This is a genomic window from Emticicia agri (genome assembly GCF_004168285.1).
GTDB classification, from domain to species: domain Bacteria; phylum Bacteroidota; class Bacteroidia; order Cytophagales; family Spirosomataceae; genus Emticicia; species Emticicia agri.
In genome coordinates this window covers 1-56,913 of record NZ_SEWF01000036.1, presented here as the reverse complement: position 1 = coordinate 56,913, position 56,913 = coordinate 1, and the positions used below count along the sequence as shown (strand labels likewise).

The following is a 56,913-nucleotide window of genomic DNA, read 5'->3' as shown; positions in this document are numbered from 1 at the left end:
ATTTCGGGCGAGGGTAATGCCAGTATGGCATCATAAGTAAGACGGGGATAATAGCCAATTGGCAGGGGAGTAATGCCGCTCGGCAGGATGGTTACATTCTGCGCATGTATGCTTATGGTGGTGAACAGTAAAGCCACTACAACACAGCAGTTTTTTACCCACGAGATAGTCCGGTGAGGAAACGCTAAAGTATTGATTCTCATAAATTTAGGTGATTAGATATTGCGGTTTATAAAATCAGGTCAGTAATCAATAACGCCGCAAATGTATCAGTAACCATACTTACTAAAAAATAAATAATTGTTAATTTCAAAGGAATTTTATTGAACGGTATAAGTGGATTGTGAGTGGAGAAATGCGACTACAAAATGGCCTCAGAAAACGGCTGATTTACCGCCTGTAAGTTTTAGCTATATCGTATCCTGATAAAAGGCATTTGATTCTATCCACTCATAGAGTCTGGCTATCGGTTCAGGAATAGATATACCATCTGGTAAGGTATTTTGTAATTGTTCAAGTAAGAGTCCCATGCGTTTATTGGCTGTTTTCAGCGATACAATATTAAATAAATTTATCAGATAGCCGGAGGTGTTGATGATAAATATTTATTTCATAATTTATGCTTATAATATAAGTATAAATATTATATTTGTGAGAAAAATACACACACATGAAAATATTTGAAATTACAGAGACAGACGACATTGAGGCATCGGTTAAATTCTTCAGAGATGCTACAGAACAACCACCTATAGAAGTATTGAAAACACAGTATCAGGTAGCAGAACACCCCGTGTTTGACTTACGCAACCGCCCCGACAGAAAAGTACTGAAAGAAGATGGTAGCTTTGAACGCTGGGATGCCGTGAATCGGCTGGGCTTGCCTATTCAGAAAAAAATAGTAGGGGCGTCGGTAGCATTTCTTTTCGGGAATCCGGTGAAACTCTCGTGCCAGACCCGTAATCAGGCAGAAACGCAGGTATTAGAACTGGTAAAAAAGATTCTTTATGCCAATAAGATAGATAGTTTCAACCGCCGCATTGCCAGAGATTTGTTCAGAGCAACCGCCGTAGCAGAAGTATGGTTTGCGGTAGGAGAAAGTAGCGACGAGAAACATACTGATTACGGGTTTGAGACGCCTTACCGCATTAAGGTAATGAAACTGAGCCCCTGGGATGGGAACGAGTTATACCCGTACTTTGACAAATATGGCAATATGACGGCTTTTTGCCGGGCTTATCGTTTGTTTGCCGATAAAAAAGAAGTGGCCTACTTTGAGGTATATACCAATGAAGAATATAAACTCTTTGAAAAAACAGACGATGGCTGGCAGGAAATAGAATCAAGTATAAACAGTATTGGTAAAATTCCGGTGGTTTATGCCCGTGAAGAACAGTCAGACTGGGCAGATGTGCAGACTGCTATTGAGCGTTTAGAGCATCTGTTAAGCAATTTTGCTGATACAAATGATTATCATGGCAATCCCAAGATTTTTATTGAAGGTGAAATTGAGGGTTTTGTGAAAAAAGGAGAATCGGGTGCGATTATTCAGGGTGAAAAAGGGGCTAAAGCCTCTTACCTGAGTTGGGACCATGCCCCCGAATCTATCAGGCTCGAAATTGAAACGCTTTTCAGGGTTATCTATTCGTTTACACAAACCCCCGATATTTCGTTTGACACGCTGAAAGACCTTAAGCAAGGGATTTCGGGCGTGGCTTTAGAAATGTTGTTTATGGATGCCCATCTGAAAGTACAGGAAAAACGGGAGATATTTGATGAATACCTGCAACGCCGCACCAATATTCTTAAAGCCTATATAGGCTGGCTGAAACCAGACCTGAAAACACCAGCTGCCGCCATGGATATTCAGTCAGATATTACGCCTTACCTCATTCATGACATGGATAGTGTAGTAAGAAATATGAAGAGTGCCAACGGTGGCAAAGCCCTTATCTCGCAAAGAACTGCTATCGAAAAATCGGGTCTGGTTGCCAATGCCGAAGCAGAACTGAAACAGATAAAAGCAGAGGAAGAAATAAAGATGAGCGATAGGTAAAGATAAGATTTTGAACACGTTTAAACAGTTGTAATTTAGGTTTAGGATTCGGAAAGGCAAATACACTTGTGTTTGTCTTTTTTTGTATTTAAATGCCCGATTTTCCGTATTATTGCGGTATAATTAAAGGTTAATGTTGTTGGCTAAAACTACGCTTTAAAAAATGAAAAAAATATTTCTTGCCCTGTTACTGGTGGGCTTGTTGTGTACCTGCAAACCCAAATCGGAAACAATTACCCCACAGGAAATACAGAGTCCTTGCCGGATACTGTCTTAATTATGAGATTGTCTGTATAATAGCTAAGGCTCTATGACCAAACGGGATATACACGCCAACGGTACAACCCTGACCACCAGCGAAGCATGGGTTTATGCGTGTGAGTAGGTGTTGGTAAAATAAAAAATAGAGTTCAAGGAAATGAAATCCCTGAACTCTATTTTTATCAAAACCCTATCAATTATCAGTCGTTTGTGGGCCTTCTACAGGTTTGCTGGTTTTTTCTTTGTTAGAAACAGGCATCACATCAGTTGATTGTAAGCCTTGCACAGGGGTTTTTGGTCCGGCATTGCTGATAACTTTTTTGTCTTCTACTGATGTTCCAGCAATGGTTTGTGTAACAGCTTTAACAGTATTCACCATCGGCGTATCATCAATGGAGGAGGTAGGGCCATCGGCTCTAACATTTTTCATGTCGTCGCGGTACCATACGCCCATTGTTTCTGGTTTGCCAAATGCTTTGGGGTGCAGGTATTTGCCTCTTTCTTCCGATTTTTTCAGTTCTTCTGTCGGAATACGATTCGATTTGGCAAAAGCATCTTTTCTTACCCCCGTTACCTGCCAGCTTACTTTTACATTGGGTTTATCGGTGGCTACTTCAAAGGTATTCTCTTCTATTTCTTTAGCCACAATCGCCTGCGAGAATGAACCGATAACGGTTAACTGATAACGGAACTCCATATTGAGTGCTTCAAAATACGCAGGTAACTTTACCTGAGCTTTACCTGAGGCATCGGTGATGATATTGCCGTTGTAGATATTCATCATATCAGGGCTTTCTACAAAACTGTGCGAGAGGTATTTGTTTTCAGGGTCGAGTGGATGGTCTATTCTGAATGAGCCGCCACCTTTGGCAAGATTTCCTGCAATAACTACATTGCCCGTGCCATTTTCTATTCTGAGACGCTCGCCTCCTCCACCTAATTCAAAAATCTGTAAATCATCATTGGCAGGATTATTCCGGATATTCCATTGATTTACTCCGGCTTTTGCAAAGCGCAGGGCTGCATCGCCATTGGCTCCATCAATATCAATCAATGAAAAAGTGCTGCTCGAACGACTGCGGATACCTGTGGCACCCCCATGTAGCACATCAAGGCGATAGGAAGGAGAAGCCGTTTCGCCAATGCCTACATTGCCTGTACCATTCTGAATCACAAAGCGACTACCGCCACCGCCTAACTCAAATATTTCGTAGTAATCATCTGCCGGACGGTTGCGTGTATTCCATTGATTTACACCAGCCTTGGCAAACCGTAAGGCAGCATCACCGGAGGCACCATCAATGTCAATGGTAGAAAACGAACTGCTTGAACGGCTACGGATACCTGTAGAACCCCCATGTAAAACATCAAGGCGATAAGTTGGATTAGTAGTCTCGCCGATACCTACATTTCCAGTACCATCCTGAACCACAAAGCGGCTTCCGCCACCCCCTAATTCAAATATTTCATAATAATCATCTGCCGGGCGATTGCGTGTATTCCATTGATTTACGCCAGCTTTAGCAAATCGTAGTGCGGCATCACCATTAGCAGCATCAATATCAACCAATGAAAATGTACTGTTTGAACGACTACGGATACCTGTGGCACCTCCATGTAAAACATCAAGGCGATAAGTAGGATTAGCAGTTTCGCCGATACCTACATTCCCTGTGCCATCCTGAATAACAAAGCGACTCCCTCCACCGCCTAACTCAAATATTTCGTAATAATCATCTCCCGGTCTATTACGTGTATTCCACTGGGTTACCCCGGCTTTTGCAAATCGCAAAGCAGCGTCCCCATTGAAAGCATCAATATCAATTAATGAATAACTTGCACTGGAACGATTAAGAATACCTGTGGAGCCGCCATGCTGAACAGTTAATTTATGGCTGATAGACCCTGGTACACCTATGCCTACATTACCACTGATTTTTGCTACTGACAGGCGGGTTCCTCTTCCGATTTCGTAGAGTTCAAGAAAATTATCAGCAGCTCTGTTGTGTAATGTCCAGAGTGCAGTATCTATTCGCATAAAACGTATGCCGGCATCACCATTTGAAGCAATTATATCGGTATAGTTATAGCCGAAAGTTGACTTACTTGATATAATAGTGCCAAATCTGTCAACCGCGCCCATTCTTTGGGCAAAGGAGATAAAAGGTAATAACAGTAAAAGAAGAGTTTTTTTCATGGTCTAAAATATAAAAATTTGTAATTACAGTAAATTCAGTTTTAAAGGGCATTTTATTGCAGAAACTTATGTGTAAACAGGGTTTAAATAATGAAAGAGTAATTGTTATTCAGCCTGTAAGTGATGAATAATAAAAGCAAAACCAGCCATAGAGGGCTGGTTGCGGCGATAAATTTATAGCAGAAATCGGGAAAAGTATAGCGTATTCTTATTGAGTGGTAGGGAAATTTACTGAGTGGTTGCAGGAATTCTCCTTTTTTGTGCATAAAGTACTGATAATAAATAAGTTATGATTCTGTGGTAAGTGAAACCCTCATTTTCTTACCCTTTCCCGTTCTTCATCTTCGTTGCTCCGGCTGATGTTGCGGGTATTTTTGCCAAAACTTCTGGAATAGGTAAGTTTAATGACTCTATATAGTGCTGTTTCGTCTTTGAAGTTTGACTCACTTCTGATATGGAAAGCAATCGGGGTCATGATACCTATATGGGTATAGTAAGAGGTGGTCTGGAAAACATCGGGCAGTGATAACTGAAAAGTACCTTTGTCGTTTCTGAGTTTTTTGGCAATGCCCAGATTGACTACACCAAAACCATTCAACCGATTGGCTCCATCAAAAAACGGGAAGTTCTGCCAGCCTGAAATTTCAATTTCAAAATTACGGGGCAATGTAATGTGCTGGGTAAAGTTCAGGTTCTGAAAAAGGTAGGTTTTTTCTGCCGGATTGAGGCTATAAGAAATTCTATAACGGCGCAATGCGGTAGTACTAACCAAAGTGATTTTCCACCACGAAGCCAATTGAAAAGGTGCGTTGATAAAAAGATTGATGCTTTTCTGATAATCAAGGTTCTGAGGTGAAGAAACACCAATATCGTTTTGTGGGTTGGCAGTTATCTGATAGCGCAGAATCGGATGCATGTCGTATTGGAGCGATAGCCCCATGTTATAGCCGTTTTTATTCAGTTCGGCTTTCAGTACATTGGTAATAGTGGGTTTTAGTAGCGGATTGCCTGAAAAAACAAAAGTGGCATCATTGTAAAAAAGGTTAGAGATTAAATCAGTATAAGCAGGTCGGGTGATACGACGGTTGTAACTCAAATTAAAGTTGGTTTTGCTGTTGACAGTATGGGTATAAAGCAACGAAGGGAAAAGCCCGGCAATGGTAAAGCCATCTTTATAGATAGTAATGTCTCGTTGCCAGTATTCGTAGCGCAAACCTGCATGAAGGTTAGATTTTGGGTTGAGCAGAAAACGGAATTGGGAGTAAGCCGCTAATATTTTCTCTTGTCCGCTGATGGCGCTTTGCGTGCGTGGGTCAATTTCCCATACATCGCTTACTTTGCGTTCTACATTACTATCGTTGGCATTAGAAGTATAACTGCCTTTGATACCCAGTTCAATTTGTGTTTTCGGGTTGACTTGCAACGAATAGTCAGCTTTAAAAACTCCTACATGAATGGTAGAATGGCTTTGCCCCCGATTCCCATAATTGAAGATAGGATTAGTAGGAGGGATATTGTTGCCATCCCGGTCGAAATACCTGAATGTAATGAGGTTTGGGCTATTGTTTGCATAACCTATATAACTCAAATCAAGGTTTAGCTGTGCTTTGGGGCTTAGTTTGTGGTAAAGATAAGCCGATGAAATAAAATTCTGCCGCTGATTGGTGCCCTCTGACAAACCCCTTGACCCCAGAAAACTGCCATCGGGCATGATACGGTCGCCGATGATTTCTACAAGGTTATGGGTTTTGCCTGATGCCAACGATAATTCTGCACCAAAAGAGGTTTTAGCAGTAGGCCGGAACTCGGCCAGTACATTGAGGTTATGTACCTGCTGCAAACGGTCGGTTAGTCCTCCGAAAATAGTACTGTTATACCCACCCATAAACGGAAAATTGGAAGTACCATTTCCCTTATATCCTGAGTAATCATGGTTATGCCCGAAAGAGTATGAAACATTGAGATTCGCTTTTTTGAACCCATGCGATAAACTTGCAGCCGCAAGTGCTTTTTCCCGATAGCCATAGCCTGCTGTAGCTGAGAGATTGAGTCGGGTACCCTCGTTTTCGTTCTTTTTGAATATAATATTGATGATGCCTGCTCCTCCTTCAGAATCGTACCGGGCGGTAGGGGAGGTAATCAGTTCTATTTTTTCAATGTTATCGGCTACGGTACTTTCAAGCAGGTTCATGAGTTCTTCCATCGACATTGGTACTCTGCGTCCATTAAACAGAATAGTTACCCCACTTTGTCCGTTCAGACTGAACTGATTGTTGCGTCGGTCGGATATAACACCCGGCAGCCGCTCTAATACTTGCAGGGCATTGCTTCCTTTAGTCAGGAGGCTGCTTTGAATATTGATTACCTTGCCCATAGGGGTTTGCTGAATCAGTTCTTTTTTTGCAGAAACTGATACTTCGTTCAGCGCATTGTTTTCTTCGGTTAAAGTAACAGGAGGGATGTGAATAGATGAGTAATGAAAGCTAAAGTTTTCAGACTGGTAGGTACGAAAGCCGATACTGCTGATACGTAGCAGAAAAGTGCCTGTTTTGTTGGGATTTAAATGAAAATTTCCGTTTTCATCGGTGGCTGTGCCTGTAACAATGGTTGAGTCCTGCGCGGCAAGCAATACAATATTGGCAAATGGTACGGCTTCATTTTTTGGAGTAGTTACCCGGCCCGTGATTTGCCCCCAAGCGGTTAGTGAACTGAAAGTAGTAAGTAATAGCAATAGCGTTTTCATCGGTTACTGAATTTTTCGATGAAATTATACTAGCACACTAACGTTTTTTTTGAGAGTTGATAAACTGTATGGGAAGATTGATGAAGTGTAAGGAATGAGGGATTTGGCTGAATGGTTATTAGCGGGTTTTTGATAGATAGTCAACTCGTTGGGTGAAGTAAATATAGAGCCATTAATATATCGTCCCTACAGGACTTAGGGGTTAATTTTGCTGTTTTTTCTACCGCGCGGCGGCCGCCGATATATCGTCCCTCTGGGACTTGGAAATATTCCGACTAAGAGTTATAATAGAGATATTACACTTTAATTTTGCCCAATAAATGTAGAATTAACGCATTGTAGAATAGAACTTGATTTCAAAAATATTTTATATATAGTAATTTTTATGTTATGTGCAGACTTCAGTCTGCGCCTGTAAGATGATAATTCCGTTGTTATCTTAGGCGGTGAATTCCATTCGCTGTTACTTAGAATATTATTAAACAAGTCTGATAGTAAACTCTACAGAACTCTAAGCAGTTGAAACCACATTTTAATCACCATTATTTGTCGGTTTGGCGAATGAGGTCTATCTTTGTTATCCGATGAACGTAACCAAACCAACCACCACACCCCAGTCCGGGCTTGTGCAGCAGACAGTCTATTCGGTATTGTATTCGATTAGCTTTGCTCACTTGCTCAACGATATGATTCAGGCTATTATTCCGGCTATATATCCGTTAATCAAGGAGAGTTTTCACCTCAGTTTCTCCGAAATTGGCATTGTTACGCTGGCGTATCAGCTGACTGCCTCTATTCTTCAACCGTTTGTGGGGCTTTATACCGACCGTTATCCGAAGCCTTTTTCTTTAGCTGTTGGAATGGCTATTTCTTTGGTTGGGCTCGTAAATCTGGCTTATGCCTCTGATTTTTACTGGATTCTGTTTGCGGTTAGTCTGATAGGCGTAGGGTCGTCTATTTTTCATCCCGATTCTTCACGGGTGGCCTATCTGGCATCCGGAGGTAAACGTGGGCTGGCGCAGGCCATATTTCAGTTGGGGGGTAACGCAGGGAGCGCCTTGGGGCCTTTATTAGCTGCTTTGTTGGTAGTGCCTTATGGTCAGCATAGTGTGATGTGGTTTGGCATTTTTGCGCTTATGGGTATTGTTTTATTGTATAATATAGGCAACTGGTATAAAACCGTGGCCTTGCCCAAAGCCAATAAAACCGTGCAGGAGGTAAGCACCGGATTAAGTCGCAACCGCATTCTGGTGTCTATGTTTATTCTGATTTTACTGATGTTTTCGAAGTTTTTCTATATGGCAGGTATGACCAGTTATTATACTTTTTACCTGATGGATAAATTTCAGTTAAGCGTAAAAGATGCACAGATTCAGTTATTTATCTTTCTGGCAGCCATTGCCGTAGGTACTTTTGCCGGAGGCCCGCTGGGCGACCGATTCGGACGAAAATATATTATCTGGATTTCTATTTTAGGGGCTGCACCCTTTACTTTGCTGTTGCCTTATGCCAATCTGTTTTATACGCCTGTATTGGCTGTATTTATCGGGTTACTTATCTCATCGGCATTTTCGGCGATTTTAGTGTATGCCCAGGAACTAATGCCGGGCAAAGTAGGCATGATTTCCGGCCTTTTCTTTGGACTGGCTTTTGGCATGGGTGGCCTTGGCTCTGCTTTGCTGGGTACTTTAGCCGACCATACCAGTATCAGCTATATGTTTGATGTATGTTCGTATCTGCCCTTGATCGGGATTCTGACTGGCTTTTTGCCTGATATAGAAAAACGCCGGAAATAAAGCCTGTTTCTGAAACCATTGTAGTCTCTTCTATAGTTCTGTTTCTCAATTTCCGTAATTCGGCTACAACACGCAGGGGTTTGGATACTTTTATGTGGCTTGTCTGTAAGACCTTTGTGCTATTATTAAATACAGACAAAAAATATGAAAGTTACCTTGCTTACAGGGGCATCAAGCGGAATAGGTGAGGCCTGGGCCGACAGGCTGGCAGCCGAAAAACACAACCTTGTGCTGGTGGCACGCTCAGAATCCAAACTTAAAGAATTGAGTACCACATTGAGCCATAAATATGGTGTTTCGGTGCAATACATCGCCATTGATTTATCGCAACCGCAGGCAGATTTAAGGATAGTAGAAGAAACAGAAAAGCGTAAACTGACCGTAGCATGTCTGATTAACAATGCCGGAATTGGAACCGCAGGCGATTTTACGCAACTGAACCTTGCCAACGAACTGGGCATGATGCAACTGAATATGATGGCGGTGGTTTCGCTCACACATCATTACCTGAAACAAATGCGTGAGCGTAACAGCGGTACTATTATCAATGTGGCTTCTATGGCGGCCTTTATGCCTGCACCTTTTATGGCAGCTTATGCCGCAAGCAAAGCATTTGTAAAATCGTTTACAGAGGCGCTGGCAGAAGAAAACCGTCCGTTTAATATCCGTATTATGTTGTTGTGTCCGGGGGCTACCGAGACTAAATTTTTTGAAACAGCCAACATTAACGAATCCGATAAAAAAGCCTTGCTTGGCAAAGCCAATATACAAACCCCCGACATGGTGGCCGACGAAGCCATGAAGGGAATGAAAAGCCAAAAAATAGTAGTCATATCGGGTTTGACCAACAGAATAGGGGTTAAATTAGGGGCTTTGTTGCCAAATTCGGTAATTGCGAAATTTATTGCTAAAGGTGCACGTTCTACCTTTCAAAAGGGATACTCTTACGTATGAAAACCAAAGCTAAAACTTTATTTACCATTGATACCATTGCACTTCAGCATGAGTTAATGGGTTTGCCAAAACCGCAGCACCCGCTGGTAAGTATTGCCAGATTTGAAGAATCGTCAGGCCCTACTACCAGAGAAACAGGTGCTTTTATGAATAAGTTTTATGCCATTGCCATTAAACGTAAATGCACCTGCCAGACTAAATACGGGCAAAACAACTTTGACTATAACCAGGGCATGATGTCTTTTTTTGCACCTGACCAGTTGCTAAGCTGGAATGCCGACGATGAAATGCCGTCAACGGGGTGGTCTATCAGTATCCACCCTGATTTTCTGAGGGGGCACGTGTTAGAAAAGCAGATAAAGATATATGGCTTTTTTCATTATGCCGTCAACGAAGCTCTGCACCTGTCGCCCAAAGAAGAAAAAATGATAGAGCGATTGTTGGAAAATATTCATGAGGAATACCACGCCAATATAGATAATTTCAGTCAGGAAATTATTCTGTCGCACCTGTCGCTTTTGTTAAATTATGCCAATCGGTTTTATAACCGTCAGTTTATTACCCGCAGGCACGTGAGCCACGATTTACTGATAAAGTTAGAAGAGATTTTAGACGATTATTTTAACGGTGGCCAAATAGAAGAACAGGGTTTACCGACAGTAAAATTTATTTCTGACCAACTGCATCTTTCGCCCAATTACCTGAGCGATTTATTGCGTAACCTGACCGGACAAAACACCCAGCAGCATATTCACAATAAACTCATTGAAAAAGCAAAATCTATGCTGACCTCGTCGAGCATGACCGTTGGTGAAATAGCCTATTATCTCGGCTTTGAATATGCACAGTCGTTCAATAAACTCTTTAAAAGCAAAACACGGGTTACCCCGCTCGAATTCAGGGCCTCTTTTAATTGATGGGAATGGAAATGGTTCAGCAAATACTGTTTTCTTTACCTTTTTTGTTTTTGCAGGTACTTTTGCCTATTATGAACTTATCTAACATTATTTTCAGCGAATTCTATTCGCTGACATTTTAGAAGTTAAATAAAAATGTTAGACAATTTCTACTTCTCTTACCCTCTTTCTGTCAAAAAACAAGCATTTTTTCATTCTTTTATCGGGTGGTACAAGTAAATTTTTCGTGTGTCCAACCGATAAAATTATGAGCAGTTATTGAAGTGTTTTTGACTTCTGCGCCTATCCTTTCATTATCATTGCAACCGTTTTTTACATCTCAAGAAAAGCTATTATTTAACATCTTCTTATGAAAACGGTATTAATCTTTTTATCCATTATGCTTATGCTCTCGTTTGGGGCAATGGCACAATCTATCACGTTAGAGCCGGGTAACCCCGCAGACCCTGACAAGGGTTCTATTGTTTACGATAAAAATACTAATCAACTCAAATACTGGAACGGCACCAACTGGATACCGGTTACCAATGCTGCGGCAGGCGGTGGCTGGGCTGCCAATGGTACTGCTATTCATAATGCCAATACAGGTAATGTAGGTATAGGTACTACCACACCTGTGGCTCCTTTGCATGTAAGAGAAGGGAAAACCGTTTTATTCGGTGCTGATACCTCCGGCTTCGGTACAAAATTTATCTGGTATCCCCAAAAAGCAGCCCTGAGAGCCGGAACTGTTTCTAATCCGGGGGTAGCATGGAACCTTGATAAAGTCGGACAAAATTCAATGGCATTAGGGTTTAACACATTAGCTTCGGGCATAGTGGCAGTAGCTATCGGTAATACTACTGAGGCGAGTGGTAATTATTCGTTAGCTTTAGGTACCCAGACCGAAGCCAAAGGGGCCTATTCAACTGCCTTGGGGATAAAAACCAAAGCCACGGGGGCGTATTCAACTGCATTGGGTGCAGAAACAAGTGCGACGGCAACCTTTTCGACAGCTATGGGCTATAATACAATTGCAAGCGGAAATTACTCAACAGCTTTAGGCTACTATACTCACACAAACAGTGCCTATGCTACTGTAATAGGTTATAATAATGCTGATGCCACCGATGCTTTGTTTATGGTGGGCGACGGTTTTACAGTTAATAGCGGACACAATGCCCTTACGGTACTAAAAAACGGGAATGTGGGTATAGGTGGGTTAAATTCGCCTGATGCCCCTTTGCATGTTGGCCAGGGCCTGAATGGGAAAATAAATTTGCAATCCAACAAATATTTTAATCATAGTACTGATTCAGAAATACACAATTTAGGTAACGGTAATTATGATGTCAGTATTCTTGCCAATCATAATATTGTTACCAAAGGTAGTTTTGTTTCTTCTCAGAGCGTAACTTCGTCAGACGTACGCATCAAAAATATTGTAGGGGTTTCTGATGCAGCCAAAGATCTGGCGCTATTGCTTCAATTAAAAATTACAGACTACCGCTATAAAGATGAGGTGGGTATGGGCAACCAGTTATTCAAGAAAGTGATTGCACAAGAAGTAGAAGCAGTATATCCTGAGGCAGTGAAGCAAATCACCTCAATTATCCCTGATATTTATAGCCTTGCCGAAAAAACAGCTTACGATGCAACGCAAAAACGCCTGACTGTTGTGCTGGCAAAAGATTATCAACTGAAAGCAGGTGATAAAATAAAAGTTATTCACCCTGTTCATGGGGAGGTTACGACTATCATCGAATCTGTAAAAGATAAGAGTTTTACCCTGAACAACTGGCTTTACGAAAGTGAGAAGCTATTTGTGTATGGCCGTGAAGTAAAAGATTTCAGAACGGTTGACTATGAAGCACTCTCGATGTTAGGTATCAGCGCCATTCAGCAATTAGCCAAAGAAGTAGAAGAACTGAAAAAACAAAACAAAGTGCTGAAAACAGATTTAACGGCTCGTCTGGAAGCGGTAGAGCGTAGGTTGATGAAATAAAGAGTTTTTTAATACGTGTAATGTGGGGCATTACACGTATTTCTATTTCTCATCCATATTATTAGGTTCAAAATTACTTTCTTCTCTTTCGGGTGGAGTTTTACTGTCATCGGCTACATAGCTGATACCGCCATCTTCTTTGGGTGGGGCTTCATCGGGTAGGTCTTCATCTTCCAGATTTTCATCTTCCAGCACGTCTTCATCGTCCACTTCACCACCGTTGTAAGAGGTACCATCACCAGGATTCAGAAAAAAGTTCAGGAATCGGGCATTGTACATCAGCGCAGGCGACAAAGCCAATAGTTGTAATGTTTTCATTGGATTATCATTTATCAATTCTATTGCTAAAAAACTGTACCAGTGGGAGGAGAAAGGAAAAAGCAGAAAGGAACAAGTGAGAACGGAGCAAGGAACACGGAAAGCATAAGAACAGAGGTCATAAAATAAATGTGGCACGCTCTTTCTCTTTCGAGGATAAGCGTGCCACGCTGTTGCTGTTGAGGTTACTGTCTATAAGCAATTCCCATCTGGTTGGCTCTGTACGATTCTTCTGTGCCGTGAAATTCGATGATGGCACTGCTTGCGTAAGGGTCGTCGTTCCAGGCGTCTTTTACTTTAAGTGCTTTGCCTGTTGGTAGATAAACTGCTGTTACTTTATAACGACCTATCGGAATGTCTATCAGTCTGTTGCGGTTTTGTGTGCCTGCTTTACCACCTCTGAATTTTAAAGTTTTACCTTGTGAGCCGTCAATCAAAGCACCGTCTGGTTGAAAAGTAAACTCTACGTTTTCGGTATCGTTCATGTTTTCTTCGTTGGGGTCTTTGTATAATTCTGCCGAACCACCATAGAATAAATTCAGGCTTAAATCAGGCTGTTGTCCTTGCAATTTCCACTGGAAGTTTCTGACAGGTTTTTCTTCCTGAGAAAACGAATCGTTGTTTTCAGGGTGAAGTAATATTTTATATACACGGCCATTGTATTGTTTCAGTATATATCCTTTAGCTACCCATTGTCCTAACCCTGCTACCATTGCTATTTTATAAGACCCATCAGCCGATGAGGTAACTTCTGCTCCACGACCTTTAAAAACGGTATTATCAATGTAAATAGTAGCTTTTGAAAGGGGATTGCCGCTTGGGTCGGTTACTTTACCAATCAGGTATCCTACCTGACCTTTGCCGTCTCCCGGTGCTGGCTCGTTGCCTTCGGGGATAGTACATGAAGCGGTAGAAGCTAATAAACAAGCAGAGGCAATAACTGAACGAAAAATATATAAGATTGACATGGCTATCAATAGTTTTTGTGATTGATAGTTAAATAAGATAAAACAGTTGAATTGGTTGCCCGTGCAGTAGCGATGGCAAAGAGCGACCAGACAATGGTTGAGTAAAGTCCACCGAAATAAAGGGCAAAATCATTGCGACCTAACAACATACCTACCGGAAACCATAGACCCATCAGCAAGGGTAGAAACTGCTGATAACCTCTGAAAATACCGCTTCTGATAACTGCCCACGCTACGGGAAACATGAGTAAATGACTGATAGGCCAACCTGCATCGAGTATATAAAACAGCAGTGGCTTTTCGGTGGAAACAATGGCCCATACGTTAGATATATCAGCAATAATTAAGGTACACATCAAGATACGGATAGCGTACCAGCCAAAATCTCGTTTGCCGTTGTCTAATAAACGACGAAGATTTTCTGCTGACCGGAGCCAGGCTGTAATGTAGATGAGTCCGGCAAAACCCGAAAACCAGGGGGCTGTGGTAGCGAAATCGGGGTATCTGGCACCGACCCACATGTCGATGAACAGAAACGGAGCGCCCAATACTGCCGGAATTGCGGTGTGATTCATTTTTTTCATTTGCTTTTCATAATTAATGATTCAAAACTACGCCAAGCAAAAATGGGATAAAAAAAAGGGTGTAATGAATTGCAGAATTGGGGTGTTGAATTGTGAGAAATGGGAATGAGTTGTAATGGAATAATTGGGTAGGGTTTGACTGGTGTATAGTATAGCATTTTTAAGTGTCAGCGACTGAAGTCGCCGTGGCGGTCGCCGTCTAAGGTAATAAAGGAAGTATTTTAGCCACCAAATTATTATGTCTCACAAAATAAAAGTTCTTACAAATTCCTGATTGTTGTGGAGACAGGGCACTGTGCTGTTAGCCGTAGAGATAAGGTTTTATGGAGTAGTCAAAAAGATTCGTATTTTTAATGAGGATGCTTATTAGCTTTAGAACTCTCCAAATTAAAAAATTCTCCAAATAGGATGGTTTTGTAGAGACAGGGCAATGTGTCGTTAGGAATAGAGTTGAGACAAATTTAAGACAGTCTCTACAAAAAAACAACCCAATCTTTACGTCTTATCCTAATGTGCCTATCTTTATGTTTAACGACACATTGCCCTGTCTCTACTTTGCACATCTTTGCAAATATTTCTATTAAGAAAAAAAGAATGTCTATTCCTCGAATCATAAACATCCGATACACCCTTCACTTATTTTCCTACCCTGCAAACAATATAAAGCCCGTTGGGTTGTTTATACTAATAACCACAGACTTGATATACGTAATAGCCAATGAAACGACTAATCATTTTACTACTGATTACTGCGCATGCTGTACAGGCACAGACCATTGCAGAGTTCAGACAATGGTATCTTGACAAACAAATCATTAATCCGGCCTTATTGGTCAATGCGCCTGCCAACAATGCCTTACTATCTTTTTCGCCGGGGAGCTATACCCTCAAATATCCCGGCAACAAGTATAACTTCAACAATTACCAGTATCTGGCTTCGGGCACCTATCATCCTACTAAAAGTCCGCACCATTTTGGGGCGTATGTATGGGGTCAGCAACAGTCGAGCAATTCGCTGATACTGAATTATGCCTATGAAATGCCTATTGACCGACATACTAATGTAGCCTTCGGTGCAAATCTTGGGGTATATGACCCGTTGAAGTTTAATAATGGGAAGGTATTCAGGTATGGGCTTGGAGTAGCTTTGCAAAACAAGAATAAAGAGAATTATGTGGGGCTATCTTTTCCACATATAGTTACGTCCGTTGCTAAAGGAGAATTTTCTAATGGAGCATATAAGGCATTGATTCTGCAAGGAGGTTATACCTTTTATCTGCCTTACGACATTAAATTTATTCCGGCGGCGTATTTACAGGTTGATATAAATAAAAGACACGGACCTGCCGGCCCGGGTCAGTTATTTGCAGCCGACGTAGCTTTCAGATATAAAGAATTGATTTATGTAAACGGAGCTGTAAGTGTAAAAAACTTTGATTTTAAAACAACTGGATTGCAACGGTTCGGGGTGGGTATTAAACCTAAACCTGAAATTATGTTTGGCTACCAGAGAGACGCCTTAGACGCTACCGATTTTAAGTATCACAGCATCTGGGTCAGGTATTTTTTCCCGTCAGGCAACAGAGGTAAAACTGCCACCAATACCTCAAAAACTGTAACCAATACTAACAGACCTGTAACGAATACCCCGAAACCGACGGTCAATCCACCGAAGACAACCACGGTAAAACCCAAACCTGCGGTAAGCAAGCCCAAGCCTGTGGTTAAAAAGAAACAGTAAGCTGGCATGAAATTTTTCATATTAAATCTAACAAACGTAACTGATATGAAAAACGTAAGAATATATATAGCTTCGGCATTGGTATTGACCTGTTTTTGTTGTAGCAAAAAATCAAGCCAGCTGGGTAAATGTGAAGAGAAAGTGAGAGACGATAGGGCTTGTACCGCCATTTATCAACCTGTGTGCGGGTGTAATAATAAAACCTATGGCAATTCCTGCGAAGCAGAGGCACGTGGAATAACGAAATATACTGAGGGGGAGTGTAAAGCGGCCACCCCTAACCGATAAGTCGGACCTCCCTGAAGGGGGATTTTTTAAAGGGTGGAAATATAGTTCCATCAGGGATTATGTAAATGAACCCCTGATGGAAAAATTAGTCTTACTCCTTTATCCAGATTGCGCCGTTTTTGGTGGTGAATTTTTTGAGTTTTTGGTTGACTGCCAGATTTTCGAGTATTTCGTTGGCTTTTTGGGAAGATACTTCGGCAAGCTCTGAAAATTCTCTTAGCGTGAGCGTAGGATATTTATGGAAAAGGCTTTCCCAGTCTTTTTGGTAGGTGGTTTTTGCTACTGCCGGATAAATTTTACTAATACCATTTTCATAGACTGTGTAAGGTTTGGTGCCATAGATAAATTCTGAATTTCCGGCTCTATTGGTAACAAAAACAGAAGGGAAACCCCTTACACCCATTTGTCGGGCAAGATTTAAATCAGCCTGGAAAAGCTCTTTTGCTACGCCATTATAATCCTGTTCTAATTTTTGGGTGTCTAAGCCTGCTTTTGTAGCTGCTTGTGCCAATACTTCCCATTTAGTGATGTTTTTCTTTTGCAGAAACACCATTTCACGCATCGAACGAAGAAAAACAATGGCTTTTTTCTCGTCCTGCAATTGTGCTGCTTTAAAAGCTATCGATGGCGGATACGACGAATCTAAAGGGTCTTCTAACCATACATCGCCATCAATAGGCATCTGGTAGTGCAGACTTACTTCGTCCCAGTGGTGGGCTACATCTGAGGGTTTGCTGATGCCGCCGCTATTATAACTCCAGTCGGGCAGCAGTCCGCCCATGTGGTATTCAATTTCTACTTCAGCGCCGTATTCCAGTTTTAGCTTTCGCAGTTGAGGTTCTATGCCCCAGCACGAAGAACAGATAGGGTCTGTGAAATAGATAATTTTTACAGGTTTATGCTGTGCAGCTACTGTTTGTTTTTCAGCCGTGTTTTTTGTGCCGGGTATCTCACAGATACCAGATTCGGGGTCGCACAAGAGCGGATTATTGTTTGTTGTCATTGGTTTTTTGGTTTGTGCCTGACAGCAAAGACTGCCAAGTATAAAAAGAATCTTTACATACTTCATTCGCCTATATAGCTTGAATTTTTATGATTTTTGAACCATTTTCAGCCTATCTGCTTTATATTGAAGTTGTTTAGGATTATTTCTTTCGTTTAAAAATGCGCTGTTTTGGCTACGCCTGCGTCAAATAATTTCGACAATAGCGCTGCTATTGCCTCATCATTTGACTTGGCTCGCTCAAAACATCTCAATTTTTAAATAGAAATTAAAATCCTAAACAACTTCATTTCTACAAAGGTCTGAAACCTTTAGCAAGCAGTCAATAAGTCAAAAAAACATGACTACTCAAAAGATGGAAGTAAATACAGAGACATGCCCGGCACAGCTATTGTTGAAACTATTGTCGGGGAAATGGAAGCCGGAAATTTTTCGTCTGGCTGTTATTGGGCCGTTGCGTTTCAGTAATTTACTGCGTCGGTTAGAGGGGTCAAATAAGCAGTAGCTGGCATTGGCATTGAAAGAACTGGAAGAAGCCGGATTACTGGAAAAAGTAACCATCAAGCTGAAACCATTGCATATTGAGTATTACCTGACCGAAAAAGGAAAAACGATGATTCCGGTTTTTGAGACATTGGAGGCGCTTGTTGATTGAGGTAGATGATGAGTTGGGGGAGTAGGTAAGTTTCTTGCCTAAGAGTTCTTTTCAAGAGACTGTTAGGGGGCGGAAGTTTGGGGTATATTGTGTGATTATAAAAGTAATTAACCATAAAAGTATTATTCATGAGCATGATTGGAATTTTGCTTCGGGTTACAGCAATCGAGCTTGAAGCCTTTCGAACAGATAGTTCGCTATTAATTGAAAAATTAAATAATGAAGAAGAACCTAATTTAATTGATATTGATAAAGCCTGGGCTGGTATTATTTTTCTGATAGACAAGCAAACTATTTACGATGGGCCAGACAGTATTCTCTTTGGCAGACGAGTGATAGATCGAAAGCAGGATTTAGGCTATGGCCCTGCATATTATTTTATTCCTGACCAAGTAAAAGAGTCTAATGAACGGATTTTGAGAATTTCTGAGGAAGAATTACGTAATAATTATGATGCGAAAGCAATGATGGAAGCTGAGGTTTATCCGGAGATATGGGAGGATGAGGAGGCGGGTTTTAATTATTTACTTTCCTTTTTTAAAAAGGTTCAGAGTTTTTATGCAAAGGCTAGTAGCAATAATGAAGCAATTATTACTTTTTTGAATTAAGAAGGCTTAATTCTCAAAGCAGGATCATTGCTTGGGGTTAATCCTTTTGAAACCAGATTACTGCTAATGAGTTGGGTTTTATAAGGTTAGCTAAGCTCCTGCCCTAAGAGTCCTTTGCAAGAGACTCTTAGGGGACGAGAAATTTAATTCAAAAGTGTTAGAAAATCTTCGGTTACAACATATCTTCCATCACCTGTAAATTCTGTCCATGAATTATCAATATCAAAAGCCTCAATCAGGTCAAACCTGTTTTGCTCATTGAGGTAATTTTGTCTTGCCAATACTTCCTTGAAAGATTCTGAATCAGTAAGATTTGTTTTATTTTCCGCTATAAATTCTTTGATATAGGCCCATTCAATTACCAGAATTTCACCGCTATCAACCCCAAACAAACATTCTTCTGATAAATCATATTCTTCAAAATCTTCTTCAAAAATTCTGAATATCTCTGAAGCATCTATTACATATTCCCCTTCAACAAAGCTATTTATCTGATAAAAGCCAATAATAGACCCACCATGAGGGAATAATGTTTTATTGATTTTTTCTGCTTTGGTAAAGGTAATCGGCTCTTCAAGAGGCAAATGATGAAAATAATCCAGCAATTCTTCACGAAGAAATAAGGGGTCAATTATGAGTACAGTAGGAGAGGATAAGTAAAGTTTAAAATTCATTTTTTACTGGTTGGCTTCGATAAAATGTCTGTCATTATATGAGCTTAATCTTCAAAAAACAAACCAGAAAATTCTCGGAATCGTGCCAGTAATAAAATAAATCAAGATTTAACAGAAACGGGTCTCTGCATTTCATCAATTATTTCTTACCTTACGTCAAGCAGGGTTTGGGTGCCAAGTGGAATATGGCTAATTTTGGTGTATAAGAATGGCTTATTTTCTTTGTCTGTTTTGATGCAAAACTGGTTTTTCAGATATAAACTTCACCATATTCTTTTCTGGATATGCTACCATCTGCTGTGGCTCTGGATTAATATCGGCAATCTGCCTGATGCGTATGCGTATCTTTTTTTAGGGGCTTTTCCGGTTAAATTCTATGGGTATATCATTTTTCAGGCTTTAGGAGCTTATTTTAACCTGTATTACCTGATACCCCGGTTTTTGTATGTAGGCAAGTATAAAACCTATATTGCGCTGGTTATGGTTACCATTCTAATTTGTTCGGCTTTAATTGTGAGTGGGTATTATCTGGCACCTTATTTCTCTGATTTAACCTTTGAGCAGATATTCGGTCGTCGGCCTGACCAGTTCCTGCTTATTTTTGCTACCAATGCCTTTCCGTCAACAGTTGGGAGCATGACTTTAGCCATGAGTATCAAATTAGGCAAAAACTGGCTGGAAACCGAAAAAAAACGTCTGGCTCTGGAAAAAGATAACCTCGAAACCGAACTGAAATACCTGAAATCGCAGATAAATCCTCATTTTTTGTTCAATACCATTAATTCTATTTTTGTGCTGATTCACAAAAATCCTGATTTGGCTTCTGAATCTTTGGCATCGTTTTCTGACATGTTGAGGTATCAGTTGTATGAGTGTAACGACCAGGAAATACCACTCAGCAAAGAATTACATTTTTTAGAGAATTTTATAGAATTAGAATCACTCAGGCTGAATGAAAACCAGACTGAGTTACAGTTTGAAATCAATCATGCTTCGGCACAGGGAGCCAATATTGCGCCGTTTATCCTGTTGTCATTTGTTGAAAATGCTTTCAAACACGTATCTAAAGGCAAAACGCAGAAGAATTTTATACGGATGTGTCTGGCCGTAAAAGACCATAAAACACTTGAAATGCAGATAGAAAACAGTCGGGGAGGAGATACGAACTCGCCCTCGTCGGGCATAGGTATGAAGAATGTGCAACGGCGGCTAAACCTGATTTATCCGCATCAGCACCAATTGTGTATTGATTCAGACCATAAAACCTATAAAGTAGCACTGACCATCCATTTGCCATGAAACTCAGGTGTGTAATAGTAGATGATGAGCCATTAGCCAGTGAGGGTTTAATGAAGTATATTGAGGTAATTGATTACCTTGAATTAGCCGCTATTGCCGAAAATCCGCTTGAACTGAATAAAATACTGGAAAATGAACGGATAGACCTGATTTTTTTAGATATTCAGATGCCGCACATGACGGGGCTTGACTTTCTGAAAATCAAGCCAAATCTGCCAATGGTGATTATTACTACGGCTTACCCCAACTATGCCCTTGAGGGCTTTCAGTTTGATGTGGTTGATTATCTGCTGAAACCCATTACTTTTAATCGGTTTTATAAGGCTACCAATAAAGCAAAGGAACTACACTTACTGAAAAATCAGAAAGCTGAAAATCTGAATCAGCCATCAGAACCTGACTATCTGTTTATCAAGTGCGAAAGCAAATATGAAAAGATTCTGATTGATGAGATATTGTTTGTACAAGCCTTACAAAACTACGTGATTATTTTTACCACCCGGGGCAAATACATGACTTTATTGCCCCTGAAAACGGTAGAGGAATACCTTGACCCGAATCGTTTTTTGCGGGTACATAAATCGTATCTGGTGGCGATTGCCAAAATCGGCAGTATCGAAAACAACGACATCACGATTCAAAGCCATCTGATTCCCATCAGCCGCACCATGCGTGAGCAAGTTATTGCTATTGTGGTGAAGAGTAAGTTGTTGAGTAGATAGAGTAATTGTCGATTTTCAAACGGGTCGCCGTTGCGATGCAGATTGTCGAATAGAAAAAGAGATTGGCGATTTTGATAAGTATTTTGAGTAATAAATTGATAATATTTTCAATTGTGAAACATCGACTGGGCGTCCCCGTGTTTTATAGTATACATTGTGACTATCGTTTTATTGCCACTATGTACACAATGGACACGGGGACGCCCAGTCAATGTTTCACAATTTTATTTATTAGAATTATATCAATGAGTACTATGTGTTAATAAATCACTTAAAATCTTCTGACGGCTCTGGCTCTGTGGGCATAAAAAGGGTAGGCACCTGGTTCGTGATTATGCTTGTTTTTTGTGTAATTTGAGATTTCTCCATCAAAAAAATTAAGCATAGTACCTTCAGTAGGAGTTGCTTCTGACGATGACCAGTAATAAGAATCAAGTTTAACGGTATTAGAGAATCCTGTTAAAAATTGTCTGTTTTCATACATAATTGTAAGCTCTGCTATAGAAGGTAAATACCAGCCACCATACCTATTAAAATTCATCTGGCGACATAAAAAGGCACCAGTTAAAGTCCAGCCAAATTTATGAACAAGTATTTCTGTGTTTTTTTCGCCATCAAATACTCCGGTTCCCATAGCCATCACATACATAGGAAAACCAAACTCATCATTTACCATATCTCCCCACTTGACACCAATATTTCCATAGGGGAAAGGAGCGGTCATCGGTACATCGGCTGGTGCGGCAACTATGCCATGCTGACCTGAATCGTCAACCCAGATAACAGTGCCGCCTTGTGCCTGCTGTCCTACTGAATAAATGGTAGTATTGCCATTGGTTATATTAAACATGGCTTTCCATTGCGTGCCGTCGTACATATAGGCACCTACAGGCGAGCAGTTATTACAAAAAACCTGTAAACCTGCTTTAGGTGTTAAAGCCGCCCGTTGAGTCATGCTCATGCTTGGGATTGCTACACCTCCGGTAGTGCTTTTGGTATCGATTAAAGCTGAGGTACCCGATGGGGTAATGGTTACACTTTGGGCAGATAATTGGTAAGTAAACAGGAACACAGCAACGAGTAAAAGGGAAATTTGTCTCATGACTTATCATAATTAGAATGGATAATAAGCCAAAGCTAATTCTTAGTCGGTACTGATTTTTCTTAGAATGTACTGGTGGCAGGGAATGTGATAAAGTTGGTGAAGATTAATTGATAGTTGGCGGGTAGGAGAAACTTTATTTTATTGTCGAATGTCGATTGCAAATTGTCGATTAAGAAAAAAACATTCGACAATCTGCAATCGATATTCGACATTTTTAAATTGACAATCCGAAATCGCAACGGCGACCCGTTCGAAAATCGACAATCACTTGACAATTTCTTTATTCATATTTCATTTCAATAGCCTTTACCTCCCCTTTGCCTGCGGATTTGCCGGATACATTCAGGCCGACTCTTGCGGCTCTGTCCCAGCGAGGTAGCCATAGCGTTTCTACTTCGGCTACTTTGTTTTTAGCTTCGGGTTTCTGGCCTTTTATTTCCCAACTGAATTCGTAAAAGCGGCCATTGTAGCTTTGTAGTTTCAGGGTTACCTCTTTGGTATCTGCCGGAAGTTCCTGTGTTTTAACCACTTCATGTACCCCATCTTTTATGCGCCAAAGCTCTGTTTTAGACCCACGCACCCCATACCCAAGGGCATTTTTGGCATCGCCATAAATCACAATGTTTTGCAGCATATCAGCTTTCGGACTTATTTCTGCCGAAAACGTATAACTGCCCTTTTTGATAGTAAAACCAATAAAGTTTCCGGTTTCTATGGGGTTTGTATTTTCAATCTGTAAAGCACCGTTCTGAACAGCATAGGCAGGTTTTGGATAACGCACGTCGTGTATCCAACGCATATGAGGCATGGGCTGGCTAAAGTTGACATTGAAACCCGAGTAATTGGCTATGCTTGTACCAGCCGGAGATTCGGCTTGCTCGGGTGTAGCTTTACCGTATCTGAACACAGGCCACTGGGTGGTTTCGTCCCAAACCAGTTCGCTCAAAACGCCTTGTCTGCCTACAAAAGTAAAATCAGCGGCACTATACGCATGATGCAGATAGAAATAACGGTTATCGGGCGTGGTAACTACTGTGCCATGCCCCGGACATTTCCAAACCTCATCACCTACCAGTACCGGATTTCCTGCATACTTTGTCCAGGGACCTTGCAGTTTTTCTGCCCTTGCAAAACCTACCATATAATTGCATTTGCTGCCACAACACGAATTGCCCGAATAGAGCATATACCAGTATTTGCCTCGTTTAAAAATAGCCTGCCCTTCGGCACCGCCTTTCTCCCAGTCGTCAGGGTTGGCTTTAATCAGCGCAAAGGCTTCACCAGTTACTTTCAATCCATCGGCCGATAGTTCTGCGCCCAACAGTTCTATTACTCTGCCTTTATCGAGGCCGTAGGCTTTCCAGGTTATAAATAGTTTTCCTTTGTCTTCTACCACGTAGGCGTCAATGGCTTCCGAAGTCCATTCAATCATTAACCCGTGGTCGGTAAAACCTTTGGTAATGTCTTTGGTGGTAGCTACCCCGATAAACGACTGTTTATCTGATTTCCGGCGGGCGGTATAATAGCAATAAAAAGTGCCATTACGATAGAATAATTCGGGTGCCCAGAAACTACCCATTGTCCACTCAGGAATCTCGGCAAATACAGGGCCGACATATTCCCAGTCAACTAAGTTTTTCGACCTGTAAATCGGATACGCAGGTCCCCATTCTGAGGAAGTTCCGGCGGCATAATAGGTATCATCTACACGAATCACAGACGGGTCGGCATAGTCTCCGGCTATTACAGGGTTTCTATAAGTGCTTACCTGTTTCAGGGGCTGCTTTTGTGCCATTGCAGCAGAAACTGCAAAAGTGAATACAAAAAGAATCGTTAATAATCTCATGCGATAGGGGATTGAATAGATGAGCGAAGAAAAGGAATTATTTTGATATAAGAAACCCTGACCGACGAATATCTGGATTGTAACGATAGATTTGGCCCAGGATGATTTGAAAAATCGGGACGGGTTTACAACCAATTGGGGGTTCTAAAAGTCATGGCTATGAATAAACGCTGAACCATGAAAAAATTACTGACTTTTGTTTGCTGGCTAATGGGGTACGCTGTTGTGGCACAACAGCAGGTAACTGATTTTGAGGGTTTAAAGATTAAAAACCTGCGCTATGTACAAAAAGTAGATACCATAAATGGGAAGTTGATTTTTTCAATTTATAATGCAGAGATTTCCAATTATAGCACCTGGGTAACTGATGGTTCTCCCGAAAATACCCATTTGCTGACCGATAGCACCGGAAAAGGGCCTGATTTGATTCAGGGAAGTTTAAGAGCATACGACTACCTGTATTTAAGAAGAGAATATATTTACCGGACAAAAGGAGAAACTTTAGAGCGTGTGATTCCTAACACTTCGTCCCTTGAAGGTTTTCATGTATTCAATAACAAAATTCTACTTTATTACCGTAACTATCAATCAAATGGCACAGAGAACAGGAATGTCTCTGAATTTGACTGGCTGAATGAAGACAATACACGCACCAAGTGGGATGAAAATGTGATACTGTATAAAATTATTGATTCTACCCTGCACTACCTGAAATTTAATTACCAGACAAGGCTCTATGAACTATGCCGGTTGACTAAAAACGGCGTTCTTACTAAAAATATCATAGCCAATCCGAATGTAGGCATTATCAATAATTTTCAGTATCTGTCTCATCATGGCATGGACTACTATTTTTTTGACGTGGGAAATGGGAGGAAAATGCTGGCTAAGCCCGAAAATAGCAATGATGACGTGCAATTGGCTGACTGGGGTGTAAATTCCTATTTTCCGTTAGCAGTACAAGACAGCGCACAGCATATTTATTTCCTGAAATACGATGGTACGCTGACATTTTATGCGCTATCTGCTGATAATGAGCTGACACCGTGGAAGAATGTATTGGTTAGTAGTATTTCTCTTAGTAATAATGATATTTATGGCTATGGTGTTGTGTATCGGAATTTTATTATGACTGGAGATAAACTGGTTTTTACTTCTACCAAAGGCAGCGAAGGTATCAATTCTTATTTTCTGAATGTATTTGACCTTAAATCCGGTGTTAATATAAGAAGTAAGAATCTGGTAGAGTATTTCAGGTGGTATTATTGGGATATGGGCATCAGTGTGATTGATAGCAATACGTATGTGCTTGATAACCTCGCCAATATGAAAATTACTTATAGTTTTCTGAAAGATACCGTACTCTCAGTCAATCCTTATCCACTCAAAATTGATTCGTTGGTTACGCTTCCACAACATACATTGCTGTTGTCAGACGGTATTTATAATTTCGATAAGGGGGTAAAAACACCTCTGCTTCCGATAAGGCCAATCTATGACATTAATCAGTCTGCAGGTTTTCAGTTCAGGCTATTCAATAACCGGATTATTTACTGGAAATATAACCCTGTCAGCCAGTACAATGAGGTCTGGGCAAGTAAAGGAGAAAAAAACGACCTGGAGCTATTGGTGAGTTTCAAAGGCGGATTTAACTATTGGGGAGATAACCTGTTTGTGCAGGAGACAAAAATTTATTTTCATGCTGCCAACGAACTCGGAGGTATTTCTTATTATGAAACTGATGGTACAAAAGCCGGAACCAGAAAAATATTTGAGACTAAAGCCATTTTGGGGAATATAACACAAAATGTACGAAAGAATGCTGCACAATTGATTGTAAGATTGGCTGATGGGGCTAATACAGGCAATATCGTCATTATTAAAGACGGTAAAGGAAAACTGGTGAGTTTTCCGATAAAAAATTATTTTGAAACCTACCTGACACAGAACGACGCCTATATTACTAAAACCGATGTTTATACAAATGATTTATACAAAGTAACAGGTGATACGCTCACACTCATTGACAGGAATATTTATAATACAACGGCTTACCATGACAGCCTGTTTTATACGAGGGGTGTTTCTATGCAGGATAATCCCCTTGACTTATATACTATCGTTGATGGCTCGGCTACGCCTGTCAGGTTTTTGACTAACCCTATAAACGATTATGGGATTTATGGAAATAAACTGCTATATACCCAATACCTGAACGGAAGCCATGTTTTTACGGTAGTTGATTTACCAACCAATAAAACAGAAATCAGCCGTGCGAGGAGTGCCGCCAATGGCATAAGACAATACCTGAACGGAGCATTGGTGCTGTTCAGAGATACAAAACTACTGCTGATAAGAAACGGCTCTATGAAAGAATATGACATGGGGTTTCACCCAACCAATGGGATTTTTGCTTTCAATAAAGGTATTTTATTAGTGGGCGTGAAAGATATTACTTATTACGATTTGTCGAATGATAATATCAGTAAAGTTTTAATCAACGAATACTTTAATGCCAGTTGGCTACTCAATTTACTGCTTAAAGACAATGATTTCTTTATGATTCCTTTGGGTGCAGAAAATGAGCAACCAACATGGGCTTACTGGTCGGTGGTAGAAAAAAGGTTGTGGAAGTTTAATCCCAACATAGCATCGTTTGCCAATGTCCATAAGAATGGTGCATTTTCGTCCACTAAAAATGGTGAACATAAAACTTACTGGTATTTCAATGGAAGTCAGTTAATTGAAAGCTATCAGTTGCCCGATTATGACCCTAATAAAGTTTTCAAAACCAATGAACACTTGTATGCACCCATAGCTACGGCTGAAACCGGACCGGAACTCTATCAGTTTGATACCAAATCGCTGATGGCATACCCTGAGATTGTGCACGGGGCAGAGGGAGCAGATATACGGCTGGCATTTGACTACAATAATCAGGTGTATGTATATGGTTTTACGTTAGATAACGGCTGGCAAATCTGGAAAATGTCAGACCCGAAAGCTGTATTTATCGAGCCTGATGGCCCATTAGCAACAGAACCTATTGTAGAAACGCTTGTGGTCTATCCCAACCCCACACAAGACCGTGTGTCTGTCAATACCGAAAAAACGCTACCATACAGAATAATCAATACCCGAGGGCAGGTATTGATGCAGGGGAAGGCAGTACCTAAGCAGGAAATTGATATAAGACAATTACCCCAGGGCATCTATCTGATTCAGTTGTTTGATGAGCGAAGGGTATATGTGCGAAAGGTGGTGAAAGAATGATAATTTATTTATGCAGGAGTAGTTTTTTAGTAAAGTACTGGCCTTCTCTGTTTTGCAGGCGTACCAGATAGACACCATCACTCAGGTTCGATAAATCTAACTCCCATCGGCATTGGGTGTGGTATTGTTCGTAGCCTGTTACTTTTTTAGTAAATGCTTTTACTATACGTCCTTTGGTATCTAAAATGTCTACTTTTATGGCACAACCCTGCTCAATAAGATTGGTAAGAATAGCCGTGCCACTTGTCGGATTGGGATATAAAAACATTTCAGGAAAGCCCGAATCGGCGTTATCGGGTAATACTTCATACGTATAATTCACTCGTCCGTCATTTGTCCATTTTATCTGAGGCTCCGGCAGAAATACCCTATCACCAGTCTGATGCGTTTCTCTTTTCAACGAATCGTTTTCATCATATTCGTAAATAAACCGATGGTCGTTGAAATAAAACGGTACATCAGAGCCATCATCGGGCGATTCACTATGTCTGGTTTGCTGAACTAACTGCCCTTTGGCATTATAAATATTCTCTAAAAAACCATGAAAAATATATTTGTTTTTAGGCGCATAATAAGAAGAATCAAGTTGCAGCACCAGTTGTTTTTGGGCATTGTAATTTTTGTGTGATTTATAAAAGCGTGTGGTTAAAATGCTCTCATTCCCGTCGGCATCATAGGCAAAATCAGTTCTTAAATTGCCATCCATCTGATAAATCAGTTGCTCTGCCTGATTGTAAAAGTATTGGCTTCGGTCTAACTCTACCAGTTGCTGAGTCGGGTGGTCCCAGCCAAAACGGATGATTTCTATGAGTTGCTGGCTGGCATTATAGAAGTATTGGTGTTTGTTTTGTGGAAAGTAGGTTTTCTTGCTTGTATCATAAACTAATATCTGCGTTTCAGTCAATTTCCCTGCTTCATTGTACTGAAAGGTCTCTGTTCTGCTTCCTAAAAAACTGTCGGCTAAATAAATAGATGGAAACTGGTAGCTGATTTCGGTTACCTGTCCTTTTGCATCGTATTTATACCCGATTTTCTCGTTCATAGTAAAACCACTTGCTTTGATAGGTGCCGACCCGGTGAGCCGTTCAATAATCCGGCCATTGCTGTACTGGTCAATCTTTTTCCGATATATGGCATAGGGTTGCCAGCCTGCCAAGGAGTCGTAACTTTCGGTAGATTGATAGGTAACTCTCTGCTGGGCAAAAACTTTCAGGTCGGATAGTAAACAAAAGATGAAACTCACGAGAGCTACCCGAAGCAACCACTTGCCGGAATTGTTTTTCGGCTTAGGAGCATTGTTTGTTTTAGTAGGTATGTTTTTCATAGCCAAGCAAGTGAACAGAAACACCATTCTTCCTGTGGAATGTATCTGGTTCTTAAACAAAGATAGAAGGAAAAATAGGATTTGTTGAGGGGCAACGGTTTAATATTTTAAAGCGGTTGATTCCCTTTTTGTGGGGCGAACCCGGAGGTTCGCCTCACAATTAAATTACTCGCTTCTCAAACTCTTTATCGGGTTCATCAGAGCCGCTTTGATGCTCTGGAAACTTACGGTCAGGAGTGCTACCGCGATGGCTAATAGCCCGGCAACTGCAAATATCCACCAACTGATTTCAACCCGATAGGCAAAGTCTTCTAACCACTCGCTCATCGCATACCAGGCAATCGGGGTTACAATCAGAATTGCTATAAAGATTAGTTTGACAAAATCTTTAGATAGAAGCACAACCACACTCATGACCGAAGCCCCTAACACTTTACGGACACCAATTTCTTTGGTTCGCTGTTGGGCTGTAAACATGGCCAGACCAAATAAACCGAGACACGAAATAATGATGTTAAGCGTAGCAAAAATACTGAACAACTGTCCGGTGCGCTGTTCTGACTGATACGTTTTGTTGAAGCGGTCGTTCAGAAAAGAGTACGAAAACGGATTGTTAGTTTGTGCCTTCCATTTTCGTTCCAATACTTCCAGAAAATCCGGTATATCGCTGGTACGTACTCTGATAGCCATCTGGTAAGTATCGGCACCATAATACATCACCAAAGGAGCTATACGGTTATGAATTGACTCAAAATGAAAATCTCTTACCACACCAATTACTGTAAATATACGTTTACTGTCAGGCTCTCCGGTGCCAAGGGTTCTTAATTGCTGACCAATCGGATTTTTGAAACCAAACTCTTTGGCAGCTGCTTCATTAATTAATACAGCGGCTGTATCAGACTTTACATCTTTTGAGAAATTACGCCCGGCCACCAGTTTAATACCCAGCGTAGGCAAGTAATCATCATCAATACTATACGTTTTATCACGATACGTAACAGGCTGATCAGAGCCATTGACCACCTCAAATCCATCAGCGCCGTTGTTGGAGGCTCCGGCAGGAATATACCCTGCCATTGTAGCGTTGGCTACCTGAGATAATTGCTTGATTTCGTTTTTAAAGGTAGTTAATTGCTTGCCCAATATATAAGTATCATGCAAAACCAATACCTGGTCTTTATCGAAACCTACTTTTTTATTCTGAATAAAATTCAACTGCCTATACACCACTATAGTGCCGATAATCATACCGATAGAAACCACAAACTGGATAGTAACCAAGGTACTACGTAGCCAGCTACTTTTGAATCCGGCGTTGATTTTACCTTTCAGTACACTCACAGGTTTAAAAGCAGACAGGAAAAACGCCGGATAACTTCCGGCCAGTAATCCGATAAACAGGCAGGCTAATAGAATAGCAGGCAGCATCATGCCTTTTACCAGTACACTCACCTCAAATGCTTTACCCGATAGCTGATTAAAATAAGGCAAGGCCATTGCTACTATAACCAATGCAACTGCCAAAGCCATAAATGTAACCAATACCGACTCGCTCAGAAACTGCCCGATTAACTGCCCTTGTACTGAGCCTAATACTTTGCGGATACCTACTTCTTTAGCCCGGTTAGCCGAACCTGCCGTTGAAAGATTCATGAAATTGATGCAGGCAATCAACAAAATAAATAACGCAATTGCCGAGAATATATACACATACTTACTATCACTATTGGCTTCTATTTCTCCGTCTAAATGAGATTTAAGGTGAATGTCTGTAACGGGTTGAAAGACAAACTCAATTTTATCTCCACGTTTTTTGAAATCAGCCAGACTGATACCTATAAACTCGTGGATTTCCGGCCCAAGGTATTTCTCTATCAGGGCAGGCATAGTAGCATTCAATTTTTCGAGGGTGTACCCTTCTCGAAGTACAGCGTAGGTAAGTGCTCCGCTTGATAGCCATTTCTCACCCAGTTGTTCTCCATGAATGGAGGCAAACATATCATAATGAAAGTGCGTATTAGAGGGTACATCTTTACAAAGTCCGGTAATACGATACACATCTTTTTCACCAAAAGTCAGGGTTTTACCGATAGGGTCTGTATTGCCAAAATATTTTTCGGCTATGCTTTCTGTAATTACGAGTGTTTTGGGTTCTTTAAGAATAGTTTTGGGGTTTCCCTTCAGCAATGGAATAGAGAATACATCAAAGAAATTGGAATCGGCAAAAACAATACGCTCTTCCTTAAAGCTCTCATTTCCTTTTTTTACAATGAATGTTCCCCTGGAATCCATTCTGGTAGCTGTTTCAACACCCGGAATTTCCCTCATTAATGCAGGGGCCGCAGGAGCACTGGCGAAGGCAGTTTGTATTTTTTTCCCGGCAAGCATCCCTTCAATCACCATTCTATAGGTACGATTGGCTTTTGTATGATACTTATCATAGCTTAGTTCATGCTGAACAAACAAAACAATGAGCAGGCAGGAAGCTATGCCAATAGCAAGCCCGAGAATATTGATGGTAGTGTAAGCCTTGCGGAGCATCAGGTTACGCCAGGCGATTTTTAAGTAATTGCGAATCATAACAGGAGATAGGGATATGGACTGAGAATAATTAGCTGACTGATTGTTGAAAAAGAAAGGGGTAAGGTAATGCAGTACTGCCCACCAGTAATCTTTGTTGGCCTGCCGTATGTTTACCTGTGTAAGTCGTTTATGATAAAACTCGTGCAAATCGCCCTGTACATCTTCTTTCAGGTCGGGCGAAAGAAACCATTCCAGGAGTCTGTCCGGCCAGCGGGGTGGTTGGGGTAGGTTATTGTCGGTCATCATCGCTTTTTCAGGGTTTATTTAATAATTACCTGCAGTTTTCCGGCCGGAATATCCTGCCAGAGATTAGCCCGCATTTCCTGAATTTCGAGCAGGGCTTTGCTTCCGGTGGCAGTTAGTGCAAAAAAACGTTTCCGTCGGCCACCACGCTCTGCGGTTGCACCGCCTAATTCAGAGGCCAGATAGCCTTTTTCTTCAAGGCGGTAGAGGGTAGCATGCACGGCACTCATGGTAATACTGCGCCCTGTTTGCTGTTGCAGACGCTCCCAGATGGTAACACCATAGGCTTCTTCGGTACAGCCCGCAATCACGAGTAGCACTACTTCTTCAAACTCGCCTAAAAAGGTTCTTTTCATGCGTTTGGGGGTTAAGGAATGATTTGTTATAATAATAGAAAACAAATAAGATGCCAAATTATAAAAACGCCCTTCAAGGCATCAGGAAGGCCGGTTTTTGATTTTTAGTTTATTTAAACTTGTCCAGAAATGGACAGTTTTCGTCCACAAATGGACGGCAAGTTATGAGATTAATTCCGGGTCATTTTATAAAATATACTGAACCGAGTAGAGGGATTGGTTGGTAAAGAAGAATAGCAAAATATATTGTTTATATTTGCCCTGCTTCAAAACCTATCTATTCAGCATGGAAAAAATAAACTGGGGAATTATTGGTTGCGGTGATGTAACCGAACTCAAAAGCGGCCCCGCTTTTAATAAAGTACCACAATCAGCATTAATTGCTGTGATGCGCCGTGATGCCGCCAAAGCAGAAGACTATGCCCGCAGGCATCAGGTGCCTAAATGGTACACCGATGCTTACGAACTCATCAATGACCCCGAAATTAATGCCATTTATGTAGCCACGCCTCCATCAACACATGAAGCATATACCCTTGCGGCCATTAAAGCCGGAAAACCTGTGTATGTGGAGAAACCAATGGCCGGAGATTATGGTGCTGCTTACCGCATGGCAGAAGCCGCTACCGCCGCCAATAGTAAACTGGTAGTAGCCCATTACAGACGAGAGCAACAGCGATTTAAAAAAGTAAAACAATTGCTTGCCGAAAAGGCAATAGGAGAGGTGAGACTCGTAAGACTTGAATTAGCCAAAATCCCTTTGACTGCTGAAGAAATGGCAGACCCTAAAACAGCCTGGCGCATTGACCCTGCCACAGCCGGAGGTGGTTTGTTTCATGACCTTTCGCCGCACCAGCTTGACCTGATGTATTATTTTTTTGGTGATGTAGCCAAAGTAAATGGCCTGGCTTCCAATCAGGGCGGCTTTTATGCGGCTGACGATATGGTGGTAGCCAATATCTTGTTTAAAAGCGGCGTAGTATTTAATGGTACGTGGTGCTTTAATGCAGGGCAGGCGGCTGATTATTGCGAAATACAAGGCACGAAAGGCAAAATAAGTTTTACGGTTTTCAGTACCGATAGTATTACAGTTGAGAGAGAGGGAAAAACAGAGACGCTTACCTTTGACCCGTTGATGCACGTACAACAGCCCATGATTGAAGCCGTTGTCAGGTACTTTTTAGACAAAGGCCCAAACCCTGACAGTGGCTACGAAGGCGCAGAGGTCATGCGATTGATAGAGACAAGTGTAGCGAGGTAGGAAATGTATAGTAAAAACAGGGAGAGAGTAAAGATTTTAAAGCAGATTTGGTGAAAGGGATACCTTTTGTTAGGATGTGCACAACTGAAATATATTACTTGTTGTGTTTCAAAATTTTACTTTTAAGTTTAGTGAGGCATTTAATATTGGCTCTAAAGGTATTGATTTTCTGTTCACCTTTCATATGTTTTTATTGAACGTTAAGACTGATTTGATTAGTACAAAGGTGTAACGCCACTTTTATCTATATATTCTTCAATAATTTTAGTTTCTGTAACATCTACAAATTCTAAAAAGTCAGCATTTTTAATTTGACTCCATAGTGAGTGATTTTCAACTATTTTGGGTTCTTTTCCTATGACAAAGTATTTCCCTTCTTTCCGGAATTTTATATCCAATGCTTTGATTAATGAAATATATCTGCTTATATCATTTTCTAAAAAGTATTGTTTTTTCTCAAAATCAAATATTTGTCCGGTAACCGGAACGCCATTTGCGCCAATAAAATTAACCTCTATTGGTGTAATCAGATTTTCTAATTCTGTTGGAGTAACTATTTTATCAATATTTACTTTTTCCTCAATTTTAGGATATAAATCTTTCCTTACTTTATCAAAAATATTTGGTATAGGGGTTATGTCAGAAGATTCTTCATATTTGAAAATAAATTTCTCAAAGAAAACCTTAAAATTGTCTATATGTAATTCTATATCTATATTTTTAGGTGGTGAAAACTGAATTACATTATTTGAATAGTCAGACAAGTAACTGATATAAGAATTATTTATCCAGTTTTCTTTGACTGAACTATCCGAACTAATATCTTTTTCTAAGGCTTTCAGATAAGTTTTGATGAAGGCTTTTTTTTCATTCCCAAATAGGTTTTTCAAGGTAGCCAGCTTGGTTTTTGAATACTTAAAGAAAAGCTGTTCATTATCAGACATAATCAGCCCAATGCTGATTTTTTCATCACTCAAATTATTAACCGATATATATATGATTGAAAAAAAAGCTTTCATTTTTCTAAAAAGATATTTATTAATGTTTTGAAATTATCTTCACAATTTCTTTTCCAATCATTAGAAAAGATAGTGGATCTCATTTTTCTTTTATATTCCTCTCTATTAATCAACCACGATTCTGGTAATAAATTGCCTATTTCATCAATTCTATTCTCGCATTCCTGACAGTAAAGATAAAATTTATCAGATAGAATATCAACTGCTGCTCTTAAATTGCCTGATTTCTTAAATAAGATTTCTGCTAAGTTAGTTTTGATAATTGAATCTTCTTCTGTTAGTTGTGACATTCCATTCTCCCAAGAATTAGTGTTAAAAATATGGGTGTGATCAATTGCATAAAAAGCATTTGAATGAATCAGTAGATTAAAATTATTATGGTTTCGGTCCTCATTGGCCAACCAAATATCGAATAGAGCGATTTTTAGAAAATCTTCTCTGTCTTTTATTCTATTTGCAAAACCTTTTTCTTTAAACATGGGTAAGGTAGCCTTATCGATTTCTTTAGAATCTGCTAAATAGATTGTCCCAAAACATTCTTTTTGAAAAAGCTGATAATTTAAGTTGGGAAATTTCCCAACAGGAATGTGTGATTGGCTGATTTTTACCAAGGCAGTTTGCGGCATTTTTATTCCCCAAATTTTGGCAAATTCAGAAGCTACTAATTCATTCGCTAATTTTTGAGCATCCCGATATTTACAAACCCATTCATTCAAATCATTACAAATAACAAGAACTGGTTTATCGCCAGTAGGGAAAACCCTGATAATTTCAGAAATTGAATGTAACTGTTTCATGAATTCACTCTGAATAGTCTTAGATTTTGTTTAAATAACATTTATTTAAAAGTCATGAAACTTCCAATTTAATACCTTTTGCATAAATAAACGCTATTAATTTTTTTCTGGTTAGTTTAATTGGCAAACATAAATTTTTCGAGATATTCTATTTAAACTCAGAGAGACGTGTATTTTGGCACGTCTCTCTGATAAAATAAGTAACTGACTATGCTACAGCCTCAGCCGAATTCCGGCGTTCAGGATGCCGTTGTAGCCGAAAGAGGTTTCTCCGAAAAGGGCAATAGCATTGCCTAACTCAAAGCCGATAGGAGCCACATTAAAGGCAAATACTACACGGCTGTCGCTATTGTTTTCATATTTCTGCGAAGCAAAAGAGGCTCCTGCGCCTATACCTGAATAAAGCCTGAATACCGGATTATTGAGCCAGTAGTAATCCACTCTTGGAATAATACTCCAGTATTTTCCTTCGCTATCGCCTAAATACTGGCCGCTTGAATTGTTATAGACTTTTTTGGTGAATTTCTCATACACTACATCAACCCCATACTTCCATTTATTTTGTGTCGAGAATTTGATTCCGGCAATCAGTGCTCCGCTAAAAGTAGCATCATCGTAGCGGATTGTGCCGCCTGTAATGGCTGTACCTAAAATATCACTCAGGCCTTCGACCATCTGTGGAACGGTAACCAACCCATAGCCTGCCGTAAGTGTAAGTTTACGTTGTGTGGTGTTCTGGGCAAAAGAGCAGAGGCAGATGCTTAGATATAAGCATACAAAAATGAGTACTTTTTTCATGACGATAGTATTTTAGTAGTGAAAGAAAAATACAGAAGGGGACTATCGTAATGAATTTTAAGAAAGTTAGGGATTTAGTTTAAAATTCCAAGAAATAAATGAGGAAATGAGATAAGTATTTATCATCACCTCACGATTATTTCCGTCAACCCTGCATGACCTTTGCCGTCTCTCAGGAGTTGATTGGCAGGCGTGGCCGGGTCTGCTGTCCAGTCGCCGTCAATGATGTATTTGTAGAGGTATCGGCCGGGTTTCAGGTTTAATTTGCATTGCCAGCCACCATTTACTCTGGCAAGTGGGGTGCCAAACATATTCCAGTTATTGAAATCACTTACAATAGATACGGCTCCAGCGTTTGCAAAACCTTTCAGAAAAAAGGTGGTGTTTCCCTCTAAACTGGGCAGAATACTGATGTGTTCACGTCGGGGCAAAAGGCTATCCTGCATAGCTACCTGATAGATGAGATAAGCAACGAGAATGGCGCTTTCTTTCAGGTCGTTGCTATTCACGTATTCGGCTACATCCATTGTTGTATGATGCACCGCCGAAATATAATTGAGCGGGTCTTGTATGAACTGAAATGCCGGAATGTTGAGGGCATCAAATAACTCATGGTCGGTCTGATTGGCATTCTGAATCGTTACCGTGCTATTCCCTGCTTTGTCAAAAGGTGTCAGTATTTGCTCAAAGATTGATTTTGCGGCGATATTGCCTTGTGCATAAATACCCCGTATTTTACCTGTACCATTATCGAGATTGAAATAGGCTGAGATAGAAGTGAAGTCCTTTTGAGGGCTTCCGTCAGTTAATTTTCCTACATGTTGGTTTATATAACCCCTCGAACCTGCAAATACCTGTTCTTCACCACCCCAGAGCGCAATTCGTATGGTTCGGCGAGGTGCTAATCCGGCAGATTTCAATAAATGGATGGCTTCCATCATAACGGCGCAGCCCGCGGCATTATCAACCGCACCTGTGCCTCCATGCCATGAGTCTAAATGTGCTCCGATAATAACCTGCTGATGTTTCAATAAAGCATCTTTTCCTTTGATTTCGGCGATTATATTGACATTGTATGCAGGATTATAATTAAATGTGGTTTGCAGGTTGAGCCTTAACAGGGGTTTCTTTCCGGCTTTTATGAGCCTTACCATTCTGCCGAAATGTTCGTTGGCTATCACAAACGAGGGAATAGGTTTAATGTCATTCACCTTTCTGTAAGAGGGTACATGATGGTTGCCGTCGGCATGTAAAATGCCATAAGGATAGTCGCTGGGTTCTATCAGCGCTAATACACCCTCTTTTTCACAGAACTCAAAAAATGCCTGTAATTCTTTTCTCCTTGCCTCCTGACTCTGGATAGCCTGATTGGTTGAGCGTCGGCTATGGTACCCGATTAGCAGGTCGTTAGGGTCAGGATTGTCGGCTGCCTGTTGCAACATTTCTTTCGATAATCTTTCAGATAAAATCTGTTGGGAAGCATTAAACGGATGGTAATCTTGTCCTAATAATACAACCTTGCCTTTTAGTTTTCCTTTCAGCTTTATCAGACTATCAGCATGATTCAGTAAAATAGCTTCTCCATTTACTACTCCTTGGGTACTTTTTGTATAAGCCAGTGGGTACGCCATGATAGACATATAAGCAGGTGAAGTCATTTCTACATTGAAAGATTCAATTTGCCAACCCCGGTATTGCTGGTCGAAAGATTCGAAATAGGCAGTATCGGTTCCATAACCAGCTAATTGCTGCCTGGCCCATCGGGCAGACTCATAATAGTTTTTAGTACCTAACAAGCGGGGGCCATTAAGGTCGGCCAGATGAGTGATGATGTCTGTGATTTGGTGGGTTTCGGCAACTGTTCTGATTCTGGCTAATGCCACACTATCAACAGGATTTTGCGCAATAGCAAGGCTGCGAAAAAACATAAGTACAGTAAGCAGACGAATGGAAAAGGTTGCAGGCATAAAAAGGTTTTTTATGAAATGGGGCCATCAGCTTCAAGACAACGCTTTTGTATAAACGAATAGAGTTAGCTGGAATGTATAAAAAGACTTTGATTTAATTGGGCTGTTTGAGTAGTGGTTTTCTTTATAAAAAAGGGTGTAATAAGCCGGGAAATAAAAAAATGGCATCTTTTAATAACTTTTGCTTAAAGTTTTGTTATGTCTATGTATGAAGATTTCCTGAAAACTATGTCTGATTCACTTATGAAACTTTTACTACAAATCTTATCCGGTATTTTATTCACTATACCATCATTAGGACAAATCACTCCTAAAAAATTACTGATTTATTATAGCTATCCATCAAGTCTGAATTACCCGACCAATGGGTATGACCTGGATAAAGTAGCGAATGATTTGAAGCAATATGATTATGTCGTATTAGGGGCTGACCTTGAACTGGCTTCACACCCAGACCATAATAATACCATCAGTATAATCAGTAAAATGGCAGGTTCATCGACAAAAGTATTTGGGTACATAGATTTAGGGGTTAAATCTCCCGGCAAAAACTTCCCGATGAACCAGATTCAGCAAAGAGTAGATGCCTGGAAAGCGATGGGTGTACAAGGTATTTTTTTTGATGATTTTGGTTACGATTTTCAGGTGAGCCGTCAACGCCAGAATGATGCTGTAAACTATGTGCATAGCCGAAGTCTGAAAGTAATTGCGAATGGGTGGAATCCTGATGACGTTTTTGGTAGTGCGGTGGTTCCTACTTATAATCCTAATGGACAGGCAACAGTATTGAATGCAGGAGATTTTTACCTGAGTGAAAGCTACCTGATTATCAAATGGGAATATGAAACCAATCTGAACTTCTGGAAAACCAAGGCAGATAAACTCAGAAATTATCAGCAGAGCCTGAATTTTAAGGTGCTTTCTATCACCACCAGTGACACCTTACAGGCCAACAATTATGAGGCTGCCCGATTCTTTTATGCCTGGTATGGTGCCGCCATTGACGGGCATGAAGCCACGGGTTGGGGAGAGTTTAAATTTGCCTGCTGCGACCCCAATAATGCAAAATCGCCTTTCAGAACCCGACCCAATGTAAATATCGGTACGGCCTTTACCTCGCCTGTACAACAGAATAGTAATGAGATATATAGATATACCAATCTCGGTAAAATAGCAATCAATTTTGCTTCGCATGCGTATAGTTTTACGCCAATGCCTACCTGTACCAGTATTACTTCGGGCAACTGGCACGCTTACACAACATGGAATTGTGGCAGAGTACCCACTGACGACGATAATGTGATTGTTAAAAGCGGTCATAAAGTTACTGTTAATCACCCTACCGGGATTACTACCTGTGGCTACTTCTATGCAGAACCCGGTTCTACTTTTAATTGTGTTACGAGGTTTTTGTCGAAGCCGTAGGGTTGTCAGTGGATTGGTATTTTTTACAATCTTTTGGCTTTAGGGTTATCTCATAAGTTTTTTGTCCCAAATAATAGCGCAACGGTGTACCATTTTTGTGAGATTTCCTTATGAGACCGCCCTACACATATCACCTTATGTCTATCACCTCAATCTTCACCCGTTTATTCAGAAAGGGTTTGTTGTATTCAATTTTAGAATCGTATAAATGGCCTACTTTACAGCCGATTTCGTTGCGGGTGTGGTAGGCATAAATGCTTTTGAGCTGGCGGTAATATTCGGTGTGCTGTGAGCGCAGGAAAGTCAGTTGGTAAACGACGTCTTTTTTGTGTTTCATGTTGGGTTGTGTGGTTGTGCGACGAAGCTGGAGCTTCGTGCCACAGTTGGGGGAAATCCTTGTTCATGTAATGAGTAACAAATGTAATGAAAATTATAAATGCTTATAATATAAGTATGAATTTTTTGTTTTTATCTTTGTTAAACCAAACAGACTCATTTACAAAATCCACACTTTATGACCTTAAAGGGAAAAATTCTACCACTGCTGAAAACTAAGTATAAGCACTTAGGGTTCGGCGAAAGGGCTTTTGATGCAGTTGCTACCCTGCTGGAAACTACGGTAACTGATGAAAGCGAAATCGACAACGCCATGAGCGGGGTCGAGCCTTTGCTAAAGGCTTTTCAGGGCGATGCCGACAAGCGGGTAACTGATGCCATTGCCAGACAAAAATCGGGTAAAACAAGCAACGAAACTGTAAAAGAAAGCCTGACTGAAAATGATGATGTACCCGCCTGGGCACAGGGCTTGATTGAATCGAACAGCGCATTAATGGCGAAAGTGAATGCGCTGGAGAGCGGCAAGACGACTGAGTCGAGAAGGGAGATACTTGAAGCGCTGTTGAAAGATACGCCGGAGTCGTTCAGACAAATGAAACTACGTGATTTTGCCCGAATGAGTTTCAGCGACGAAAGCGAGTTTGAGACTTACAAAACTGAATTAGAAACAGGGTTGGAAGAGGTCAGACCATTATTCGGCGAGCAAGGGTCGGGTAAAATTCCACCGCCAATGCCCGGTAAATCCGGTAAAAACGGTATTTCGTTAGATACACAGGCTTATATTGACGCCAGAAAAGCCGAAAGCGAGGGTAGGGGTGCCACTATGGGTAAACCTGTTTTTGGCGAAAAGGCAGAACATAAGCCGACGAATACGGGCATGGGCAAGCAGATTTTTAATTCTTAATTATTCAATCTCAATTATGCAAAATTTTCGAGAGAGCGATGCAGCGGCTGAGAAAGTTGCGTTCGCTACCAAGTTAGAAGACATAACCGGAGGAGTAACAGTAGCAGTAGCCGATTTTACTGACGGAGCCGTTATTCCGGCAGGTTCGGTTATCGGCAAAGATGGCAATGGTTTGTATCATGTGCTGAAAACTGCCAAACTCCATACGGCCGCTACCAATAGTGCTACCGATTATCTGGTACTCAAAGGCCACGGATTTAAAACAGGTGATTTTATTGCTGCCCTCACGGGTGCCAAAGCCTATGCCATTACGGCTATTAATACAAGCAATGCCAATTACGACACTATTTCGGTGGGTACGACCTTGGGTGTAGCTATTGCCCAGTATGCAGGTATTTTTCAGGCGGCGGCAGAGGCTGCTTCCAATACTTCTGCTTTTAAAGTAACCCCGCTGGCTGTTACAGGCCATAGCATGGAACTTAAATCGGGTGAAACCAATGTGGTGGATGCCTGGTTGCGAGCCACGCTGATTGAAGCCAATGTACCTGTTACCACTGCGCAGTTAAAAGCAGCTTTACCACAAGTATTGTGGGTGTAAGAGTTTAATTTTTTCATTCAAATTTTATTCAATTCATGATAAAATCATTGATAAACGGATTGAGCGAGAAGGATATGCAGGCAGTTGCCAATGAATATGCCCTGAGTGATTTTTATTTTCCGACGCTTTTTCCGCTTAAATTCGTTACCTCTCTCAAATGGGAATCGTTAGAGGGAGAGTTTGGGGTACCTGTGGCAGGTGATGTGATTTCGTGGGATTCTCGTGCGCCACGTAAAAGACGTGAGGTGGTTTCTAAATTAAGTGGCAGTATTCCTAAAATCGGAGTGGCACGTGAAAAAACCGAGTCGCAGATGAATGAGTACAATACGCTTAAACGCTATGCCGACGATGCCGCCAAAAAAGAACTGCTGAACTGGATTTGGGAAGATCAGCTATTTGTATTCAATGGCGTAAACGCTCGTCTCGAATGGCTGGCACTAAGAGCCGCTTCTACAGGAAAGGTGATGCTGACCAATACCAACAATGAGGGTGTGGTAACCGAAGCCAATGTTGATTTTCTGGTACCCGGTGCCAATAAATCGGGGGTAACGGTAAACATTACTGTTGACAATGCCGAAACATCGAAGCCTATCACCAAAATTAAAGACGTGGTAAAGGCAGCCAAAAACAAAGGCAAAAAACTGAACTATATCTTTACAGACCAGGATATGATTGATGCCATTTTAGTATCGGCAGAAACCATTGCTTTTGTGGCTCCGTGGGCTACACAAACCCCTGCGCCTACACAGGTATCGTTACTATCAACGCTGAACATGGCTTTGAAAGCACAGGGTTTACCGGTAATCGGGTTGGTAGAGAGTTTTATCGAAATCGAAATCAAAGGGGTACGCACACAGGTAAATCCGTGGGAGGCGGGCGTTTTGCTATTCTCTGAAACGCCAACATTGGGGAATACTGCGCACACCCGTCTGGCCGATGAAGATGTAGAAAGCTCAAATGCGCTGAAAGTAAAGCGTGAGCACGTGCTTATCAAACGCTTTGCTACCGAAGAGCCATTGGTAGAAACCTGTCTGGGCATTGCCAATGCTTTTCCGGTAATAAACAGCGCAAGCGCCAAATGGCTGGTTGATGGCTTGAATGCTACGTGGACTAAATAAGGGAATGGTGAATTAGCGAATGGTGAATTAGTGAATGTGGACGCCGTGCGGGTGAATTAGCGAATATGGAAACTATTCCTCTAAGGCATCAGCAAGATGCTCTTTGAAAATTCTCCATAGATAGAATCTAATTATTCACTAATTCACCATTCGTAATTAAACAGATGTTAAAATGTTAATAGCAGACTACATAAAAAGTAAGCTCGGGAAGTTTGGGGTAACTATTGACGACAACGAATTAGCAGCCTTGTTTCTGAAAAACGGGATTGGTTCTGATGAGACGTATATAGTTGATAGTGTAGATAAAATTGAGCGGGCTTTGTATGAATATATTCCCGAATTACTGGTAGTGTCTTCTATTACTGAAGGAGGCTTTGGTATCAGTTATGACAAGGAGGGAATATTGGATTATTACGCTTTGCTGTGCCATAATTTAGGGCTTGAAAACAAGCTGACAGTACAACAACCCAAGGTCAGAAACAAATCATATCTCTGGTAATGTCAATCCAATATCCATACATTGTAGAAAGGCTCAATGTGGGTCTTGCCACGCAGGACGAAAACGGAAATTTTCAGTCCAATTCTTCTACTTGGGTAGCCATTGGTGCATGCCGGAATGAAAATGGCAGACAGCAGAAGTTTAGCAAAGAGGATGGCTCTTATTTACAGGCCACTCACCTGATTCAATGCCCGGCAGGAACTTTGCCTTTGCAAGCCGGAACACGCATCAGGGTATTGGAAAGTGACGGTACATTGAGGGTTGAGGGAGAAGTAATTTATGCCACAAAAGACCGCTTTCATACAAGAATATGGCTTTGAAATCTGCCTTTGCACAGGCCGACATCAAAAAGGTGTTGGATGCGAGCCTGCGAAATCTCCGTACGGAAATACTTCAATCGATGAAAAAGTCGGGTGAGGAAAGTGTGCGAATAGCCCGTGCCAATGCAGACACCATTGATGCCTCTGGCAAACTGGCGCAGTCGGTTGGTTATGTGATTGTAGCCGATGGTGTGATAGTAGCCCGGGAGTTTGACCGGAGTGCTGACAAGCCCGTTGAAGAGCATGCAGCCAATAGCTCTGACAGCGGGCAACAGGCAACAACCAATGAGGCACTGGCAGGAGAAAAACTGGCTGAATCGCTGGCTGCTCAGTATTCCAAAGGCTATGCTTTGATAGTGGTTTCAGGTTCAGCGTATGCCGTGGAGGCAGAATCTCGCTCGCAGGATGTGCTGACAAGTGCTGAAATGTATGTCGGGCAGCAATTGCCAAAGCTGTTAGAAAGGCTTACCCAATCATAAAATTGTATCAGTAAAAATGAAAACAACAGCCGACCAGGACAGCATTCTGTACAACCTCATCAATCAGTCGGTGCTGAAAACTTTTATCAGAGGCGGCATCTATAAAGGCGAACGCCCTTTGGATTCAACCAACGAAGATATAGTTATCAGCAGTACCGCCATCAGCGAGGGAACACTACAGGCAGGTGTAGCCAATGTGAATGTATATATCCCTAAGATTTATCAGAACATCGGCGGAAAAATGCAGACCATTAAAGACACCGCACGTGTAGCCGAAGTACTGGCTGTTGCCGGAGAAGTGCTGCACGAAGCCTATGGGAGCTACTACTCACTCTGGACATCGAGACAGGGAGATTATGACGAGCCTGACATCAAGCAGACAAGGCTCCATTTCAGAATTGAATTCAGACTAAGTAACACAAATTAAAATTTTAAAAACAAAATGGCAGATTTAATCACAATTGGTTTAGCAAAAATAGAAGTAGGCAATAAAGGTGTTAATGACGCAATGGGCACAACGCTGGCCGTTATTGGTAATACGGCAGAAGGTAGCTGTACGATTGAAACGTCAGACCCCGAAATAACCGAGTTTTTTGTCGAAGAAAAAGAAGGGCCTATCCATACGGCAATCAAGCAAGGGCAAACAACCATTTCTTTCCAGTTAGCCGCTCCTGACCTGGCGCAGTGTGAAGCTGTTTTCGGGGGTGAATATGATGAAGAAGATGATACCTGGACTTATCCGGTTTCGGCAGTTGCCATCGAAAAATCGGTGAAAATTACGCCTAAAGAGGGTCTTATCTTTGCTATTCCAAGAGCAAGAATTTCGGCAAAATTTACAGGGCAGTTTGGTCGCTCAGATACCTTAAAGGTTGAAGTAACCATTCTTGTTTTGCAACCTGCCAACAATGCACCATCTATGACTTTATCGTTGGTAGCGTAATGAGTTTGAGATAGTTTTTTGTTGATTTCATTGAGGGGGTTGAAAAGTTTTTTGTGCTAAATGATATTTGGAATTTTTTCCTCACCCCAACCCCTCTCCCGAGGGAGAGGGGCTAAAAGTCTCCCTCTCCTGCAGGAGAGGGAGATTTAGAGGGTGAGGAGAAATATGCATCAAATACTCTTTCCCACTCCTCAACTTTTCACACCCTCTCTTTATAACCCTTTCTACTATGTTTGAAAATTTTGATTTTGACCCCCATAAAGCTGAACAGCACGAAGCCGATGTGCTGATTAATAAGGGGATACGCTTTACATTGCCGAAACGGAGTCTATTACGGCATTTTTCTAAACGGAAGCATCGCATTTTTACGATTCAACAACCTTATTTAGGTACGCTTGATGTGTTGAGCCGGGTTTTTCTGAGCATTGAATTTGATGAGTCTATGCTCACAGAAAATGCACTCGCAGAAGCCAAACGCATTACCGCTGAATCGGCAAAGAAATGTGCTTTGGCTGTGGCCATAGCGGTGCTGAATTCCAGATGGAAAATCAGGCTTTTTGCCCCGTTGATAGCCAACTATTTTTTATGGCGCATACAGCCCTCAAAGCTCGTGCAATTAGCCATTTACATCAATCAAATCAATAATTTAGGGGATTTTATCAGCTCTATCAGATTGATGTCCGCCACAAGGACGACAGCTCCTCATCGGATAGAGACAGCCACACCAGCGGACTAAACAGCCCGTTTGGGTCAAGAGGAGCCATTTGCAGTCATTTTCATTGGTCGTATGCGTATCTGCAATGGGGTATTCCGTGGGGCATTGTACAACGGATGTTAGCCGACGCACCGCAGTATCATTACCAGGACCATTCAACCAGAAACAAACCCAAAGATTTAAAAACCGCCAAAAAACTAACCAACCAGAATGCAAAAGAAATGATGGAATATTTTAAGGGGTTGAGTGGGGGGTGAGCAGTCGAGAGCCTGCTTTTTTAACTAAACATATTAAACAAAAATAAGATGAAAACAGAAAACTGGACATGCGATACATGTGGTCAACCTATAAAACGTATAAAAGATGGCTGGATAGAATGGCTTTCTAAAGCAGATAGTCTTGAGGGCTATGGCTTGCGCTTGGTACATCATAAATCTGCCAGCCCGTTGGCTACTTCTCATGGATGTTATTATGACGAAGAAAAAACTATCCGTGAAGAAAATGCATTTGTGGCTAATTCGGCAGTAGATTATTATTTGGGAGCCGATGGTCTGGTAAACCTGTTGGAACTGATGCACGGAGATTTACTGCCCAAAAATGAAGTCATAGAAATGATAATGCGACTGCATGTTCCCGGTTATGAGCAGGCAAGAAAATATATAGAAACTGCGATGGCAGAAGGTATTATTCGTGAAAAAGAATTTCCTGAATTTCGCACACAAGACGAGCTTCAGGTAGTGATTGATTGGGTTGGGGTTTAGGTTTAGGGTGAAATTCCAGTTGTAGTGTCAGTTGTTTTTAAATGGCATTTAGTGCCGTTCTAAGAACAGCTAATATACTGACTAATAATTCCGTTACGGATAACATTTAGCCAAACGAGAGTATTAAATTTTATGAATAAAATATCGTCTTTAGTATATTGATTTTGGGCTTAATCTACCAACAACTGTACTTCGTAACCATCCTTATATTATAGAGTTTTCTAAACTTAGAGTATTTTGGATTATGATTTGAGAGTTTATGGTTTCATTTACACTTTGTTTTTTTCCAAATATTTCATGACTTTTTGACAAACATTTATTAATTCCTTAGCACTCTCAATACCATTGTTATAATGCATAGTATAAAAATCTATAGCTTCTTGGCATCTAGTTTTATAATTCTCATCATTGCATATTTTTGAGATTATTATGATTTTTATATTTTTATATGGACTAGAAAAATGATTTGACCGACCTTTATCATCTAAACTATCCCACAAATCCAATACATTTTTTGGATTGCTATATCGCTCAAAAGCGTTCAGGTAATAGTCATTAAAGGCAAATTTAAAACTGTTGCAGACTTCACTAACATCGTTCTGACTATCTACTCCTTTTGCCAAAATTCCATATTGATTCGTATTAATTCCAATTGTTAAAGTTCTTATAAAATGTAAGGAATTTACTTCAGGGTTAAAGTTTAATACATTAAGAAGAGTTTCCTCAACCTTAAAAAAACATATTGAAGCTCCACCCACAGAAAAAGACTGCCCTGTTCCAGCAGAAATTGCAATACTGCATATTAAATCATTTTCTATCTTGTGAAAAAGAGTATTGTCAAATTGATTTACCTTCTTAAATCCATACTGTTTTAAAAAGGGCTGTAATTCGTTCAGTGCCCACTTTTTTATGATGGTTTTTCCAAAATATGCCATACTTTTATTTGTTATCTGGTGCTATAAAATTACGATAATGGCTTGTATCTATATTACTTTTATTCAAAGTCCCATTCTTTAATCCTGTATCACTTATTTTAAATGCTTTGGTTTTACTAATACTAATAGTTGATGCATCTAACTGTTTTCCATTGTTGTCAGTGAAAATCACGCCATTTAATAATTTAGTTTCAGACCTTGGACTTTTCAACTCAAAAACCCCAACTTTTCCAACTCCATTCTCGATTATCCGGTAGGATTGCTTTTGTCGTGGTGTAAATTCTGTAGAACCACTGATTTTAGTTTCTAATAAAATCACATTATCAATTATAATCCCATCTTCTCTATATTTCACCAACAAAATATCGGCTTTAGTATATTGGTCCTCGACTTTATCAACATACAAATACACTTCCCCAGTTCGGCTTAACATTATTTCAGTCGCACTGTCAGTCGTATTTATAACCATATTTTATGCCGTTCTAAGAACGGCTGACACACTGACTAAATGGACATTTAGCCAAACAATTAGATTGACTAATAACTCCTTTACGGATAAACACTTAGCCAATCACTCCCCATCATAAACAGGGTCGTTCAGTAGCGTTAATTGAAAAGAACCTTTGTTGTTGGCTGAGTAGAAAAACAATTCTTCTTCTGCGCAGAACTCTATCAGCGTTTCATAATGTAATAGAGTAAAGGTTGGGTAAAGTATATGCAGCAAATCGCCTTCGTGCAAAACGGCTGTAAAATTATCTAATAAAGCGGTGTCGCCTAATTTTTCAAGAATATTATCTACCTGTTGCGTTGTCATGGTTTTATATTTAATGGGCTACAAAGCTAAGTATATTTGAGTGATTAAGAGCATGTTTAAATTTTGTTATTCTGACCGAAAAGTGCAGATTTTTCAGATAGACAAGGCGCATTTTGCAGATGTAGCCGGCAGCTACATCGAAAAAATGCAACGCAGTATAGCTGAAAAAGATGAGCTTTGCAGGTCGAATCATAATTTTTAAACATGCTCTAAAGATAAATTCTTATGGCATGCCCAAGTAATCTTCTATCTTTACCTGAGGTTATCATTCATACAAGAGATTATCTAACAGGGTTAGTGATTTGATTATGCAAAAACTATTCGATGAAAAAGAGCGGCATAACATAGATTTTGCAAAGCATCAGCACAATAGTTATGATTTCTATAACGATACGGCAAGGGAAGAATTTGTTGCAGTAAGGAATCGGTTAGAAGATTGGTTTAGCAGATATCCTGATAGTGATAAGAAACAATTAAAACGGGATTTACAAACCCGATTCGAGCCTGCGTTTTTTGAGTTATTTATACACGAATTATTTTACCGGCAAGGCTTTACGCTAACGGTTCACCCGGATATTCCGGATTCTACCAGGAAACCCGATTTTTTAGCCAAAAAAGGAGAGATAGCATTTTATATAGAGGCAAAAATAGCGTATGACGACTTTTACGAGAAGGTAGTAATAGCTAAACAAAGTTCGATTTATGATAAACTGAACGAAATAGACTCAGCTTATATTGGAATTTGTATAGAAGAGCTTTATTTTCTGTCAACCAATCAGCCCAGGTTAAACAAAATCAAAACCTTTTTTCAGCAGGCTATCCATGAATATACGCAGCAAGAGCCGGAAGATACCGAAACCATAGAAAGGCAAATCTATGAAGACAATGATGTGAAAATCGTATTTTCTCTGTTGACAGTTGAAACTCAACTTATTCATACGTGTATCAGTGAACCACCGATTGTCTTTTTGGGTGGATGCGAAGAGCAATTAAAAAAAAGTATCATTGAGAAAGCATACAGATATGGCAACCTTGATAAACCCTTTCTTATCTGCATTAATTCTTTAAGCTATAAAAAAACTTCAACAGAAGATGTTTACAATGCTTTGTTTGGCAATTACAGACGTATGGCAAATATAGAAAATCTGAATCAGGACTTTAAAACCAGTAGTGATGGTATATTTGCTCCTGATTCAGCGTTTTCATGCAAAAATGCTTCAGGTGTTTTTATCACTGCCGTAAACGAACATAATTTAGCTATGGCTAAACATTGGTTAGTAAGGCACCCATTTACTAAAAATGCTTTTGATATGGATGCTCTGGATTTGAGTTATATTCATGTCAACAATAAAAAAATAGAAGAAGTGAAAAAGCTGTCTATCGGGCAACTCATGGTATAGGAGTTATTGAGGATTGATGGGTATAAATGTTTCATATCAATAGGCGTATTCTCAGCTACCTGCTATCTTTGTTCTATGTTAGCATCAATAAAAGATATTATCCGGCGAGAGGCGAAACAGTTTTTTCAGTTGAAAAAATCGGAGCGGTTGTGGCATATTCCTGTGCTGGCTTCGGTGTGTACGGGTTTGCCTTTACTGGTTGGGTATTCCCTCGGGCGGCTCGATTTCGGCACACTGGCCTGTATGGGTGGTCTGGTTATACTGTATCTACCCTCTACAAGTCTCGAAAACCGGATGCTTACTTTGCTGGTGTGTGCCTTTGGGTTTATTATGAGTTTTGCTGTGGGCATTGCCTTTAGTTTTAATCCCTATCTGTCGGCTCTTGTGTTAGGCATCTATGCTTTTAGTGTCAACTGGCTTACCAATTATTTCAGACTGTCGCCGCCCGGTAATTTCTTTTTTGTGATGATAGCCTCTATGGCCAGTTGTATGCCTTTTGATTTACTGGCAATTCCGACAAAGGTTGGCCTAATCGCCTTAGGCACAATGGGTGGTTTTGTGTTTGCGATGGGTTATAGTCTGTATATTGTGAGGCGGTACCCCGATAAAATGAAAGACCCGGGTATAAGAAAGCGCCACTATACCAACCTCACGGAATCGATAATTATCGGATTGTTTATAGCCATTTCTTTGCTTACAGGGCATATCTTCCGGTTAGATAATCCTTACTGGATTCCGGTTTCGTGTCTGGCTATTATGCAAGGGCTCAATGTGGTGCAGGTAGGTCAGCGGAGTTTCCACCGTATTGTGGGTACGTTTATAGGTATGGGTTTTTCGTGGCTTTTGTTGCAGTTAAACCTGAGCACCCTGCAAATCTGTATCAGCATTATTGTGCTGCAATTTATTATTGAGGTGCTGGTGGTAAGACACTATGCACTGGCGGTGATATTTATTACGCCTATGACGGTGTTTCTGATAGAGCTAAGCCGGGGAACAGCGATAGATGCCAATCGGGTGATTGCTGCCCGGTTTCTTGATATTTTTATTGGTAGCCTTATTGGAGTAGTAGGAGGCTGGCTGTTGCACAACCAGAAACTGCACCGCAAAGCCGAAAGACAATTGCGTAAAACAAGAATAGCTATTTTACGGAAATAGCTATTTATCTTTCTTTTTCCCGTAGCCTTCCTGTGGCTCTGCTACCATCATCAATGGTCTTTCAAATTCTCCGATTTCTATTCTATGGCAGCCGATGGCTGTCAGGCATTGCAAAAGAAACCCCGCACTGAATGTTCCCCGACTGATTTTACTGTCGATTCCTATTTTTGTTTCTTCAATCCCCATTTCATTGAGCCGTAATGCTAAATCGGCATTAGATATGCCCCGCTTCACGAGTTCTGATTTCAGGAGCCGCTTGGCTTTTTCGTTCCAGTCTGTCATAAAAGTATAAATATATTTGCATAATCATCAATTAATTTGCATATTTGCAAATAATATGATAAAAATGAAAATTTATAGTGTCTTATGAAAAAAATATTCTATCCAGATTCCTGTATTTGTGTTCGATTGATGAACCTAAAACAAGCACAGGTAATACAGGTGCAACTTACGAAGTTTATCACGCTTTTTTTTAAAACATTCAGTAATTCTATGAAAAAGACCTTTCTATTTTTATTGTTGGTGTGTGCTTTAGGCGCATGCAAATCTGTTAATTCGCTGTTGTTTGATGCTTATACGGGTAACACCTATCATTTTACGTACGAATTAGTTAAACCAACCCCCAATACGGCTTTGCTATTTAATGATGATAAAATTGAGGCTACGTTTGACATAAAATTGAACGGGCTGAATTTTGTTGTGAAAAACAAAACCAATGAAACCATGAAAGTTATCTGGGACGAAGCCTCAATGGTATTAGGAGGGAAGGCTGAAAAAGTAACGCATTCGGGTATCAGATATATGGAAAAAGCCGCAAGCCAACCTGCTACAACCGTACCTGCCGGAGCTTCTTTAGACGATATGGTGATACCTACCAGCAATATTTATTATCAGGAGGGATTTTATAGTTCTTATGTATCGGTGGCAGGCGACTGGAAAACGAGGGCTTTATTTCCAAACCGGGACTATGACAAGCCCAAATTGAAAGAAGAAATTTTAGCCTTACGAGGTACCACTTTTTCATTATATCTACCTATTTTACATCAGGGTAAAACACTTGAATACCTTTTTGAATTCAGAATAACCGATGTAAAGCCTCAGGGAAATAAGACTGAAAGCAAGAAAATAGGCGGAAGCGGTAAATAGTCTGTTCAGGCAGATTGAAATTTTTCATCGACCAGTAATTGCCATCTTCTATGGCGGTGTCTGAAAAACATTCTTGCCCACGATGATAGAATAGGGGTAAGAATACCGCCATAAATTATAATTTCGTCCTGATAGACCAGTATCTCTTTGTTGATGTATTGTAGCTCAATGGTATGGTCCCATACTTTAGCGAAGGCATCGTGTTCTCGGGTCTGAATAATTTTATTTTCCTCATCAATTTTCTCAAAGAACAGCGTGTGGAGTCCACCAAACGGAAAAAAGCCATTAATCAGCATACGGGTCGTAATGGTGCTTCCCTGTTTCCATGTCTCAGGAAAATGCCCACCAGTTGGCTTAAAGGTAACTTTTCCTTCCGAAAGGAATTCAAGCAGGGCACTGGTTTTTACTCTTTGCCAGGCCTCGTCGATATTCATTTCCATCGATGAAGCAATGGTTAGTTTGTGCGCCGTTACCGTTTTTCCTTTATATTGAATCTTTGTTTTTTTTATGGGTGCAAATAATATATTGCCTTGAATTAATCGGTCTCGCATGGTCAGTATCAGAATTTATGTAATCGGGGTTAAAATTATATCAAACCCACAACATAAGAAAACTTGTGAAGTATATTTTAGTTTTCAAAGACTCTTTCAACTGTATTGATTGCTGAAATAATGAGGATAACGTGATATAGCTGAGGCCGGGAAGAAGAATAGTTGAGGGTAGTAGGGTGTGAGTGGCACGGTGAGGAAACTGGCACGCTCATGTGCTTGCGAGCGTGCCATAGTATAGGCTTACAATTTCAAAACCCTGATATTTCTATACCATACGGTGCTGCCCCAATCCTGCAAACCGATTCTTCCGGTATAGATGCCTTTGCCGATAGGTGCTTTGGCCAAGCCGCTTTTGGCAATTTTATCTTTCCAGTCCTGGCTATTCAAATCATGCTCCTGAACCGTAAAACCATTCTGAGTAACAGTAAGTTTACCTTTTTTGACAATGATATGAATCTGATTCCATTCACCTTGCGGATTGCTCTCACGCAGGCGAGCATTGGCTACTCCAAAGAAATCGCTGGCACGGTGGGTATTTTCAGCAGCACCCTCATAAATTTTGTCGTCTATTACCTGCAATTCCAGCCCTGTATTGTGCATGAATGTATATTGAGGGGCTTCTTTTACAAAAAAGAAGATTCCACTATTGGCAAATTTACTCACTTTCCATTCGACTTTTAATTCAAAATCTCCTTTAAGTTCTTCGTCTGTTACAATATCACCGCCGTTTTTGGCTTTGTTTCCGGCACGCTCGGGTACATTCAGTTTAATGGCTCCCTGCTCAATTATCCAGGCCGTCCCCGGCTCTTTGCCGCCATAGGCGTGCCAGCCTTTCAGGTCTTTTCCATTAAAAAGCAATTGCCAGCCTGCTTTCTTTTCTTCGGGAGTCAGGGTATTCTGGGCATGGGTTTGTAGCAGACCAAAGCCCAATAGTAGTAATAATAGGGATAGCTTGTTCATCAGGTTGAATATCGTTAAAGGTTGAAAAACAAATATAGAGTTATTTTCAGATTTGAAAAATGATAAATGTGAGTACATATAGAAAATAGAAGAATTTACCTGTATAGATTTGTACAGAAAACCTCCTGCACTCGTTATATATACGTACAATTCTTTATTGCTGACTAATCTAAGCTACCTGTTTATTATGTTTCATAGAAAAACTCTTTTTTTGTTATGCCTCTTCACTATTGCTTTACTGGCAATTTTTGCAGCTTGTACAACCAATCATCCGACTACCGAAACCGCTAAACCTGTTTTTCATATTCCCGTGGTTGTGCAGGAGCCAACTAAAGATACTGTTGAGTTTATAAAGGCATATACTTTAAGGCATGTCTATTTCAATTATTTAGGAAAGTACAAATTTACCGATACATTGAAATTAGCGGAAAATCCTGAAAGGGATACAATATTCTTGAATGACGAAATAATTGGATACTCGCATATAAGAGCAGGCGACACGCTCAATACTGATGGTTTTCAGATTTTTGTAGATTATAAAACCTCCATACATAAGAACCAATATAAGCATATGGGTTATCATGAGAGTAATTATTATTTCCCGATATATATTGTGAATGAAACCTCCAGAGCCAAATTGTTTATTGCCAAAGACAGATACATGTTCGGAATACAAGAAGCTATGGATACCACTGACAGTAGAGGATTTAAGCCAATAGAGTATAGAGGTCATGATTTTTGTGGAAATGGTTATTTTGGTATGATAGTGAGACCCGGAGAATTTATTCTGGGTTTAATACCCAAATATGAGGGTAATGAAAAACAAAGCATGAAAATACGATTAAGAATTGGCCCGCAGATTTATTTTTCTCCTGAATATAGTGGGACTTTTAATCGAGAGCAATTTATATTAAAACGAGATAAATGGGGGTACCTTTCGTTAGAAGATTGCAATACTAATACTATAAAATCTCAATTTTATGGGGCAATTCCTAAAGGTTATAAAGAAAGAGGTGTAAATTAGCATTTTCAACCACGATAGCGTACCATTATGTATTTCAGAGATTTAAAAATTGCACCCAAAGAAGAATGGGAGTTTATATATAAACAATATTGCCAGACTTTTCCGATTGATGAGCGGCGCAATGCAGAACAGTTTTATCAATTGTTCTGCAATGAGCATACCCGTATTTTCGGGATTGATGCCAATGAGAATGCGATGGGCTATTTTGTTACCTGGCCTATGAGCAATTTTCTGTTTGTTGAGTTTTTTGAAATTTATCAGATATTCCGCAGTACAGGGTTAGGGGCAAGGGCGTTGGAAGAACTAAAGAAGCAATATAAAGTGCTGGTTTTAGAAACCGAACCCCCGGCTATGGGAAGCATTGCCAAAAAACGCATTGAATTCTATGAGCGCAACGGTTTTTATATAGCAGACCCTGACTATATTCAACCGGCCTACGATGCCACCAAAAATAGTATCAATCTCTACCTGATGGCCACCGATGCTATTGAGGTAAATGCCGTTAAAACCGAAATTTACAGGAAGGTGTATAAAGTAGTGATGTAGGTGGTTTTACTCCTGCTTGAATGGGTTATGAGTTCTGCACTTTATGAACCGTGCTCTTTTACTAACGATGGCACGGTTAGTTTTTGCGCATCCAACTTTTTAATATTTTTGCTTTATCGTTAACATTTAAAACCAATGTATCGGATAATTAAATGTGTTTTGCTATTGACTATTTTTTCGGGTTGCAGTGAAGTGCAGACCCCAGAAAACAGTTTTCATTCCAGAATTATAAATGCTCAATTGCCATTAAAACTGGTGGATATTGATTGGCAGAACCAGAAAAAAATACTTCAGGTAAATGACGGTATAGAATCCAGAATAGAAGATACTGTTCGGGAATACTATAAAGCAGCTAACTTTCTAGATAGTTTACAAGATAATTATTACATAGGTGCCATCCGTTTACAGGCTGACTTTCAAACTATTTTCTTAGTGGTATTAAGGCATTATCCTACCGGGTACACTAATAGTAAAGTTTTGTTTTACGATAATGACATGAAGGAGTTTATTCCAGGTACATTTGATTTCAATCTTTTGGCTCTTTACGATAATGCTGACAGAAAATTGAAAATATCAAATCTAAAGGAGCTATTCAAAATTGAAACACCAGAAATACAATTAGTTGATTTTAATGGTGATGGCTTTAGAGATTTTCAATTTACCAGTTTGAAACATAATGGTACTTACAATGCTATTCAGACTACAATTATCAGTATCAAGAATCACAAAATAGATACACTTAGCACTACTGAAAAAGTAATTGGCTCATATAATTAACCGGAGTGAGCCCTCGTTGGGCTGACTATTTATTCAGCCCAACGGGCAATAATATACGCAATACTTTGGTCTGCTTATTAAGTAATACGACAAAATTATTTTAAATTTTAATTTTAGAAAAGTCGATTTGATAGTCAAAACCAAATTTAGACCAAATTTTGTCAAGGGCTTTTTTGAGGGTTTCCAAATCTTGATAATCACTAGGCTTAAGCCAATAATATTTAGTATGCCTCCAAAGCCTTTCGATTCTGTTTAGATGTGGACTGTAAGCAGGCAAATAGAAAATATAGAGCCCTTTGTTTTGCCACAATTCTAACTTTTCTTGAAAAACTTTGGCGTGATGAATTCTGGCATTATCAATTACTAAAACTGTTGGTTTTCTAATTTTATCAATAAATATTTCTATTGAATTGATGACAAAATCAGCATTAATAGTACCTTTTACATCAAAAGTGTAAAGTTCATTTCCATCAGCATTCATCAACCCAAATACATTGATATTCTTGCCTTTTTGTGGCAGAATATAAACGGGTTCATCTGGAAATTGCCAGCAGTAAGGTACGACACAATTGAGCGAAAAACCAGCCTGATCACCATAAAATAAGTCAATATGACTTTGTTGGTGGAGCTCGAGTAAGTCATTTAAGCAGTCTTCTTTATATGCGTACTCAGAAGTGTTTTGCTTTGACTTTAAACTTTTTCTGGCTCTTTTCCAACTGGCTCGACAAGTGTTTTTAAAAAACGCTCTAATGTTCTTTGAGAGAAGTCTTTCTGTAATGCTTCTTTCAGTTCTTGACGTACTTTTTTCAGAGTCTGAGGGCTTGATTTTACTTTGCTTTTTACCAATGATTCATCAGCTGCATTGAAAATAGGTTTGCGACCCTGACCCAATTGATTGCGTAAACCTACTATCCCATGCGTTTCCCAACTGTCAAACCAGTTAGTGATGGTAGGGTGGCTTACTTGAAATATAGATTTTAGGCTATACATATCATACCCCTGATGACTTAGCAATAGACAATGACAACGTTGTTTGAATTGATGATGGGTAGCATTTTTGTACCCTTCTTCCATTGTGATGACCTCACTTGGCTCTAATTTAATATATCGTTTTGCTCGCATAGAGCAAAGTTAACAATTTTAAAATAATTTTGTCGCATTACTTAA

60 protein-coding genes (1 of these 60 only partly in view) are annotated in these 56,913 nt (G+C 40.3%); 33 read left to right on the top strand and 27 right to left on the bottom strand.

Going from position 1 to position 56,913, the window contains the following annotated elements:
• Positions 1–203: the 5' portion of an SBBP repeat-containing protein gene (locus EWM59_RS20225; protein WP_130023066.1), read on the bottom strand. The gene continues 1,372 nt to the left of window position 1, outside the view; the window shows 203 of its 1,575 coding nt (coding positions 1–203); the start codon lies at positions 201–203; its stop codon lies off the left edge, out of view.
• 467 nt (positions 204–670) lie between these two features.
• Between EWM59_RS20225 and EWM59_RS20220 the strand changes: the two genes are divergently transcribed.
• Positions 671–2,056 carry a phage portal protein gene (locus EWM59_RS20220; protein ID WP_130023065.1) on the top strand — a complete coding sequence of 462 codons (1,386 nt, stop codon included), beginning with the start codon at positions 671–673 and terminating at the stop codon, positions 2,054–2,056.
• A gap of 454 nt (positions 2,057–2,510) precedes the next feature.
• On the opposite strand, the gene EWM59_RS20215 is transcribed toward EWM59_RS20220, so the two are convergent.
• Positions 2,511–4,514 (bottom strand): hypothetical protein, encoded by a 2,004-nt coding sequence (locus EWM59_RS20215; RefSeq protein WP_130023064.1) that lies wholly within the window; start codon positions 4,512–4,514, stop codon positions 2,511–2,513.
• 313 nt (positions 4,515–4,827) lie between these two features.
• Positions 4,828–7,257 carry a TonB-dependent receptor gene (locus EWM59_RS20210; protein WP_130023063.1) on the bottom strand — a complete coding sequence of 810 codons (2,430 nt, stop codon included), beginning with the start codon at positions 7,255–7,257 and terminating at the stop codon, positions 4,828–4,830.
• 584 nt (positions 7,258–7,841) lie between these two features.
• Between EWM59_RS20210 and EWM59_RS20205 the strand changes: the two genes are divergently transcribed.
• The 4 genes from EWM59_RS20205 to EWM59_RS20190 all read left to right on the top strand — a co-directional run bounded on the left by EWM59_RS20205 (position 7,842) and on the right by EWM59_RS20190 (position 12,908).
• Positions 7,842–9,053, top strand: coding sequence for an MFS transporter (locus tag EWM59_RS20205; protein ID WP_130023062.1), 1,212 nt, complete (start codon positions 7,842–7,844; stop codon positions 9,051–9,053).
• A gap of 144 nt (positions 9,054–9,197) precedes the next feature.
• Positions 9,198–10,007, top strand: a complete 810-nt coding sequence (locus EWM59_RS20200) for an SDR family NAD(P)-dependent oxidoreductase (RefSeq protein WP_130023061.1) — start codon at positions 9,198–9,200, stop codon at positions 10,005–10,007.
• The gene (locus EWM59_RS20195; protein ID WP_130023060.1) at positions 10,004–10,924 is read left to right on the top strand and encodes a helix-turn-helix domain-containing protein; all 921 of its coding nucleotides are present in this window, start codon (positions 10,004–10,006) and stop codon (positions 10,922–10,924) included. The genes EWM59_RS20200 and EWM59_RS20195 overlap by 4 nt, the downstream gene beginning before the upstream one ends.
• A gap of 349 nt (positions 10,925–11,273) precedes the next feature.
• Positions 11,274–12,908 (top strand): tail fiber domain-containing protein, encoded by a 1,635-nt coding sequence (locus EWM59_RS20190; RefSeq protein WP_130023059.1) that lies wholly within the window; start codon positions 11,274–11,276, stop codon positions 12,906–12,908.
• 42 nt (positions 12,909–12,950) lie between these two features.
• Here the strand turns inward: EWM59_RS20190 and EWM59_RS20185 are convergent, their stop codons facing one another.
• The 3 genes from EWM59_RS20185 to EWM59_RS20175 form a co-directional block, all read right to left on the bottom strand.
• Complete coding sequence (locus EWM59_RS20185) at positions 12,951–13,226, bottom strand: hypothetical protein (protein WP_130023058.1); 276 nt, start codon at positions 13,224–13,226, stop codon at positions 12,951–12,953.
• A gap of 185 nt (positions 13,227–13,411) precedes the next feature.
• Positions 13,412–14,194 (bottom strand): carboxypeptidase-like regulatory domain-containing protein, encoded by a 783-nt coding sequence (locus EWM59_RS20180; RefSeq protein ID WP_130023057.1) that lies wholly within the window; start codon positions 14,192–14,194, stop codon positions 13,412–13,414.
• A 5-nt stretch (positions 14,195–14,199) separates the two neighbouring features.
• Positions 14,200–14,769, bottom strand: coding sequence for a hypothetical protein (locus EWM59_RS20175; RefSeq protein ID WP_207220036.1), 570 nt, complete (start codon positions 14,767–14,769; stop codon positions 14,200–14,202).
• A gap of 727 nt (positions 14,770–15,496) precedes the next feature.
• Between EWM59_RS20175 and EWM59_RS20170 the strand changes: the two genes are divergently transcribed.
• Positions 15,497–16,519: a type IX secretion system membrane protein PorP/SprF gene (locus tag EWM59_RS20170; protein WP_130023055.1), complete on the top strand. Its 1,023-nt coding sequence runs from the start codon at positions 15,497–15,499 to the stop codon at positions 16,517–16,519.
• Between the two features lie 45 nt (positions 16,520–16,564).
• A complete protein-coding gene (locus EWM59_RS20165) occupies positions 16,565–16,807 on the top strand; it encodes a Kazal-type serine protease inhibitor family protein (RefSeq protein WP_130023054.1) in 243 nt (80 codons plus the stop codon).
• 91 nt (positions 16,808–16,898) lie between these two features.
• On the opposite strand, the gene EWM59_RS20160 is transcribed toward EWM59_RS20165, so the two are convergent.
• The gene (locus EWM59_RS20160) at positions 16,899–17,810 is read right to left on the bottom strand and encodes a ClpXP adapter SpxH family protein (protein WP_130023053.1); all 912 of its coding nucleotides are present in this window, start codon (positions 17,808–17,810) and stop codon (positions 16,899–16,901) included.
• A gap of 340 nt (positions 17,811–18,150) precedes the next feature.
• Here EWM59_RS20160 and EWM59_RS28690 point away from each other — a divergent pair, with 340 nt between their 5' ends.
• The 3 genes from EWM59_RS28690 (at position 18,151) to EWM59_RS20150 (ending at position 19,073) form a co-directional block, all read left to right on the top strand.
• Positions 18,151–18,315, top strand: coding sequence for a winged helix-turn-helix transcriptional regulator (locus EWM59_RS28690; protein WP_310587886.1), 165 nt, complete (start codon positions 18,151–18,153; stop codon positions 18,313–18,315).
• 6 nt (positions 18,316–18,321) lie between these two features.
• On the top strand, positions 18,322–18,465 hold the full coding sequence (locus tag EWM59_RS28685) for a winged helix-turn-helix transcriptional regulator (RefSeq protein WP_310587885.1): 144 nt from the start codon (positions 18,322–18,324) through the stop codon (positions 18,463–18,465).
• 128 nt (positions 18,466–18,593) lie between these two features.
• On the top strand, positions 18,594–19,073 hold the full coding sequence (locus tag EWM59_RS20150; protein ID WP_130023052.1) for a YfbM family protein: 480 nt from the start codon (positions 18,594–18,596) through the stop codon (positions 19,071–19,073).
• 143 nt (positions 19,074–19,216) lie between these two features.
• Here EWM59_RS20150 and EWM59_RS20145 read toward each other — a convergent pair whose 3' ends face one another.
• Complete coding sequence (locus EWM59_RS20145) at positions 19,217–19,747, bottom strand: hypothetical protein (protein ID WP_130023051.1); 531 nt, start codon at positions 19,745–19,747, stop codon at positions 19,217–19,219.
• A gap of 234 nt (positions 19,748–19,981) precedes the next feature.
• On the opposite strand from EWM59_RS20145, the gene EWM59_RS20140 reads away from it, so the two are divergent.
• On the top strand, positions 19,982–21,046 hold the full coding sequence (locus tag EWM59_RS20140; RefSeq protein ID WP_130023050.1) for a sensor histidine kinase: 1,065 nt from the start codon (positions 19,982–19,984) through the stop codon (positions 21,044–21,046).
• A complete protein-coding gene (locus EWM59_RS20135; protein ID WP_130023049.1) occupies positions 21,043–21,768 on the top strand; it encodes a LytR/AlgR family response regulator transcription factor in 726 nt (241 codons plus the stop codon). Before EWM59_RS20140 ends, EWM59_RS20135 begins: the two co-directional genes overlap by 4 nt.
• Positions 21,769–22,039: 271 nt before the next feature.
• Here the strand turns inward: EWM59_RS20135 and EWM59_RS20130 are convergent, their stop codons facing one another.
• Entirely contained in the window at positions 22,040–22,870 is an 831-nt protein-coding gene (locus EWM59_RS20130; protein ID WP_130023048.1) for a phage tail-like protein, read from the bottom strand.
• Positions 22,871–23,153: 283 nt separating this feature from the next.
• Positions 23,154–24,719, bottom strand: coding sequence for a glycoside hydrolase family 43 protein (locus tag EWM59_RS20125; RefSeq protein WP_130023047.1), 1,566 nt, complete (start codon positions 24,717–24,719; stop codon positions 23,154–23,156).
• Positions 24,720–24,896: 177 nt separating this feature from the next.
• Here EWM59_RS20125 and EWM59_RS20120 point away from each other — a divergent pair, with 177 nt between their 5' ends.
• Entirely contained in the window at positions 24,897–27,992 is a 3,096-nt protein-coding gene (locus EWM59_RS20120) for a T9SS type A sorting domain-containing protein (RefSeq protein ID WP_130023046.1), read from the top strand.
• 4 nt (positions 27,993–27,996) lie between these two features.
• Here the strand turns inward: EWM59_RS20120 and EWM59_RS20115 are convergent, their stop codons facing one another.
• The 3 genes from EWM59_RS20115 to EWM59_RS20105 all read right to left on the bottom strand — a co-directional run bounded on the left by EWM59_RS20115 (position 27,997) and on the right by EWM59_RS20105 (position 32,501).
• Positions 27,997–29,316 carry a T9SS type A sorting domain-containing protein gene (locus tag EWM59_RS20115; RefSeq protein WP_165372241.1) on the bottom strand — a complete coding sequence of 440 codons (1,320 nt, stop codon included), beginning with the start codon at positions 29,314–29,316 and terminating at the stop codon, positions 27,997–27,999.
• A 165-nt stretch (positions 29,317–29,481) separates the two neighbouring features.
• Positions 29,482–32,148 (bottom strand): ABC transporter permease, encoded by a 2,667-nt coding sequence (locus EWM59_RS20110; protein ID WP_229239397.1) that lies wholly within the window; start codon positions 32,146–32,148, stop codon positions 29,482–29,484.
• A gap of 14 nt (positions 32,149–32,162) precedes the next feature.
• Entirely contained in the window at positions 32,163–32,501 is a 339-nt protein-coding gene (locus tag EWM59_RS20105) for a PadR family transcriptional regulator (protein ID WP_130023044.1), read from the bottom strand.
• Positions 32,502–32,787: 286 nt separating this feature from the next.
• On the opposite strand from EWM59_RS20105, the gene EWM59_RS20100 reads away from it, so the two are divergent.
• Positions 32,788–33,762, top strand: coding sequence for a Gfo/Idh/MocA family protein (locus EWM59_RS20100; protein ID WP_130023043.1), 975 nt, complete (start codon positions 32,788–32,790; stop codon positions 33,760–33,762).
• A 215-nt stretch (positions 33,763–33,977) separates the two neighbouring features.
• Here EWM59_RS20100 and EWM59_RS20095 read toward each other — a convergent pair whose 3' ends face one another.
• From EWM59_RS20095 to EWM59_RS20080, 4 genes are all read right to left on the bottom strand, one after another.
• Positions 33,978–34,781, bottom strand: coding sequence for a hypothetical protein (locus EWM59_RS20095; protein ID WP_130023042.1), 804 nt, complete (start codon positions 34,779–34,781; stop codon positions 33,978–33,980).
• Positions 34,778–35,578, bottom strand: a complete 801-nt coding sequence (locus EWM59_RS20090; protein WP_130023041.1) for a HipA family kinase — start codon at positions 35,576–35,578, stop codon at positions 34,778–34,780. The genes EWM59_RS20095 and EWM59_RS20090 overlap by 4 nt, the downstream gene beginning before the upstream one ends.
• 213 nt (positions 35,579–35,791) lie before the next feature.
• Positions 35,792–36,376: a hypothetical protein gene (locus EWM59_RS20085; protein ID WP_130023040.1), complete on the bottom strand. Its 585-nt coding sequence runs from the start codon at positions 36,374–36,376 to the stop codon at positions 35,792–35,794.
• Between the two features lie 125 nt (positions 36,377–36,501).
• Positions 36,502–38,343: a M20/M25/M40 family metallo-hydrolase gene (locus tag EWM59_RS20080; protein ID WP_130023039.1), complete on the bottom strand. Its 1,842-nt coding sequence runs from the start codon at positions 38,341–38,343 to the stop codon at positions 36,502–36,504.
• A gap of 243 nt (positions 38,344–38,586) precedes the next feature.
• On the opposite strand from EWM59_RS20080, the gene EWM59_RS20075 reads away from it, so the two are divergent.
• Positions 38,587–39,768, top strand: a complete 1,182-nt coding sequence (locus tag EWM59_RS20075) for a hypothetical protein (protein ID WP_130023038.1) — start codon at positions 38,587–38,589, stop codon at positions 39,766–39,768.
• A 130-nt stretch (positions 39,769–39,898) separates the two neighbouring features.
• On the opposite strand, the gene EWM59_RS20070 is transcribed toward EWM59_RS20075, so the two are convergent.
• Positions 39,899–40,105 carry a hypothetical protein gene (locus EWM59_RS20070; protein WP_130023037.1) on the bottom strand — a complete coding sequence of 69 codons (207 nt, stop codon included), beginning with the start codon at positions 40,103–40,105 and terminating at the stop codon, positions 39,899–39,901.
• A 177-nt stretch (positions 40,106–40,282) separates the two neighbouring features.
• On the opposite strand from EWM59_RS20070, the gene EWM59_RS20065 reads away from it, so the two are divergent.
• From EWM59_RS20065 to EWM59_RS20020, 11 genes are all read left to right on the top strand, one after another.
• Positions 40,283–41,008: a hypothetical protein gene (locus EWM59_RS20065; RefSeq protein ID WP_130023036.1), complete on the top strand. Its 726-nt coding sequence runs from the start codon at positions 40,283–40,285 to the stop codon at positions 41,006–41,008.
• Positions 41,009–41,024: 16 nt separating this feature from the next.
• Positions 41,025–41,606, top strand: coding sequence for a hypothetical protein (locus tag EWM59_RS20060; protein WP_130023035.1), 582 nt, complete (start codon positions 41,025–41,027; stop codon positions 41,604–41,606).
• A gap of 35 nt (positions 41,607–41,641) precedes the next feature.
• Positions 41,642–42,724, top strand: coding sequence for a major capsid protein (locus tag EWM59_RS20055; protein ID WP_130023034.1), 1,083 nt, complete (start codon positions 41,642–41,644; stop codon positions 42,722–42,724).
• Positions 42,725–42,896: 172 nt separating this feature from the next.
• Positions 42,897–43,223 (top strand): DUF6706 family protein, encoded by a 327-nt coding sequence (locus EWM59_RS20050; protein WP_130023033.1) that lies wholly within the window; start codon positions 42,897–42,899, stop codon positions 43,221–43,223.
• On the top strand, positions 43,223–43,543 hold the full coding sequence (locus EWM59_RS20045; protein ID WP_130023032.1) for a hypothetical protein: 321 nt from the start codon (positions 43,223–43,225) through the stop codon (positions 43,541–43,543). Before EWM59_RS20050 ends, EWM59_RS20045 begins: the two co-directional genes overlap by 1 nt.
• Positions 43,534–44,022, top strand: a complete 489-nt coding sequence (locus EWM59_RS20040) for a hypothetical protein (protein WP_130023031.1) — start codon at positions 43,534–43,536, stop codon at positions 44,020–44,022. Before EWM59_RS20045 ends, EWM59_RS20040 begins: the two co-directional genes overlap by 10 nt.
• Positions 44,023–44,038: 16 nt before the next feature.
• Positions 44,039–44,449 carry a hypothetical protein gene (locus EWM59_RS20035; protein ID WP_130023030.1) on the top strand — a complete coding sequence of 137 codons (411 nt, stop codon included), beginning with the start codon at positions 44,039–44,041 and terminating at the stop codon, positions 44,447–44,449.
• 15 nt (positions 44,450–44,464) lie between these two features.
• Positions 44,465–44,962, top strand: coding sequence for a hypothetical protein (locus tag EWM59_RS20030; RefSeq protein ID WP_130023029.1), 498 nt, complete (start codon positions 44,465–44,467; stop codon positions 44,960–44,962).
• Positions 44,963–45,191: 229 nt separating this feature from the next.
• Positions 45,192–45,698 carry a hypothetical protein gene (locus EWM59_RS20025; RefSeq protein ID WP_130023028.1) on the top strand — a complete coding sequence of 169 codons (507 nt, stop codon included), beginning with the start codon at positions 45,192–45,194 and terminating at the stop codon, positions 45,696–45,698.
• Between the two features lie 95 nt (positions 45,699–45,793).
• Positions 45,794–45,934, top strand: coding sequence for a hypothetical protein (locus EWM59_RS27735; protein ID WP_165372240.1), 141 nt, complete (start codon positions 45,794–45,796; stop codon positions 45,932–45,934).
• A 48-nt stretch (positions 45,935–45,982) separates the two neighbouring features.
• Entirely contained in the window at positions 45,983–46,438 is a 456-nt protein-coding gene (locus EWM59_RS20020) for a hypothetical protein (protein WP_130023027.1), read from the top strand.
• A gap of 269 nt (positions 46,439–46,707) precedes the next feature.
• On the opposite strand, the gene EWM59_RS20015 is transcribed toward EWM59_RS20020, so the two are convergent.
• From EWM59_RS20015 to EWM59_RS20005, 3 genes are all read right to left on the bottom strand, one after another.
• Positions 46,708–47,373, bottom strand: coding sequence for a hypothetical protein (locus EWM59_RS20015; protein WP_130023026.1), 666 nt, complete (start codon positions 47,371–47,373; stop codon positions 46,708–46,710).
• Positions 47,374–47,377: 4 nt separating this feature from the next.
• Positions 47,378–47,842: a hypothetical protein gene (locus EWM59_RS20010; protein ID WP_130023025.1), complete on the bottom strand. Its 465-nt coding sequence runs from the start codon at positions 47,840–47,842 to the stop codon at positions 47,378–47,380.
• Between the two features lie 102 nt (positions 47,843–47,944).
• Positions 47,945–48,187, bottom strand: a complete 243-nt coding sequence (locus tag EWM59_RS20005) for a hypothetical protein (protein ID WP_130023024.1) — start codon at positions 48,185–48,187, stop codon at positions 47,945–47,947.
• Between the two features lie 52 nt (positions 48,188–48,239).
• Between EWM59_RS20005 and EWM59_RS27730 the strand changes: the two genes are divergently transcribed.
• The 3 genes from EWM59_RS27730 to EWM59_RS19995 all read left to right on the top strand — a co-directional run bounded on the left by EWM59_RS27730 (position 48,240) and on the right by EWM59_RS19995 (position 50,742).
• A complete protein-coding gene (locus EWM59_RS27730) occupies positions 48,240–48,389 on the top strand; it encodes a hypothetical protein (protein ID WP_165372239.1) in 150 nt (49 codons plus the stop codon).
• Between the two features lie 106 nt (positions 48,390–48,495).
• The gene (locus EWM59_RS20000; RefSeq protein ID WP_130023023.1) at positions 48,496–49,587 is read left to right on the top strand and encodes a PDDEXK family nuclease; all 1,092 of its coding nucleotides are present in this window, start codon (positions 48,496–48,498) and stop codon (positions 49,585–49,587) included.
• A 75-nt stretch (positions 49,588–49,662) separates the two neighbouring features.
• Complete coding sequence (locus EWM59_RS19995) at positions 49,663–50,742, top strand: FUSC family protein (protein WP_130023022.1); 1,080 nt, start codon at positions 49,663–49,665, stop codon at positions 50,740–50,742.
• Here EWM59_RS19995 and EWM59_RS19990 read toward each other — a convergent pair whose 3' ends face one another.
• A complete protein-coding gene (locus EWM59_RS19990) occupies positions 50,743–51,024 on the bottom strand; it encodes a DUF6471 domain-containing protein (protein ID WP_207220035.1) in 282 nt (93 codons plus the stop codon).
• Positions 51,025–51,234: 210 nt separating this feature from the next.
• On the opposite strand from EWM59_RS19990, the gene EWM59_RS19985 reads away from it, so the two are divergent.
• Complete coding sequence (locus EWM59_RS19985) at positions 51,235–51,888, top strand: hypothetical protein (protein ID WP_130023021.1); 654 nt, start codon at positions 51,235–51,237, stop codon at positions 51,886–51,888.
• A 5-nt stretch (positions 51,889–51,893) separates the two neighbouring features.
• On the opposite strand, the gene EWM59_RS19980 is transcribed toward EWM59_RS19985, so the two are convergent.
• From EWM59_RS19980 to EWM59_RS19975, 3 genes are all read right to left on the bottom strand, one after another.
• Positions 51,894–52,439 carry a hypothetical protein gene (locus tag EWM59_RS19980; RefSeq protein WP_207220034.1) on the bottom strand — a complete coding sequence of 182 codons (546 nt, stop codon included), beginning with the start codon at positions 52,437–52,439 and terminating at the stop codon, positions 51,894–51,896.
• A 96-nt stretch (positions 52,440–52,535) separates the two neighbouring features.
• Positions 52,536–52,670, bottom strand: a complete 135-nt coding sequence (locus tag EWM59_RS28600) for a hypothetical protein (RefSeq protein WP_262709291.1) — start codon at positions 52,668–52,670, stop codon at positions 52,536–52,538.
• 9 nt (positions 52,671–52,679) lie between these two features.
• The gene (locus EWM59_RS19975) at positions 52,680–53,399 is read right to left on the bottom strand and encodes a 3-keto-disaccharide hydrolase (RefSeq protein WP_130023020.1); all 720 of its coding nucleotides are present in this window, start codon (positions 53,397–53,399) and stop codon (positions 52,680–52,682) included.
• Between the two features lie 187 nt (positions 53,400–53,586).
• On the opposite strand from EWM59_RS19975, the gene EWM59_RS19970 reads away from it, so the two are divergent.
• The 3 genes from EWM59_RS19970 (at position 53,587) to EWM59_RS19960 (ending at position 55,746) form a co-directional block, all read left to right on the top strand.
• Complete coding sequence (locus EWM59_RS19970; RefSeq protein WP_130023019.1) at positions 53,587–54,423, top strand: hypothetical protein; 837 nt, start codon at positions 53,587–53,589, stop codon at positions 54,421–54,423.
• 27 nt (positions 54,424–54,450) lie between these two features.
• On the top strand, positions 54,451–54,969 hold the full coding sequence (locus tag EWM59_RS19965) for a GNAT family N-acetyltransferase (protein ID WP_130023018.1): 519 nt from the start codon (positions 54,451–54,453) through the stop codon (positions 54,967–54,969).
• Between the two features lie 135 nt (positions 54,970–55,104).
• Positions 55,105–55,746 (top strand): hypothetical protein, encoded by a 642-nt coding sequence (locus tag EWM59_RS19960; RefSeq protein WP_130023017.1) that lies wholly within the window; start codon positions 55,105–55,107, stop codon positions 55,744–55,746.
• A gap of 100 nt (positions 55,747–55,846) precedes the next feature.
• Here the strand turns inward: EWM59_RS19960 and EWM59_RS19955 are convergent, their stop codons facing one another.
• Positions 55,847–56,497 carry an IS630 family transposase gene (locus EWM59_RS19955; protein WP_229239289.1) on the bottom strand — a complete coding sequence of 217 codons (651 nt, stop codon included), beginning with the start codon at positions 56,495–56,497 and terminating at the stop codon, positions 55,847–55,849.
• Positions 56,437–56,868, bottom strand: coding sequence for a helix-turn-helix domain-containing protein (locus EWM59_RS28455; RefSeq protein ID WP_130021386.1), 432 nt, complete (start codon positions 56,866–56,868; stop codon positions 56,437–56,439). Before EWM59_RS28455 ends, EWM59_RS19955 begins: the two co-directional genes overlap by 61 nt.
• Positions 56,869–56,913 lie beyond the last annotated feature (45 nt).

Excerpts from the sequence above, each read along its gene's own strand:
- EWM59_RS20220 (WP_130023065.1), top strand. The coding sequence starts at position 671 with ATGAAAATATTTGAAATTACAGAGACAGACGACATTGAGGCATCGGTT.
- EWM59_RS20215 (WP_130023064.1), bottom strand. The coding sequence starts at position 4,514 with ATGAAAAAAACTCTTCTTTTACTGTTATTACCTTTTATCTCCTTTGCC.
- EWM59_RS20210 (WP_130023063.1), bottom strand. The coding sequence starts at position 7,257 with ATGAAAACGCTATTGCTATTACTTACTACTTTCAGTTCACTAACCGCT.
- EWM59_RS20205 (WP_130023062.1), top strand. The coding sequence starts at position 7,842 with ATGAACGTAACCAAACCAACCACCACACCCCAGTCCGGGCTTGTGCAG.
- EWM59_RS20200 (WP_130023061.1), top strand. The coding sequence starts at position 9,198 with ATGAAAGTTACCTTGCTTACAGGGGCATCAAGCGGAATAGGTGAGGCC.
- EWM59_RS20195 (WP_130023060.1), top strand. The coding sequence starts at position 10,004 with ATGAAAACCAAAGCTAAAACTTTATTTACCATTGATACCATTGCACTT.
- EWM59_RS20190 (WP_130023059.1), top strand. The coding sequence starts at position 11,274 with ATGAAAACGGTATTAATCTTTTTATCCATTATGCTTATGCTCTCGTTT.
- EWM59_RS20185 (WP_130023058.1), bottom strand. The coding sequence starts at position 13,226 with ATGAAAACATTACAACTATTGGCTTTGTCGCCTGCGCTGATGTACAAT.
- EWM59_RS20180 (WP_130023057.1), bottom strand. The coding sequence starts at position 14,194 with ATGTCAATCTTATATATTTTTCGTTCAGTTATTGCCTCTGCTTGTTTA.
- EWM59_RS20175 (WP_207220036.1), bottom strand. The coding sequence starts at position 14,769 with ATGAATCACACCGCAATTCCGGCAGTATTGGGCGCTCCGTTTCTGTTC.
- EWM59_RS20170 (WP_130023055.1), top strand. The coding sequence starts at position 15,497 with ATGAAACGACTAATCATTTTACTACTGATTACTGCGCATGCTGTACAG.
- EWM59_RS20165 (WP_130023054.1), top strand. The coding sequence starts at position 16,565 with ATGAAAAACGTAAGAATATATATAGCTTCGGCATTGGTATTGACCTGT.
- EWM59_RS20160 (WP_130023053.1), bottom strand. The coding sequence starts at position 17,810 with ATGACAACAAACAATAATCCGCTCTTGTGCGACCCCGAATCTGGTATC.
- EWM59_RS28690 (WP_310587886.1), top strand. The coding sequence starts at position 18,151 with ATGACTACTCAAAAGATGGAAGTAAATACAGAGACATGCCCGGCACAG.
- EWM59_RS20150 (WP_130023052.1), top strand. The coding sequence starts at position 18,594 with ATGAGCATGATTGGAATTTTGCTTCGGGTTACAGCAATCGAGCTTGAA.
- EWM59_RS20145 (WP_130023051.1), bottom strand. The coding sequence starts at position 19,747 with ATGAATTTTAAACTTTACTTATCCTCTCCTACTGTACTCATAATTGAC.
- EWM59_RS20140 (WP_130023050.1), top strand. The coding sequence starts at position 19,982 with ATGCAAAACTGGTTTTTCAGATATAAACTTCACCATATTCTTTTCTGG.
- EWM59_RS20135 (WP_130023049.1), top strand. The coding sequence starts at position 21,043 with ATGAAACTCAGGTGTGTAATAGTAGATGATGAGCCATTAGCCAGTGAG.
- EWM59_RS20130 (WP_130023048.1), bottom strand. The coding sequence starts at position 22,870 with ATGAGACAAATTTCCCTTTTACTCGTTGCTGTGTTCCTGTTTACTTAC.
- EWM59_RS20125 (WP_130023047.1), bottom strand. The coding sequence starts at position 24,719 with ATGAGATTATTAACGATTCTTTTTGTATTCACTTTTGCAGTTTCTGCT.
- EWM59_RS20120 (WP_130023046.1), top strand. The coding sequence starts at position 24,897 with ATGAAAAAATTACTGACTTTTGTTTGCTGGCTAATGGGGTACGCTGTT.
- EWM59_RS20115 (WP_165372241.1), bottom strand. The coding sequence starts at position 29,316 with ATGAAAAACATACCTACTAAAACAAACAATGCTCCTAAGCCGAAAAAC.
- EWM59_RS20110 (WP_229239397.1), bottom strand. The coding sequence starts at position 32,148 with ATGATGACCGACAATAACCTACCCCAACCACCCCGCTGGCCGGACAGA.
- EWM59_RS20105 (WP_130023044.1), bottom strand. The coding sequence starts at position 32,501 with ATGAAAAGAACCTTTTTAGGCGAGTTTGAAGAAGTAGTGCTACTCGTG.
- EWM59_RS20100 (WP_130023043.1), top strand. The coding sequence starts at position 32,788 with ATGGAAAAAATAAACTGGGGAATTATTGGTTGCGGTGATGTAACCGAA.
- EWM59_RS20095 (WP_130023042.1), bottom strand. The coding sequence starts at position 34,781 with ATGAAAGCTTTTTTTTCAATCATATATATATCGGTTAATAATTTGAGT.
- EWM59_RS20090 (WP_130023041.1), bottom strand. The coding sequence starts at position 35,578 with ATGAAACAGTTACATTCAATTTCTGAAATTATCAGGGTTTTCCCTACT.
- EWM59_RS20085 (WP_130023040.1), bottom strand. The coding sequence starts at position 36,376 with ATGAAAAAAGTACTCATTTTTGTATGCTTATATCTAAGCATCTGCCTC.
- EWM59_RS20080 (WP_130023039.1), bottom strand. The coding sequence starts at position 38,343 with ATGCCTGCAACCTTTTCCATTCGTCTGCTTACTGTACTTATGTTTTTT.
- EWM59_RS20075 (WP_130023038.1), top strand. The coding sequence starts at position 38,587 with ATGAAACTTTTACTACAAATCTTATCCGGTATTTTATTCACTATACCA.
- EWM59_RS20070 (WP_130023037.1), bottom strand. The coding sequence starts at position 40,105 with ATGAAACACAAAAAAGACGTCGTTTACCAACTGACTTTCCTGCGCTCA.
- EWM59_RS20065 (WP_130023036.1), top strand. The coding sequence starts at position 40,283 with ATGACCTTAAAGGGAAAAATTCTACCACTGCTGAAAACTAAGTATAAG.
- EWM59_RS20060 (WP_130023035.1), top strand. The coding sequence starts at position 41,025 with ATGCAAAATTTTCGAGAGAGCGATGCAGCGGCTGAGAAAGTTGCGTTC.
- EWM59_RS20055 (WP_130023034.1), top strand. The coding sequence starts at position 41,642 with ATGATAAAATCATTGATAAACGGATTGAGCGAGAAGGATATGCAGGCA.
- EWM59_RS20050 (WP_130023033.1), top strand. The coding sequence starts at position 42,897 with ATGTTAATAGCAGACTACATAAAAAGTAAGCTCGGGAAGTTTGGGGTA.
- EWM59_RS20045 (WP_130023032.1), top strand. The coding sequence starts at position 43,223 with ATGTCAATCCAATATCCATACATTGTAGAAAGGCTCAATGTGGGTCTT.
- EWM59_RS20040 (WP_130023031.1), top strand. The coding sequence starts at position 43,534 with ATGGCTTTGAAATCTGCCTTTGCACAGGCCGACATCAAAAAGGTGTTG.
- EWM59_RS20035 (WP_130023030.1), top strand. The coding sequence starts at position 44,039 with ATGAAAACAACAGCCGACCAGGACAGCATTCTGTACAACCTCATCAAT.
- EWM59_RS20030 (WP_130023029.1), top strand. The coding sequence starts at position 44,465 with ATGGCAGATTTAATCACAATTGGTTTAGCAAAAATAGAAGTAGGCAAT.
- EWM59_RS20025 (WP_130023028.1), top strand. The coding sequence starts at position 45,192 with ATGTTTGAAAATTTTGATTTTGACCCCCATAAAGCTGAACAGCACGAA.
- EWM59_RS27735 (WP_165372240.1), top strand. The coding sequence starts at position 45,794 with ATGTTAGCCGACGCACCGCAGTATCATTACCAGGACCATTCAACCAGA.
- EWM59_RS20020 (WP_130023027.1), top strand. The coding sequence starts at position 45,983 with ATGAAAACAGAAAACTGGACATGCGATACATGTGGTCAACCTATAAAA.
- EWM59_RS20015 (WP_130023026.1), bottom strand. The coding sequence starts at position 47,373 with ATGGCATATTTTGGAAAAACCATCATAAAAAAGTGGGCACTGAACGAA.
- EWM59_RS20010 (WP_130023025.1), bottom strand. The coding sequence starts at position 47,842 with ATGGTTATAAATACGACTGACAGTGCGACTGAAATAATGTTAAGCCGA.
- EWM59_RS20005 (WP_130023024.1), bottom strand. The coding sequence starts at position 48,187 with ATGACAACGCAACAGGTAGATAATATTCTTGAAAAATTAGGCGACACC.
- EWM59_RS27730 (WP_165372239.1), top strand. The coding sequence starts at position 48,240 with ATGTTTAAATTTTGTTATTCTGACCGAAAAGTGCAGATTTTTCAGATA.
- EWM59_RS20000 (WP_130023023.1), top strand. The coding sequence starts at position 48,496 with ATGCAAAAACTATTCGATGAAAAAGAGCGGCATAACATAGATTTTGCA.
- EWM59_RS19995 (WP_130023022.1), top strand. The coding sequence starts at position 49,663 with ATGTTAGCATCAATAAAAGATATTATCCGGCGAGAGGCGAAACAGTTT.
- EWM59_RS19990 (WP_207220035.1), bottom strand. The coding sequence starts at position 51,024 with ATGACAGACTGGAACGAAAAAGCCAAGCGGCTCCTGAAATCAGAACTC.
- EWM59_RS19985 (WP_130023021.1), top strand. The coding sequence starts at position 51,235 with ATGAAAAAGACCTTTCTATTTTTATTGTTGGTGTGTGCTTTAGGCGCA.
- EWM59_RS19980 (WP_207220034.1), bottom strand. The coding sequence starts at position 52,439 with ATGCGAGACCGATTAATTCAAGGCAATATATTATTTGCACCCATAAAA.
- EWM59_RS28600 (WP_262709291.1), bottom strand. The coding sequence starts at position 52,670 with ATGGCACGCTCGCAAGCACATGAGCGTGCCAGTTTCCTCACCGTGCCA.
- EWM59_RS19975 (WP_130023020.1), bottom strand. The coding sequence starts at position 53,399 with ATGAACAAGCTATCCCTATTATTACTACTATTGGGCTTTGGTCTGCTA.
- EWM59_RS19970 (WP_130023019.1), top strand. The coding sequence starts at position 53,587 with ATGTTTCATAGAAAAACTCTTTTTTTGTTATGCCTCTTCACTATTGCT.
- EWM59_RS19965 (WP_130023018.1), top strand. The coding sequence starts at position 54,451 with ATGTATTTCAGAGATTTAAAAATTGCACCCAAAGAAGAATGGGAGTTT.
- EWM59_RS19960 (WP_130023017.1), top strand. The coding sequence starts at position 55,105 with ATGTATCGGATAATTAAATGTGTTTTGCTATTGACTATTTTTTCGGGT.
- EWM59_RS28455 (WP_130021386.1), bottom strand. The coding sequence starts at position 56,868 with ATGCGAGCAAAACGATATATTAAATTAGAGCCAAGTGAGGTCATCACA.